This window comes from Azospirillum sp. P4_B5, assembly GCF_056402275.1.
The window spans coordinates 1-55,962 of record NZ_JBFUHT010000025.1 but is presented as its reverse complement, the minus strand read 5'-3'; the positions used below and the strand labels follow the sequence as shown (position 1 = coordinate 55,962).

The window sequence follows — 55,962 nt, the reverse complement described above, 5'->3', positions numbered from 1 at the left end:
GCCTTGGCGTTGCGGTGAAGCTCCTCCCACGACACCGGGAAGTGCTTGTTGAACGGAACGGCTTCTGGCACGGCTATGGACTCCGAAAGAAACGTGCGCCGCTTATACCGCAAGCCCCAGCGCCGGGCAATCGACCGCGTGAAAAGGCGAAAAAAGGTCTTGCAGCCCGGAATCCTTTTGAGTAAGTTGCGCGCCTCGACGACGGACGGTCACCGCCGCCGCCGGGAAGACAAACAGGAATGCGCCCGTAGCTCAGCTGGATAGAGCACCAGACTACGAATCTGGGGGTCAGGAGTTCGAATCTCTTCGGGCGCGCCATTCCTTCCAATCTGCACAAGAAAGCCGCCCTTAGGCGGCTTTTGTGCTTTCTGGTGTTTGCCTCACCGGGGTTTGCCTCAGCGGCTTTTCTTTTTCGGTGCCGCGCGCTTCGCCTTGGGCGGTTTGGTCATGGCGTTGAACAGGGTGGTCTGGTTGCGCCGGGCGGCGGCGTTGAACACGCCGCTCCAGAAGCCGATCGCCTGGCTGGCCGACCGGTTGGCCATGGACAGCCAGATGCTTTGCGGTGTCCCCTTCATGCTTTCCCCTTTTTGAAGTCCTGCCGATGGATCTCGGCCAGGGAGGTAACAGCGCGGCGCGGTCATACTCCCGCGACGATCGCGCGGCGATGGCGGACCCGCGTCCAGGACATGGTCAGGCCGACCCGCTCGGCGCAGCCATAGTGCCAGGGGCGGTTCTCGCTATCGCCGGCCCAATGCGGTTCCCCGGCCCGCAAAGGCTTCCCACAATGGCAACAGGTGGGTGGTGCGGGAAGACGTGTGGCGTCCCGTTTCGTCAGCTGGGTCATAGGGCATCTCTTCCAGAGCGTCTTATTCCAGAGGCGTCTCAGGCACGGCGTTTCGGGAAGGCACGGCGTCGAGAGCGTGTGTTTTGTTGGGCGTGTCATCTTGCGGTGCGAAGAATGACGGCCCGGCCGTTTCGGGGAAACGTCGCAAAGGTGAAATGCCCATGGGGTGCCCCCGACCACAGGGGTATGCCCATGGTCAGGCCATAGGTCCCGAGATCGTTGGCATTAAACGTTTTTTTCCCTTAACCCAAGTCAGTGCGACGGGACGGTGCGCCCACTCTTGATCACACCCCGATTCACAGCCGGTTAACCATCGGCGCCTAGCGTCCGCCCCCTTCGCCGCGGCATTTTTGCTGCGGCGCAGCATTTTTTGAAGGGTGAAGGCGCTATCCATGGTTTTCCTGTTGCACTACCTGCCGTCCCTGTCGCTGGTCGCGGTGAGCGGGCTTGCCGGTCTGGCGTTGGGCGTCCTGTCCACGCTGCTTCAGGACCGGCGGACGATCCTGATCGCGCAGGCCGGTGCCGGCGCGCTGTTCGTCCTCCATTTCTTCGCTTTGGGAGCCCACACGGGCATGTTGATGTGCGCGCTCGGCCTCGCGCAGATGGCCGCCGCCTATCCGGAACGGCGGCCGCGCTGGCTGCGCGTCCTGTTCGCCCTGACCGTACCGGCGGCGCTGGCCGTCGCGACGGCGACGTGGCAGGGGCCGATGTCCGCCCTGTCGGCGGTGGGCTTCATCCTGGGGACCATCGGGCGCTGGCAGAGCGCGGTCGGGCGGATGCGGCTGTTCTTCCTGTCCTCGACGGTGGTGGGGGCCGGCCACAACGCGCTGGCCGGTTCGGCTTTCGGGCTGGCGTCGGACGCGATGACCCTGTCCGGCCATCTGCTCAGCCTGTGGCGCGCCCGCCCGGCGGTTCGCCGGCATTCGGCGCTGGCGGTGCATTGACGAACGGAAACCGCGCCGGGGACGGCGCCCCGGCGCGGCTTTGACGATGTTTTGGTATCAGCGCTTCGCTTCGGCGGTGCCGGCGGTTTCCCGGCGCTCCAGATAGGTCTTGGTGAGCTGCGGCAGGCGCTGTTCCAGCCACGCCGCCATTTCCAGCTCCTCGTCCAGGCTCGGCTGCAGCATGCGGGCGATCTCCGGTTCCCCGGCCTGTTCCGCGGCGGAAATCAGGGCGCGGTAGTTGGCGATCTCGAAATGCTCGAAGGAATAGTCGAAGATCGACGCCTTAACGATCTCGTCCGACGCGATGACACCGGACAGAGACTGGGCGTTGCCGATCAGCATGGCGACGCCGGTCTTGATGGCCGAGGTGTCGGTGCCCAGACGCTGCAGGCACTGCTTCAGCCGGTCGGCCTGCCGGTTCGACACCTCGATGTGTTCCTGCACCTTGGCGAGGACATCCGGGTAGTTCTTGATGCGTTCCGCCTGCCGCTCCAGCATCTCGACGGCTTGGCTTTCCATGGCGTGGGCGTCGCGGAGCCAGTCGATCAGGGTTTCCTTGGTGGTGTTGGCCACAGGTCCTCTCCCTCGTTGCGTTATCGGACAGTCCATTGGGGATGGAGCGACAACAGGCGGGACGGCGGTTCGTCACCATCGGGCGATGCGGCCCGTCCAACCGGAGCACCCTTCGAATGCATCAAGGAACCTTCACCGGGGCGGGAGGTTTTTCAAAGCGGATGGGCAGACTGCCAGGGGAGGGAGCGGCCATGTCGGCAAATGAACCGGCCATGATGGGAAAGGACCAGATCGTCGATACCCTCAACGATCTGATCCGCATCGTCGAGGACAGCCACGAAGCCTATCGTCAGGCCGCGGAAGCCTTGGAGGACGAGGATCTGAAGGCGCTGTTCAATGATCTCGCCGCCCAGCGCGGCGCCATCGTGCGGGAGGTGCAGCGCCTCGTCGCCGAACAGGGCGGGGCGCCGGACATGGGCGGCACCGTGATGGGCGGCGCGCACCGCTTCTTTTTGGAACTCAAGACCAATGTGCTGGGCCACGACCGCGAGGCGATCCTGGCCGAGGTGCAGCGCGGCGAGGGCGAATGCGTCCGTGCCTACGAGGAGGCCTTGGCCAAGGAACTGCCTTTGCCGATCACCGCGGTGGCGATCCAGCATCTCGACCGCATCCGCGCCGACCGCGACCGCATGACCCTGCTGCGCGGTGCGGCGGCCTGACGAAAGAAGCCGGTTGAGGGACGGTCACTCCGCGGCGGCGGCCTGCCGGTTCTCCAGATCCGCCAGCAGGGCGCGCTTCTGGTCGGCATCCATGTGCTTCCAGCCGCGGATTTCCTCCAGCGTGCGCAGGCAGCCGATGCAATAGGCGCGGTCGGCGGTCAGCTTGCAGACGCTGATGCAGGGGGACGGGACGAGGACGGCGGGCGCGGTGTCGGGGGTTCCGGTGGTCATTACCAAAGGCCAAAAGGAAACGGGACGGCGCTGGGCCGTCCCGTCCTTACCATCCGTCGGCTCTCCGCCTCAATCTTAAAGGCCTTTTGCCCGATCGTTTCAGTCGGAGATGTTGGGCGGGTCGGGATCGTCCGACCAGTCGTCCTTCGGGGCCGGGTAGCGTTCCAGCCATTTGCGGACCAGGGCGACGTGGCCGGCCTCCTCCTCCGCGAACTCGCGAGCAAGGCGGGCGACCTCCGGGTCCTTCGTCTCGGCGGCGACCGAGGCGTAGTAGTTGTTGCCCTGATGCTCGCTCAGCAGCGCCATCTTCAGCGCGTGGTGCGGCTTCATCAGATAGTGGGCGTTCTCGAAGGCCGCGGCTTCCGGCGACTCGGTGGTGGCGTCCCACTGGAACTCCCAGGGGGCGACCTTGGGCAGCGCGCCGTGCTCCCTGGCGATCTGCTTCACCTCTTCGGCGTGTTTGGCCGAGTAGGTGGACAGATCGCGGAACAGCTTGGCGACCTCCACATTGTTGTGGGCCTCCATGCTGTCGGCCAGTTCGGTGTAGCGCTCCGCCGCCTCGATCTCCAGTGCCAGCGCGTGGGCCAGGAACAGACCGACGTTGGCGGCCCCGTTCAGGACTTTCGTCTTCATACCGCGAACCCCTCTTCGATCTGGGCGATGCTGTGGGTGGCCGTCGATCCCGGCTGGAACGGACGACGGTTGCCGGCGAGGAAGATGCCGAGGCCGAACCCGTCGTCCTCGAGGACGGCGCGCATCGCCTCGTTCGGGTCGTCCGTCGGCTCGCGGCCGTAGGGGTGGACCGTGCTCTTCCAGCCGCGCTGCTCGGGGCGGAAGGTGACGCAGGGGGACAGGATGTGGATGACCGAGAAGCCGGGGTGCTTCACGCCTTCCACGATCAGGCGGGCGACCTCGTTCGGGTTGTTGGCGAAGCCGCGGGCGACGAAGTTCGCGCCGCAGGCCAGCGCCAGGGCGACCGGTTGGATCGGGTTGACGCCCGGCCCTTCCGGGGTCAGCTTCGACTCGCACCAGTCGGCCTCGGTGGTCGGCGAGGCCTGACCCTTGGTCATGCCGTAGACCTGGTTGTCCATGACGATGTAGGTCATGTCGACGTTGCGGCGGCAGGCGTGCAGGAAATGGTTGCCGCCGATCGAGAAGCCGTCGCCGTCGCCGCCGAAGATCAGCACGTTCAGCTCGGGCCGGGCCAGCTTCACGCCGGAGGCCACGGCCAGCGAGCGGCCGTGCACCGTGTGGTAGCCGTAGACGCTGGTGTAGGCGGGGATGCGCGACGAGCAGCCGATGCCCGACACCACGACGGTGTCGTGGCGCTCCAGCCCCATGTTCGCCATGGCGCGGGTGATGCCGGCCAGCACGGAATAGTCGCCGCAGCCGGGGCACCAGATGGGCTTCACGTCGGATTTGTAGTCGCCGGGCAGCGGGCCCACGACATCGTCGGTCAGATGGGTATCCATGGATTTCGTGCTCCGGCCGGTCAGATCAGGGAAAGAAGCGTCTCGTGCACCTCGCGGGCGCGGATCGGCAGCGGGCCGGGGCGGCTGAACACCGACACCGCGCCCGGCAGGTCGTAATGCCCGCGCAGGTACTTGTGGAACTGGGCGCCGTGCGTCTGCTCGACGACCAGCACCTTGGAGACGCCGTCCAGCGCCGCGGCCAGCTTGGCCGGCTGGACCGGGGAGATCAGGCGGATGGCGACCAGCCGGGCCTTGGTGCCGGCGGCCTCCAGCCGGCGCACCGCCTCGCGCGACGGGCCGGTGGCGGAGCCCCAGGTGACGACGGCGATCTCGCCCTCGCCCTCGATGTCGGCCCAGGCGTCGCCGTAGTCGTAGGAGGTCAGCTTGCGCAGGCGCTTGTCGAGCTGCTTCTGGTGATCGGACGCCTGCGAGGAGGGCAGGGCGTTCTCGGCGTGCTCCAGCCCGTCGGCGGTGTGCTCGCCGCCCGGCATGCCGGGGATGGCGGCGGGGGACACGCCGGACTCGGTGTCGGCGTAGCGCTTGTACTTCGCCTCGCCGCCGAGATCGGTCGCCAGCAGGCGGTTCGCCTTGTGGGGGGCGTCGGCCGGCTTGTCGACGATGGCGCGGGACTGGCCCATCGCCTGATCGGACAGCACGATGGCCGGGGTCTGCAGGGCCTCGGCCAGATGCACCGCCCACTGGGTGGTGAACAGGCAGTCGGCGATGGAGGTCGGGCCGACCACCAGATGCGGGGCGTCGCCGTGCAGGCCGTAGACGGCGATGTTCAGGTCGGACTGTTCGGACTTGGTCGGGATGCCGGTGGACGGGCCGCCCCGCTGCACGTCGACGATCACCACCGGCGTCTCGGAGGCGACGCCGAGGCCGATGCATTCGGTCATCAGCGACAGGCCGGGGCCGGCGGTCGCGGTGATCGAGGGCACGCCGCTGAAGGAGGCGCCCAGGCACATGGCGATGGAGGCCAGCTCATCCTCCGCCTGGACCAGCTTGCCGCCGGTCTTGGCGAGGTTGGGAGCCAGCCATTCCAGGATCTCGGTCGCCGGCGTGATCGGGTAGGCGGCGCAGAACTTCACCCCGCCCTTCAGCGCGCCCAGCCCGGCGGCCTCGTTGCCGGAGATGTTCCAGCGGGTGGCGCCCTCCTTGTTGGGGGCGGCCAGCTCCAGGCCGAGGTTCCAGCCGGCGGCCTCCTTGGACCCGGCGTCGATGCCGGCGTTGGACGCCTGGATGGCGGCCTCGCCCTTCTTGCCCAGCGCCTTCTGGATCACCGCGTCGATGCCGGCGCGCGGCAGGCCGACGATCGCCGCGACGGCGCCCAGCCCCACCATGTTGACGCGCCCGCCGGGGATGCGCCCGGCCAGTTCCTTGATCGGCAGCTCGACCTGCTTGGCGCCGCTGGCGGCCAGGACCGCAGGCACCTCGCCCTGGCTGGGGTCGGTGATGATGACGCTCTTCTCCGACAGCGGAAGCTCGGCCGCGAAGCGCTCCACATTCTGCCAGTCGAAGGCGATGATGATGTCGAAACGGTCCCCCGGACCGTGAACGGGTGTCGGCGACAGGCGAACGAGGGCGGCGGCTTCACCGCCGCGGATCTGCGGGCCGGTCGACCGCGACATCAATCCGTACCATCCCACGTTGGCGGCGGCATCCAGCAGCATCTGTCCGGCGGTCATCGCGCCGGCGCCACCGCTGCCCACCAGGGCAATCGTGACCGAGTCCACTGTCATTGGTTAATCCCTTGCGTCCGAATGTGAGTCGCCCGACGCCCGTACGGCTACGTCAGCATTGCGGAACAGGGAAATGATCTGGCGCAAATCGGACGCAAGACGTCACGATTTTGCGAAGTCACGTCATGGAATGGTTCGACCAACTCTTGTTTGGTGACCGGCCATCCCTTGGCACCGATTGTTGCCGGGATTGTTTCTGGACCGGAATGGCGGGCGCCGTCGCACGCTACTCGCTGTAGCGTTCTTCCCGCCAGGGGTCGGCCTCATTGTGATAGCCGCGGACCTCCCAATAGCCGCGGCGATCCTCCGCCAGGAACTCGATTCGCTTCACCCACTTGGCGCTCTTCCAGAAATAGAGCTTCGGCACGACGACTCGGACCGGGCCGCCATGGTCGCGGCTGATCGGCTGGCCCTCCCAGCCGGTGGCGAGCAGCGCGTCCTCCGCCGCGAAGGCGTCCAGCGGCAGGTTGGTGGTGTAGCCGTCCGAGGAGTGGCAGAGGACGAAGCGCGCTTCGGGCCGCGGCTGGACGACCGACAGCAGGTGCCGCGTGGACACGCCCTCCCACCGGTTGTCGTAGCGCGACCATGTGGTGACGCAGTGGATGTCGGAGAGGACGCGCTCCCGCGGCTGGGCCTGCAGGTCCGCCCAGCTCCAGGTGACGGGGGTGTCGACCAGCCCGTCCACCGCCAGGGTCCAGTTCGCCTCGCTCACCCGCGGAACGATGCCGAGATCGAGCACCGGCCAGGTTTCCACCAAGCGCTGGCCCGGCGGCAGGCGGTCGCGCGCCGCGTCGGCGGTCTCCCCGGTCAGGCCCCGGCCCTCCCGCGCCCATTGCTCCTTGGTGGCGATCAGCTTGTCGCGGATCTGGCCGTCCTGCGGGATGTCCTGCGGGCCATCTTGAGGAGTCTCCTCGGCCATGGCGGTCCTCCGAAAGGGTGGATCGGCAGCGATGTCTCTGGTGAGCGATGCCGATTTATGCATGGATGGGCGCCGGTGTCAGCGCCGATCCCGCGGTTTCTTGCGGTGCGAAAGGCTGAACCGCTACCCTTCCGTCCCATTTTCCACGGTTGGGCCGGAAATAGACGGTTCGGACGGTTGCCCTGCCCCTGTTCACGCCCTGCCTTGCTCTGATAGCATGTCCGCCATGCATTACCTGCCATGTTGCCGCCCATGACCACCGCTCTGCCCGTCGCTCCGCAAGCCGATGCGGCGTCCCCTGGGTTGGATAGGGGCGGGTTGGATAGGGGCGGGCCGGAGATGACGCGGGACGATATGCCCGGTTTGCAATGGCTGGACGCGCTCGCCACGCCGCTGTGGCTGCTCGATCCCGATGGGCTGACCCTGTGGCTGAACGGCGCCGCCCGCGCGCTGATCGGCCTGGAGCGTGACGCGCCCGCCGCCGCTGTCCGGGTCAGCCTGTCCAGCCGGTTCCCCGCCGCGCTGCAGCAGGCCGCCGCGGGGCGGACGGTGGACGTGCGGGCGACCATCCACGCTCCCCTGACCCTGCCGCTGGAGGTGGATCTCCGGCTGGCTCCGGCGCCGCGTCCGAGCGGGCTGGTCCTGGCCGAAGCCCCCGCCGACAGCGGCGCCCGGCAGGAGATGATGCGGCTGAACGAGCAGCTCATCGCGCTGTCCTACGCCTATCCCGACATCCGCTTCGAACTGCTGCGCGACGGCACCATCCTCGACTTCGCCGCCGCCAGCCCCGGCGACCTGAACGTGCCCGCCGAGCGTTTCCTGGCCCACCGCGTGCAGGAGGTGCTGCCCGAGCCCGCCGCCGGGCTGCTGGCCGCCGGGCTGGGGCGGCTGAACGAGGGGCAGACGGTCATCGGCCTGGACTTCTCGCTGCCGCCGCCCTCAGGGCAGATGGGGGGCACCAAATTCTTCGAGGCGCGGCTGGTCGCTCTGCCCGACAGCGACCGTGTGATGTGCAGCATCCGCAACGTCACGGAGCGGGTGGAGGCGGAAAGCGCAGCCCGGCGCGCCCACCATCTGCTCTCCGACGCCATCGAATGCATCACCGAAGGCTTCGTGCTGTACGACGCCCAGGACCGGCTGGTGCTGTGCAACGGGCGCTACCGGGAGTTGTTTTCCGCCAACACCGACCTCATCACGCCGGGGGCCCGTTTCGAGGAGGTGCTGCGCAGCGGGGTGGAGCGGGGCGTCTATCAGGTGCCGGACGGCGATCTGGACGGCTGGATCGGGCGGCGCATCGAGCAGCACCGCAGCGCCGGCGCTCCCATGGAGGTGCAGCTTCACGACGGGCGCTGGATACGCATCGAGGAGTGGCGGACCCATGAAGGCGGGACCGTCGGCATCCGCGCCGACATCACCGATCTGAAGGCCCGCGAGGCGGAGCTGAGCGTCACCCGCGACGAGGCCGAACGGGCCAACCAGCGCAAGTCCGACTATGTCCACCACTTGAGTCACGAGCTGCGCACGCCGTTGAACGCCGTGCTCGGCTTCGCCCAGATCATCCATGACGAGATGATGGGGCCGAACAACCCGCGCTACCGCGAGTATGCCGGGCAGATCGCGGCGGCCGGCGTCTACATGCTGGACCTCATCAACAACCTGCTCGACCTCGCGCGGATCGAGGCGGGGCGGATGGATCTGCACGAGGAGGCCTGCAACCTGTCCCTGCTGGTCGACCTGACCTTCGGCATGATGCAGCCGCGGGCGTGCGAGGCGGCGGTCGCGCTGTGCATGGAGATTCCCGACGATCTGCCCAGCCTGCACGCCGACGCCTCGCAGATCCGCCAGATGCTGACCAACCTGATCGGCAACGCCATCAAGTTCTCGCCGCCCAAGGACGGGTGCGTGCGGGTGCGCGGGGAACTGACGGAGGATGGCGGCATCGCGCTGACCGTCGCGGACAACGGCATCGGCATGAGGCCCGAACAAATCCCGGTGGCGCTGGACGCCTTCGGGCAGGTGCATGGCCGCGACCAGGGCCATAACAACCACGGCCGCGACCGGGCGGCGGAACGCGGTTCCGGCCTGGGGCTGCCGCTGACCCGCGCGCTGATCGCGCTGCACGGCGGCACCTTCCACATCGACAGCCGGCTTGGGGCCGGAACGACCGTGCGCCTGACCTTCCCGCCCTGCCGGGTCGGCGGAGGCACGCGGCCGTTCTGAGGGCTGAAAAACGCGCCCCCCTGAAACGCGCCCCCCTGAAACGCGCAACGGCCGCACGCGCTGGACGCGCGGCGGCCGTGGACTCACACGACGAAACCCGCAGGAAAGACGGGCAGCCTGTCGAGGCGCGGTGGCTTGGCCTTAAGCTGGCTTGGCCTTAGGCGGCCTTGCGCACGGCGGCGGCCTCGGAGAAGACCTTGACGATCTGCTCGACGAAGGCGGCCAACTCGTCATGGCCCAGCGCCGTGATGGTCACGTTGTCCACCACCAGGGCCTCGTCGCTGATGTTGCCGCCGGCGGCTTCCAGTTCGGCGCGGACGGCCTCGGGGGCGGCCAGCGTGCGGCCCTTCAGCTTGCCCGGGATGGCCAGGAGCTGGATGCCCTGGTCGATCGCGGCGATCGGCTTGCCGGCGTCCAGGAAATGGCCGACGATGCGGCGGGTGTGGGCGCTCTGCTGGAGCTTGGTGACGCTGCGCTCGCCACCCGGCAGCAGCAGCATGTCATAGTCGGCCCCCAGAACCTCACCGACCTGCTTGTCCACCGGGAAGTAGTGGCCCCAGGACTTGCCGTGCCAGCCGTTCACCAGACCCTGTTCGGGAGAAATCGTACGAAGAGTAGCGCCGGTCTTGAGGAGAGCCCGTTGCGGCTCCGTCATCTCCAGTTCCTCAAAGCCGTTGGCGACGAGAATGGCAATGCTCTTTCCTGCGAGGGGTTGATCCATACTGTCTTGTCCTTTCATCGTTCAACCAGTGTGCGCGGGCCATCGCGAAGAATGCGCCGTTGGGGAAAAGAAACGGCGCACGCCGCGCAAGGCTTTGCGCGGCGATGGGACCCGCAGCCGGCCCTCGTCAGGTGAGGTCCGGCGGGGGGGCGGTCACGCCCCTGATCGGTTTGTGGTGAGCATGGAACACAAGTGGCGGCAACGAGGTCCCAAGTCAATGGCTTATTCCGCACTGCAACGCAGCTTCCCCACCGCGGGGAAGGGCAACCGGCGCGGCGATTTCGCGGTCGCGCTCAAGACTTAATCACGATTTCCCGATTGTGGCGGTTGGCATGGCGCAGGTCAGCCATGCCGTCATGGCGCGGCTGTGACAACGAAGGGCCGCGGAAACGGCGACGGGCAAAAAGAAGCGGGCCGGGGCGGGCCCCCCGGCCGTTTGAAGTCAATAGCGTCAGCCGTTCGAAGAGATCCGGCTCGCACACCGGATCGGGAACCACCGGTCACCGGAGCGGCGGGCCGAGGCCAACCGTCCGAGGATCGGCGCAAACCGGTCATACGGCCCGAGCCGGGGAGGCTGCCGCGATGGGCGGCCGTATGACCCTTTCACACTTTGCGGGGGCAAAGTGCTGTCTCGTTCAAAGCGGGCGCGTCCGGCGGATGGAACCGGACGCGCCCAGCCCTTCGATCAATGGAACTGATCGGCCTCGGTGGAGTCCTTGTAGGCGGTGGTGGAGGACTGGCCGCCCGAGATCGCCGTGGCGACCGCGTCGAAGTAGCCGGTGCCGACCTCGCGCTGGTGCTTGGTCGCGGTGTAGCCTTCGGCCTCCGCCGCAAACTCCGCCTCCTGCAACTCCGAGTAGGCGGCCATGCCGCGCGCCGCGTAGCCCTTGGCCAGCTTGAAGGCCGAGTAGTTCAGGCTGTGGAAGCCGGCCAGCGTCACGAACTGGAACTTGTAGCCCATGGCGCCGATCTCGCGCTGGAACTTGGCGATGTCCGCCTCGTCCAGGTTGGCCTTCCAGTTGAAGCTCGGCGAGCAGTTGTAGGCCAGCAGCTTGTTCGGGAACTCCTTGCGGATCGCCTCGGCGAAGCGCTTGGCCTCCTCCAGGTTCGGGCGGGAGGTCTCCCACCACAGCAGGTCGGAGTAGGGGGCGTAGGACAGGCCGCGGGCGATGCAATGCTCGACGCCTGTGCCCTTCTTCAGGCGGAAGAAGCCCTCCGAGGTGCGGCCGGCGTCGAAGTCGATGAAGGGATGGTCGCGCTCGTCGACGTCCGAGGTGATGAGCTGCGCGGACTCCGCGTCGGTGCGGCAGAGCACGATGGTCGAGGTGCCCATGGTGTCGGCGGCCAGACGGGCGGCGTTCAGCGTGCGGATGTGCTGCTGCGTCGGGATCAGCACCTTGCCGCCGAGATGGCCGCACTTCTTCTCCGACGCGAGCTGGTCCTCGAAGTGGACGCCCGAGGCGCCGGCCTTGATCATCGCCTTCATTAGCTCGAAGACGTTCAGCGGGCCGCCGAAGCCGGCCTCGGCATCCGCGATGATCGGCGCGAACCAGTAGGTGTCGCCCTTGCCCTCGGCCGTCTGAATCTCGTCGGCGCGCTTGAAAGTGTTGTTGATGCGCTCGACCACCGCCGGCACCGAGTTGGCCGGGTACAGGCTCTGGTCCGGGTACATCTGGCCGGCCAGGTTGGCGTCGCCGGCGACCTGCCAACCCGACAGGTAGATGGCCTTCAGGCCGGCCTTCACCGCCTGCATCGCCTGGTTGCCGGTCAGGGCGCCCAGCGTGTTGATGTACGGCTCGGTGTTCAGCAGCTCCCACAGGCGCTGGGCGCCCATCTCGGCCAGCGTGTACTCGATCTTGACCGAGCCGCTGAGGCGCTTCACGTCGTCCTGGGTGTAATCGCGCTTGATGCCTTCGAAACGCGCGGCGCGGAGAGCGGCCTTGGTCTTTTCATCGAGCGACATGGTCGTTTTCCTTCTTTTCGTCACCGTTGCGCTGCTTTTGAGCGCTGCCCTGACAAAACAACTAAAACGCTCTTCGCTGCCTTGCAACATGCCCTTGTTTGTAAAAGGGTCTGTTTGTAAACTGCCGTCCGAAAAGCTCTGTAAATCAGTAAATATTGTAAATCTGCTCAGCTGGAGTTGGGGCGGTCATGGACAAGAAGGCGATGCTGGGTCCGAAGGTGCGTCGGCTGCGCCGCGACCATGGGCTGACCCAGGCCCAGATGGCCGAGCAGCTGGGCATCTCCCCCAGCTACCTGAACCTGATCGAGCACAACCAGCGACCGGTCACCGTGCCGCTGCTGCTGAAGCTGGGCCAGCAGTTCGGGGTGGACCTGCAAAGCTTCGCCGAGGACGAGGAAAGCCGTCTGGTGGCGGGCCTGCGCGAGGTCTTCGCCGACCCGCTGTTCGACGGCTCCGACATCAAGAACCAGGATTTCCGCGAACTGGCGGCGGTCGCCCCGACGCTGGGGCAGGCGGTGGTGGCGCTCTACCGCGCCTTCCGCACCAGCCGCGACGACCTGCAGACCCTGTCGGAACGGGTGGCCGACCGCGAGAAGCTGCATCTGGTCCAGACCTCCTCCTTCCCGCAGGACGAGGTGCGCGACCTGTTCCAGGCCCATTCCAACCACTTCGCCGAGCTGGAGACGGCGGCGGAGGAGCTGTGGCAGGAGGGCCGGCTGGAGAAGGGCGACCTCTACCGGGGCCTGACCGACTATCTGCTGAACAACCACAGCGTCCGCGTCCGGCTCCTGCCGTCCGACATCATGGGCTACGCGGTGCGCCGGTTCGACCGGCACGGGCGGCGCATCCTGCTGTCGGAGATGCTGGCGCCGTCCGGGCGCAACTTCCAGCTCGCCTGCCAGATCGCCCTGCTGCGCCACCGCGACCTGCTGAACCACATCGTGGAGGCGTCGGGCCTGACCGGCGACGAGGCGCGGCGGCTGGCCCGCATCGGTCTCGCCAACTATTTCGCGGCGGCGGTGGTGATGCCCTACGCCCGCTTCTGGGAGGCGGCCAATCAGGTTCGATACGACATCGAAATATTGCGGCGCCGGTTCGATGCCTCGTTCGAGCAGGTCTGCCAGCGGCTGACCACGCTGCAGCGGCCGGGGGCGAAGGGCGTTCCCTTCTTCCTGATGCGGGTGGACAGCGCCGGCAACGTGTCCAAGCGCTTTTCCGGCGCCGGCTTCCATCTGGCGCGCTTCGGCGGCGGCTGCGCCCGCTGGATCGTCTACGAGGCCTTCCGAACGCCGGGAAAGATCCACAGCCAGCTGGCCCAGATGCCCGACGGCACCACCTATTTCTCCATCGCCCGCACGGTGGTGAAGGCCGGCGGCGGCTTCCGCAGCCCGCCGCAGCAATTCGCCATCGCGCTGGGCTGCGACCTCCAGCACGCGGCGCAGATCACCTATGCGGACGGTGTGGATCTCGAAAACACCGAGGCGGCGACGCCCATCGGTGTGAATTGCCGGCTCTGTCCGCGATTGGATTGCTCACAGCGCGCCTTCCCGCCGCTGAACCACCGCTTGATTGTCGATGAGAATCTGCGCGGTTTGTCGCCCTATCTCTTCGCCCCGCCGGCGGGAGAGTAGGGCCGTTTATTTTGCAATACCGTCTTGTGGTAACCGAAAAGCCACAACAAAATTGTTGGTATAAATTAGTGGTCTGTTGACGAATTTGTTGTTAAAGAGATGTGCTGCAATGCGGCACGGCTTGGCTTCTGAAACGACACCGGCCACGGCATGCCGGTCACCGAAACGGACCTGCGGATTCCATGAGCAATCTGATTCATGAGCGCGTCCTGCGCGTTCACCACTGGACGGACACGCTGTTCAGCTTCACCACCACGCGCGATCCCTCGTTCCGTTTCGATCCCGGACAGTTCACCATGATCGGCCTGGAGGTGAACGGCCGGCCGCTGCTGCGCGCGTACAGCCTGGTCAGCGCCAGCTACGAGGAGACGCTGGAGTTCTTCTCGATCAAGGTGCAGGACGGCCCGCTGACCTCGCGCCTCCAGCACCTCAAGGAAGGCGACACGCTGCTGGTCAACCGCAAGGCGACGGGCACGCTGGTCACCGACAACCTGCTGCCGGGCCGCAACCTGTACCTGCTCAGCACCGGCACGGGCCTCGCCCCGTTCCTCAGCATCATCAAGGACCCGGAGATGTACGCCCGGTTCGACAAGGTGATCCTGACCCACACGACGCGTACGGTGGGCGAGCTGGCGTACGGCGACATCATCAACAGCGTCCTGCCGGAGAACGAGTTCTTCGGGGAGGACGTGGCGCAGAAGCTGATCTATTACCCGACGGTGACGCGCGAGCCCTTCCGCAACCAGGGCCGGATCACCGACCTGATCCGCAACGGCAAGCTGTTCTCGGACGTCGGTCTGGCCCCCTTCGACCGCGAGGTCGACCGCGTGATGATCTGCGGCAGTCCGGCCATGCTGGACGAGACCAGCGGCATCATGAACGAGCTGGGCTTCTCCATGGGCCACAACGGCGAACCCGGTCATTACGTGATCGAAAAGGCTTTTGTGGAACGCTGAGCGGAATCGCTGGAATAAAGCGGGCCGTGGTTCGTTGATGGATCGTGACGATGGCACGTCATCAACACCAGTCGGCCCGGTCGGGTCCGACCGGTCCTTGACGGGCGCGCCTCCCTTCCGGGGGCGCGCCCGTTTTCCTTCTGGAGCTACGCGGTTCGCCAGACCGTTTTGCCGATCCCGCATTTGGTGTAGACATCCCCTCCATGCGCCTCATCACGATCCTCGCCGTGCTGCTCGTGGCCGGCCTCGCGAATTTTGCCGTCTGGTCGCTGCCGAACCAGCCGGTGCCGCTCGACCCGCCGCCCGGCGGCAAGTTGAAAAGCGTGTCCTTCGCGCCCTTCCGCGACGGCCAGAGCCCGCTGACGCAAAAATTCCCCAGCACCGAACAGATCGACGAGGATCTGGCGGCCCTCGCCCCGCAGGTGGCGGGGGTGCGCACCTACACCGCGCTGGAGGGGCTGGAGGTGGTGCCGGAACTGGCGCGCCGCCACGGCATGCAGGTCACCATGGGAGCGTGGCTGTCGTCGCGGCTGGACAAGAACGAGAAGGAGGTCGCCTCCCTCATCGACCTCGCCAACCGCTACCCGGACGTCATCACCCGCGTGATCGTCGGCAACGAGGTGCTGCTGCGCCGCGAGCTGACGCCGGAGCAGGTGACCGGCTACATCGACCGCGTGAAGGCGGCGGTGAAGCAGCCGGTGTCCTACGCCGACGTCTGGGAATGGTGGCTGAAGTATCCGCAGATCGCGGATCACGTCGATTACCTGACCATCCACCTGCTGCCCTATTGGGAGGACGTTCCGACCGACGTGGCCGGCGCCATGGAGCGCATCCGCGGCAGCTACCGCACCATCGCCCAGCGCTTTCCCGGCAAGCCGATCCTGGTCGGCGAGACCGGCTGGCCGACGGAAGGCCGGTCGCGCGGCGCCGCGGTCACCGGGCTGGTCAACAAGGCCAAGTTCGTCAACGGCTTCGTCCGCCTCGCCGAGCAGGAGGGCTTCGACTACAACGTGATCGAAGCCTTCGACCAGGGCTGGAAGGCCAAGCTGGAGGGCACGGTGGGCGGCCACTGGGGCCTCTACACCGCCGACCGTCAGGCGAAGTTCGCCCTGGCCGGGCCGGTGGTGGAGAACCGCCAATGGCCGATGCTGTTCGGGGTCTCCTCCGGCCTCGCGCTGGCGCTCGTCATCGGACTGACCCTGCGCGGCCGTCCGCTGACCGCCGGGGCCTTCGCCGCCCTGGCCTTCCTGGCGCAGGCGCTGTCCACCCTCTACGTCCACGCCGTCTGGGGGGCCCTGCACGGCAAGCACTACCCGCAGGACGTGGCGCTGTCCGTCGTCATGCTGGCGGCGACGGCCGTGCTGTCGATGGCCGTCCTGCTGGCCGCCCGGCGGGCGCTGGGCAGCGGCGGTCTGGCGCTGGAACCGCTGGCCCCGCTGCGCGGCCGTCCGGCGCTGTCGCGGCTGGAGACGGTGGGCAAGGCCGCCGCCGTGGTTCTCGCCCTGCTGGGGATCGTCTGGGGCTTCCTGATCGTCTTCGACGGGCGCTACCGCGACTTCCCCAACTGGTACTTCGCCCTGCCGGCGCTCGGCCTGCTGGCGCTCGGCGCCATGCGCGCCACGCGGCGCCCGGAGGGCACGGGAGCGCTGGCCGCCTGGGGAATCGGCGGGTTGTTCCGCCCCGCCGTCCCAGTCGCTGATTCCCCGGTGGCCGATGCTCCGGCGAGCGGCCTGTGCGGCGCCGTCCGCCGCCTGCCGCTGGAGTCGGCGCTGGCCGCCCTGCTGCTGCTCGGCGCGCTGCTGACCGTGCTGGCGGAAGGCGTGGTTCCGATGGAGTCGCTGATCTACGGGCAGCTTCCCATCATGGAGGCCCTGCACGAGGTGGTTTGGACCAGCCCGAACTGGGAAGCGCTGTCCTGGGCCAGTCTTCAGCTTTTGCTGGCGGTGCCCTACGCCGCCGCCGTCCTGGCCGCCCGCTGTGGCGAAACCGCCCGCGCCGGCCACCAGTGGGCCCGCATCGCCGGGCAGTGACCGGTTCCCCCTCTCCCGCTTGGCGTGGGAGAGGGGACATGCTCCGCTTCAGGCCGCCTTCTCGCTTTTCCGGCCTTTCTGGTGCTCCGCGGTCCAGCGCTTGGGGTCGTGCAGATAGGCGTGGATTTCGCCCTGGGCCTGCCCGTTCAGGTAATGGCCGCGGTTCGCCACCTCCAGCACGTCCCACCAGGTCGCCAGCGCGTGCATCGTGATGCCCAGCGGGGCCAGATGCTCCTGGATCTCGTCGAAAATCCCGTATTGGAACAGCACGAACAGGTCGCGCACGTCGCAGCCCGCCTCCTTCAGCGGCTGGGCGAAGCGGGCCTTTCGGTGGCCGTCGGCGGCGATCTGCTCGACCAGGAGCACGCGCCAGCCCGGCTCCACCCGCCCTTCGATCCGGTGCTTGTAATCCTGCTGGCCCTCCGGCGCCTCCTTGCGCACGAAAACGAGGGGAAGCTCCATCCGGTCGGCGATCAGCGCGGCCCAGGGCACGCCGGCCCCCTCGGCGGCGGCGATGGCGTCCAACTCGCCGTCGCCGATCTCCTGTTCGATCATTCGCAGCGCGAAGTCGAGCACCTCGTCGCGCACCGCGGGGTAGGAGAGCAGCCGCCGCCCCTCCAGATGGATCGGGCTGACCAGCCCAGACCCGTGGCGGCACAGATGGTCCGGGTCGTACCGGACGCAGCCGGTTTCGATCAGATGGCGGGCCACGCTGATGGCCCCTTCGCGCAGTTCGATGTCCCAAGCGTCCGGTATCATGCCCTGCCCCCGTCGTTTTCCCGTTGTTTTCTCAGCTTCGGTTTTTTTCGCCTCACACCTTTCTCCCGATGATCCCCCGTTCGGGGCGGGCTGCAACCCCTCCACACGCGCCGGGATGGGCGCTTTGGTGGTAGCCGGAACGGGGGAAGACAACGCGCCGCAGCCTCCCTCCGCCTGCAGTCGTGTGCGCGGACTCGCCGGGGCGGTTGACACGAACCGCATCAAACGTTGAAAAAGAGAATCGAATTGTAGCCATGCAGCTTGGCAGAGCGGGGCGGGGAGCGGCGATGTCGGACATCCAGGGCTGGGGCCAGGACGAGGACGACGACCTGCTGTTCGCCGACGAGGACGCTCCAGATCCGTTGTCCGCGACGTCCGGCCCCGCCGCCGCTCCCTGGAAGCTGCTGATCGTCGACGACGATCCGGAGGTGCACGCGATCACCCGCGTCGTGCTGAACGACGTGACCTTCGACGGGCGGCGCCTGCATTTCCTGTCCGCCCATTCGGGGGGCGAGGCGCGGGCGATCCTGAACGACCATCCCGACATCGCCGCCGTCCTGCTGGACGTGGTGATGGAGACGGAGGACGCCGGCCTGCGTCTGGTCCATCACATCCGCGAGGTGCTGGGCAACCGGCGGGTCCGCATCATCCTGCGCACCGGCCAGCCCGGCCAGGCGCCGGAACGGCAGGTGATCGTCAGCTACGACATCAACGACTACAAGGCCAAGAGCGAGCTGACCGCCCAGAAGCTGTTCACCACCACGGTGGCCGCCCTGCGCTCCTACCAGCACATCGACACGATCGAGCGGAACCGGCAGGGGCTGGAGACGATCGTCGACGCCGCCGGCGCCCTGTTCGAGCAGCGCTCCATGGACCGCTTCGCCGTCGGCGTGGTGGAGCGGGTCGCCGCCCTGCTGCCGCGGGCGGCCGGCGCCTTCCTGTGCGCGGTGCCGTCCGGCCTAAATCCGGAAGGCCCCAATCCGGAAGGTCCCAATTCGGAAAGCCCGGCGCCGCACGACCGGTCGTGGGAGGCGGTGGTGCTGTGCGGAACCGGCGTCTTCGCCGATGCCGCCGGCCGGCCGGTCGGCGCCGTGCTGCCGGACGCGGCCTGCGCCGACATCGCCGCCGCCCTGGCGCGGGGCTGCAGCCTGCACCGCGACGACCACAGCGTCGCACCGTTCCAGACCCGGAGCCCCGGCCCCGGCGCGCTGTTCATCGGCGGGCATGGCGGCCTGCCCGACTTCGAGCGTCGGCTGCTGGAGATTTTCTGCTCCCGGATGTCGGTCGGGTTCGACAACGTGGCCCTTTACGAACAACTCCGCCTCGCTCAGATCGCCACGGTGCACGCCCTGGGCAAGCTGGCCGAATACAAGGACGAGGTCACCGGGGAGCATGTCCGGCGCATCGGCCGCTGGGCCACCGCCATCGCGCGGGAACTCCAGGCGCAGGGCGCCTGCGGCGGCGCGGCGGACGACCTTTTCTGCGAGCTGATCGGGCTGGCCAGCATGCTGCACGACGTCGGCAAGGTCGCCATCCCCGACCAGATCCTGCGCAAGCCCGGCAAGCTGGCTCCCGAGGAAATCACCCAGATGCGGGAGCACGCGACCATCGGCGGGCGCATCCTGCGCGACGCCTCCGGCCCGGTCGGCGGCCGCAGCTATCTGTCGATGGGGGCGGAGATCGCCGAGAGCCACCACGAGAAGTTCGACGGCACCGGCTATCCCCACGGGCTGGCGGGCGACGCCATCCCGCTGTCGGGCCGCATCGTGGCGGTCGCCGACGTCTACGACGCCCTCCTGCACCGCCGCCCCTACAAGGAGGCGTGGGAACCGGCGGCGGTGGTCGATCTGATCCGCGCCGAGGCGGGCCGGCATTTCGACCCGCGCGTCGTCAGCGCCTTCGTCGCGGTCCTGGAGCGCGGCGGGCCGGAGGCGTAGACAGCCCCCGGCCGCACCGTTCCATTTACGAGCCCCGGCCTTTTTAAGAACCTTGGCTGAGCGCCTCGGCCAGGGCGCGGTCGGGATGGTTGCCGCCGACGATGAGCTGCATGGAGCCGGTCGGCACCTCCACCCCCAACTCCTCGAAGCGCTTCCTCATGCGGCGGTTGAACTCGCGCGACACGCCCCACTGCCGGGTCGGGCGGGTCTTGAAGCGCGCGGTGATCAGCTGGGTCGAGTCGGGCTGGAACTTGTCCAGGCCCATCACCTCCAGCGGCGCCATGATGTCGGGCGCGAACAGCGCGTCGGTCTGCAGGCTCGTGCCGATCTCCTTCAGCAGCTCGATCACGCGGTCGGGGTCCTCGCGGTAGGCGACCCGCACCTCGAACAGGGCGTAGGAGAAGTCCTTCGACATGTTCTTGACGGTGCTGACCGAGTTGAAGGGCACCGTGTGGATGGCGCCCGACCCGTCGCGCAGCCGGATGGAGCGGATGGAGATGGCCTCGACCACGCCGGAATGGCCGCCGCCGACGTCCACAACATCGCCGATGGAGATGCTGTCCTCGAACAGGATGAACAGGCCGGTGATGATGTCCTTGACCAGGGTCTGCGACCCGAAGCCGACGGCCAGACCGACCACACCGGCACCGGCCAGCAGCGGCGCGATGTTGACGCCCAGCTCCGACAGGGTGATCAGCGACACCATGGTCACCAGCACCACCAGGAAGGCGTTGCGCAGCAGCGGCAGCAGGGTGCGCACCCGCGCGCTGCGCTCGATCCGCGTGCCGTTGCGGTCGGTGGAGGCGAGGAAGCGCTCGATCATCGCGCTCACCACCTCCCAGGCGACGATGGAGCCGACGAGCAGAAGGCCGATGGTGACCGTGCTGCGCAGGATGCGCTGGCCCAGCCGCGTGTCCGTCCAGGCCAGCGTGTCGAAGCCCCAGCCGTAAAGGATCATCATCGCCGCGCCGACCCAGATCACCGTCTTCACCACACGGTGCAGGAAGGGCAGGTAGAGCGAGGCGCGGTCCTTCAGCGGCGGCAGGGCGCCCTGGCTGTCCGGGACCATGCGCAGGCCCCGGCGCAGGCCGCGGTTGATGCCGTTCACCAGCAGCCGGGCGATCACCGCGACCAGGATGGTGGTGCCGGTGGCGCGGGCCAGATACTCGAACCCGCCATAGACGTTCAGCACCCAGACGCCGAAGGTCACCACCACGTAGATGATCGCCAGCACGTGCCAGACGTCGGCGAAGCGGCGGCGGGCGGAGCGCAGGACGGCGCCCTGGCCCTCCGACTCGCGCTCCGCGGTGGCCGTCGGGTCGCCGTCGCCGGACAGCGGGTTGCCGTGCATCCAGTCGGCGACGATGCGGCGGTTCTGCAGGATCAGCGCGATCAGCATGCCGGCAATGGCCAGCCCCAGCAGCTTCAGCAGCGCCCCGTAGGCGCCGAGCGGCAGGCCCAGCACATAGGCGCCCTCCGCCAGGAAATAGCCGTAGACGCCGACCGCGGCCAGCCGGCGGACCCAGCGGTAGAGGCGCAGCGCGTTGGCGTCGCCCACCCGCACCATCCGCAGGGACGGCGCGAAGGGCGAGATCAGGATGCGGGCGGCGACCAGCAGGATCTGCAGGATGACGGTGGCGTTGATGACCGCCAGCGCGACCAGCCGGACGCGCGGCCCCGGCTCGCTGACCGACAGGATGGCGTAGGCGACGACGATGAAGGCGGCGATGGGCGCCAGCTCCAGCAGCGCGCGGCCGAGCAGCAGCGGCAAGCGCACCAGCACCGTGGTGCCCCGGCGGGCGGCCAGCGCGTTGCGCGGGCGGGCGAGCAGCCAGCCGACGAAGCGCTCGATCGCCAGACCGGCGGTCAGGATCATCGTCAGCTGGATGGCGATCTGCACCCAGCGGTCGCGGGCGGACGGGTCGACCATCTGCCGGTTCGCCCACTCGATGGCGCCGGGCAGCTCCTTGAACACGTTGCCGACCTGGACGAGCTGGCGGCTCAGCACGTCCATGCGCTCGGCCAGGAAGGACAGGGCGCTGGCGCCGATGGTCTCGGGCAGGGTGCTGGCCGCCGGGGCCTCCTCGGCCTTGGCCTGCTCCAGCCCCTTCTGCGCGGCGACCAACGCCTTCAACTGCTCGACCAGCCGGGCGCGGGCCGCCGGGTCCTCCAGCGTCGTGATCATCGCCTGCATCTGCTCGGGCGTCGGATCGGGCGAGCCGGCGGGTTCCTCGGGGGCTGCGGCGGCGGGGGCCGGCATGGCGGCGCCCGGAACGGGGCCGGCGGCCAGCGACGGCGCGGCGAGGCCGGCGAGAAGCAGCAGAAGGACGGCGAGTGCGCCCATGCAGGGGACCGTCCACCGGGTGCGTGCGCGAAGCATCCCTGTCCTTTTCCGTGATTTCAGCAATGCGGGCGTGAAGGCCGGGGACGTTATCCCGTGCCCGCCTCCTTGCCAACCCGCGCAGTTTCAGACCTTTTTGGGACGGAATTGCGGCCCCGCCCGCGGCGCCGGCGGGCTCCGGACAGGGGTTCAGGGGGCTTTTCCGCCAACCTGGGCGTCGTCTTGAGCACCATCTTGCGCGTCGTCCTGCGCGACATGACAGGCGACTCGGTGGCCCGGCGCCACGGGGGCGAGCGTCGGGGGGACCTGGGCGCAGCCGTCATGGGCGAGCGGGCAGCGCAGCCGCAGGGCGCAGCCGGTCGGCGGGCGCAGGGGCGACGGCGGATCGCCGTGCAGCGCCGGTCGGGCCAAGCCGGCCGCCGCGATCAGCGCGCGGCTGTAGGGGTGGCGCGCTCCGGCCGCCAGAACCGCGCTGTCCGCCGACTCGACGATCCGGCCGAGCAGGAGCACCAGCACCCGCCGGGCCATCCGCAAGCCCTCCCCGGCGTCCTGGGTGGCGTAGAGCAGGGCCAGCCGGCGGCGGCGGCGGATCGCCTGCAGCAGGGCCAGGAAGTCGGCCCGCTCCGCCCCGTCGAGCGTCGCCGCCGGTTCGTCGCAGACCAGCAGGCGCGGCTCCGGCAGCAGGGCGCGGGCCAGCCCGGCGCGCGCCGCCTCGGCCGGAAGGAGCGCGCCGGGATGGAGGTCGAGGACCGCCGCGGGAAGCCCGACCTCCTCCAGCGCCTCGGCCAGCCGCGCGGCGCGGTCGGCTGTGGATTGGGCGGCGGAGCGGGAAGGATGCAGCGACTCCAGCGTCTCGGCGAGCTGAGCGCCGATGGTCATCAGCGGGTCGAAGGCGGCCAGCGGATCGGGGAAGAGGATTTGCAGATCCCGCCGCGCCCGGCGCATCGCCTCCGGCGGGGCGGCGGCGAGGTCGGTGCCCAGCCAGGACACCTGACCGCCGACCGGCGGCACCAGCCGCAGGATGGCGCGGGCCAGCACCGACTTGCCGCTGCCCGTCTCGCCGAGCAGGGCCAGCGTCTCGCCCTCGGCCAGTTCGATGGACAGGCCGTCCACGACGGTCAGCCAGCGCTCCTCACCGCGCCAGCCCCGCCCCAGCGGGAAGGCGACGCGCAGGTCGCGCACCGACAGGATGGGCGGGCCGGAGGGCGCCGGCTCCATCGGGGGCGGGGCGGGGGTGGGCTCCTCCTCCGGCGCTTCCAGGCGCCCTTGGGCCAGGATCACGCGGCGGTCGGCCAGATTGGAGCGGGCCAGACCGGAAGGAACCGGATCGGGTTGCGGGCGTCCAGCCAGCAGCAGCGCCGTCCCGGCCTCGCGCGTCCAGGCGGCGAGGTCGCTCAGCAGGCGGACGCGCTGGGTGGGGTCGAGTGCGGCGGCGGGGGCGTCGGCGAGCAGCAGCGCCGGCTCCGCCGCCATGGCCAGCGCCAGCGCGGCCCGCCAGCGCATCGCCTCACCCAGCTCGTGCGGGTGGAGCGCCAGCCGGCGCGCGGCGGCTGGCACCTGGAAGCGCTCCAGCGCCTCGGCGGCACGGCGCAGGGCGGCGCGCTCGTCCAACCCGGACTGTCGGGACAGCAACTCCACGAACTGGGCACCCAGCGTGCGAAGCGGGTCCAGGGCGCCGTCCTGGGTGACCAGGATGCGCCGCCCCCGGATCTGGATGTCCCCCAGCACCGTGACGCCTTTCGGGGCCAGCCCGGCCAGCGCGCGCAGCAGCAGCGTCTTGCCCGCCCCGGCGCCGCCCGACAGGGCCAGCACCTCGCCGGGCTCGACGGCGAAGCTCAGCCGGTCGAGCAGGATGTCGCGGCTGGTCAGCAGGGACAGCCCCTCCACCCGCAGCGGCGCGCCGTCGTCCGTTCCGCTCACCGGCGCCCTCCTGCGGTGGCGGCTGTTGAGAAGGCCAGCCGCATCCCATCGCCCACCCCGTGCAGCGCCCACAGGGTCAGCGCCAGCAGCAGCGCCGGCCCGGCCAATGCCACGGCGTCGCCCGCGCGTGCCGCCGCGCCGATGGCGGTTCCCCAGCCGGTCACCCCCTCCGGCAGGCCGAGGCCGAGCAGGCTGGCGAGGCTTTCCGCCATCAGGGCGCGGGGAAGGGCGGTCCAGGCCGCGGCGGCGAGCGGCAGGACCGCGTTGGGCAGGATGTGGCGGCGCAGCCGGCGTCCGTTGGGAATTCCGGCGGCCTGGGCGGCGCTCAGGAACTCCCGGCGCAGCAGGGCGCGCAGCTCGTCCCGCGCGATGACGGCCACCGCCGGGGCGGCGCTCAGGGCGGTCACCACCGCCATCGGCGCCAGCCCGCGCTCCGGACCCAGCAATCCGCCGGCCAGCGGCAGGACCAGCGCCAGGGGCAGGCCGGTCAGGGCGGCGGCAGGCGCCATCATCATCCGCTCCGCCCGCTCGCCCAGAGCCACCGCGGCGGCGGCCCAGAACAGGCCGAGGGCGGCCCCGCCCAGCCCGGCGAGCAGCGCGAAGGTCAGGCTCTGGTGCCCGGCGGCCAGCGCCGCCCCCACCGGGCCGCCCCCGGCGACGAGGCCGGCCGCGACCGCCAGCATCAGCGCCGCGAGAACGGTCAGCCCCGCGGCGGCGGGCCGATGCGCGGTCAGCCGCTGCCCGGCTTTCTGCCAGGGGCCGTCGCGCCAATGAGAGTCGGTGCCGGCGGGTCCGTGCATCAGGCCATCCGGGCGCGCGGGTCGATCCAGCCGCGCAGCGCGCCGCCCAGGGCGCCCAGCAGCACGGCGAGGCCGCACAGCCCGGCGAGCGCGGCGAAGGCCATGCCGGTGTCCCCGGCGCGCGCCGCCTCGACGAACAGCCGCCCGGCACCGGAAAGGCCGGTCCCGAACAGGCTTTCCACCGCCACGGCCGCGGTCACCGTTCCGGCCGCGGCGCTGCGCAGGCCGCCCGCCGCCGCCGACAGGCCGAGCGGCAGGGCGAGCCGCCAGAGCAGGGCGGAGCCGTCGATTCCCCGCCCACGGGCCGCCAGCAGAACGGTGTCCTCCGCCCCCGCCCGCGCCCGGCCGGCAAGCGTCGCGGCCTGAGCAGCGGCGGGCAGGGCGAGGGCGGCAAGGGCCAGCAGGAAAGGCGCCTTCGCCAGCGTGGCGGCGAAGACCGCGGCCAGCAGAAAGCCCGGCATGGCCGGACCCACCCCGCCCAGCACGGCGCCGCCCGCCCCGCCCATCGCGCCGAGCAGGGCGCCGAGCACGGTCCCCAGCGCCAGCGCCGGCAAAACCAGCGCCAGCGTCGCCGGCAGGGCGGCCAGCATGGCGCCCAGTGCCGGCGCCCAGCCGGGTCCCGCCAGCGCGGCCACCACGGCGGCGGCGAGCGCGAGGCCCAGCAGGGCCGGCACCACGGCCAGCACCCGGCGCAGGACGAGCCTCAGCATCGGCCCTGCCGAGGGAGGGTGGCCGTGACGGGTGGAGTCGACGGAGGAGCGGACAAGCGGATCACAACAGGCGGGCCATAACAAATGAGACACGGGACAATGGCGGACACGAATGGATTTCTCCTGACGGTACCCAGGTCCCGGCCGGTCGGGCAATGGAATTTCGCCTCTCGGCGGGGGGCGGGGAGGGTTGGGCGGCTGCGGTGTTGTTCGGGCATTCGCCTTCCTGGCCGGTCGCAGCCCGCCCCGGACGCACCATATGTGAACCCCCGATGCCGATCCCCGCAGGAACCCCGGTCCAGCCGCGTCCCATGCCCGACCAGCCGTCCCTCTCCACGCCGCCGGACCCAGCGCTCACTGGGGGGCTCACCGGCGCGCTCTCCACGGCGGCCGCGGACCCGCTGCTGGTGCCGGGCCGCACCTGCTGGCGGGTGGAGCGGGCGGAGCGGGTCGGGGTCATCGTCGATGCCGAGGACTACTTCGCGCTCGCCAAGGCGGCGATGCGGCAGGCGCGGCGCAGCATCTACCTGACCGCCTGGGACTTCGACGCCCGCATCCGGATGACCCCGCAGACGCGCCACCCGCGCCGCCCCGACAAGCTGGGCAACCTGCTGAACTGGCTGGCCGCGACCCGCCCGGACCTGACCATCCATGTGCTGAAGTGGGACTTTGCCGAGCTGTTCGATCTGGCCCGCTGGTCGCAGCCGCTGTTCCTGCGCGGCTGGCTCAGCCATCCGCGGCTCCAGTACCGGCTGGACGGCGACCATCCCGCCGGGGCCTGCCACCATCAGAAGATGCTGGTGATCGACGACCGGCTGGCCTTCTGCGGCGGGCTGGACATCACCGCCAACCGCTGGGACACCCGCGCCCACCGCGCCGACGAGCCGCTGCGCCGCCAGCCGGACGGCACCCCCTACGAGCCCTTCCACGACGTGATGATGGCGGTGGACGGCGCCGCCGCCCGCGCGCTGGGCGACCTGTTCCGCGAACGCTGGCGCCGCGCCACCGGCTGCGTGCTGTCGCCGCCCGCCATGGACGTGCTTGGCGGCGGCGGCGGCGTTTCCGACGGCAAGCGTCCCCGGCGGCTGCGGCTGAAGGCGCGCCGGGCCGGGCCGGACAGTCCCGACCCCTGGCCGCAACAGCTCGTCCCGCTGCTCAAGGGCATGCCCGTCGGCATCGCCCGCACCGAGCCCCACTACAACGGGCGCGTCGAGGTGCGGGAGGTCGAGGCGCTCTACACCGCCGCCATCGCCGCGGCCGAGCGCTTCATCTACATGGAAAGCCAGTATTTCGCCTCGGTCGCCGTCGCCGAGGCGCTGAAGGCGCGGCTGGCCGAGCCGGACGGGCCGGAGGTGGTGGTCGTCAACTCCGCCCGCACGTCGAGCTGGCTGGAGAACACCGTGATGCTCGGCGCCCGCGCCCGGTTGGTGAAGGAACTGCGCGAGGCCGACCGGAACGGGCGCTTCCGCTTCTACATCGCCAAAACCGGTGAGGCGAAGACCGAGAGCGCCAAAACCGGCAGCGTCGGCATCACCATCCATGCCAAGGTGATGGTGGTGGACGACCGGCTTCTGCGCATCGGCTCGGCCAACCTGAACAACCGGTCGATGGGGCTGGACACCGAATGCGATCTGGCGCTGGAGGCGCCGCACGGGCGTGTGGAGGGGCGCGAGGCCCGGCTGGCCATCGCCGGGGTGCGCGACGATCTGATCGCCGAGCATCTCGGGGTGGCGCCGGAAAGCGTGACGGCGGAGTTGCGCCGCTCCGGCTCGCTCATCCGCACGGTGGAGACGCTGCGCCGGCCCGGCGGGCGGACGCTGGAACCGCTGGAGGACGCCGACCCCGGCCTGCTGGCCGCCGCCGTCGCCGATTCCATGCTCTTCGACCCCGAACGCCCGGTGGGGGCGGCGGACATCGTGTGGCGCGTCCTGCCGTCGCGCATCCCGCGGCGCCACCACTGGCTGGCGCTGGCGGTCATCCTGGCGGTGGTCGGCGGGGTCTGGGGGCTGTGGAACCACACGCCGCTGCGCGACTGGGCAACCCTGGACGCCGTCCTGGGGGCGTTCGAGCGCCTGCGCGAGTCGGCCTTCGGGCCGCTGTGGCTGATCCTGCTTTATGTCGCCGGGGGCTTCGTGCTGTTTCCGGTGCTGCTGCTGATCGCGGCGACGGCCATCGCGCTGGGGCCGTGGCTGGGCTTCCCCACCGCGCTGGCCGGGGTGCTGGCCTCCGCCGCGGCGCTGTTCTGGGTGGGCCGCCTCACCGGCCGGCGCCCCATCGAGCGCTACGGCGGCGCGGTGGTGCGGCGGGCCAGCGCCGCGCTCGGCGAACGCGGCGTGCTGGCCATGGCGGCGCTGCGGGTGGTGCCGGTGGCGCCCTTCACCGTGGTGAACCTCGTCGCGGGGGCTTCCCGCATCCGGTTTCCCGACTATCTGTTCGGGACGATCCTGGGGATGGCGCCGGGAATTCTTGTCTTCAACCTGCTCGGGCACCAGCTTGAGCGTGTGTTGACGGAACCGACGCCCACCGACATGGTTCTTCTGGGGCTGGCGGCGGTGACCGCGCTGGGGCTCGGCTGGGCCGGCAATCGGCTGGTGCGGGTCCTGGCGGCGAAACGGCCGGCCACGGGGCCGGCCACCGGGCCAGCCACCGGAGAGACAGCGAAGGGAGACCAACAGCGGTGATCCGATTCAGCCGAGAGCGTGTGCAGCGGATCGCCTCCGCGTTGCGCGCCGCCCGCGTCCGCCGCCCGAAGCGCCGCGTCGACAGCCGCAGCGGCCCGGTGCCGGAGGGCATGGCGCCGCTGCGCGTGGCGACCTGGAACATCCACAGCTGCGTCGGGCTGGACGCGCGCTTCGCGCCGGACCGCATCGCCGAGGTCATCAAGGAGCTGGACGTCGATCTGGTCGGGCTCCAGGAGGTCGGCTGGCACCACCGCGGCGAGTCCGGGCTGGACCAGTTCGCCTTCCTTGAACGGGCGACCGGCCTGAAGGCTCATGCCGGCCCGACCAAGCACAACGCCCACGCCCATTACGGCAACGCCATCCTGACCCGGCTGCCGGTCCTGAAATGCGAACCCATCGACCTCAGCGTCGGCCGGCGGGAGCCGCGCGGCGGCATCGACGTGATCGTCGAGGTGGAGGGGCGCCCGGTGCGCATCATCGTCGCCCATCTCGGCCTCGACCCGTGGGAGCGGGCGCGCCAAGTCGGCGCCATCGTGGACCGGCTGGAGGAACAGCCGGCCCTGCCGACCCTGTTCATGGGCGACCTCAACGAATGGGCGCCGAACTCCCCCCGGCTGCGCAAGCTGGCCGAGGCCTTCCCCGACTGGGCCAGCCCGCGCAGCTTCCACGCGCGGATGCCCACGCTGCGGCTCGATCGCATCTATGTGAACAACGGGCTGACCATCCCGTCCTATGAGGTGGTGCGCACGGTGCTGACGCGCCGCGCGTCCGACCATCTGCCGGTGCGCGCCACCGTGGCGGTGCCATAACCGATATTCCCGCTCGGGTATGCCGGACCCTTGATTGTTGCAAGGCGCGTGCGCGGTTCCGCGGGCGCGCCTTTTTCTTTGGTCTTGATCCTCCTGCCTTGCCTCCTTTGCAGTGCAGCGTTGCGCGGTCTGTTTCGTGTCGCTGACTGTTTCCCATGTAAGTTTTTTGCCCGAGAACGGGTGTCGGCTATTGACCTTCCGGATAAGGGCTGGCCAATCTATCGGTTGGTCATACGACCAATGACGGCCGACCAATGACGGCACCCAGCCGACCGGGCGTGGGACCAACCGCTGAAGCGAGGACATGTTGCTCTACCATCTCTACGATCTGCAGCACGCCGCTCTGCGCCCGATGCGCCTCCTGGCCGAAGCGACCCAGCACACTTTCCAGAACCCGTTCAGCCCGGTGTCCTACACCCGCGTCGGTCGCGCCATGGCCGCCGGCGCGGAACTGCTGGAGCGCACCACCCGCCGCTTCCCAAAGCCGGAATTCGGCCTGAAGACCACGGTGGTGAACGGCGAGACGGTGGCCATCACCGAGCGCATCGCCCATCGCAAGCCCTTCTGCAACCTGCTGCACTTCGCCAAGCCGGAGGGCACCCCGGCGCAGCCGCGCGTCCTGCTGGTCGCCCCGATGTCGGGGCACCACGCGACGCTGCTGCGCGGCACGGTGGCGGCGCTGCTGGCCGACCACGACGTCTTCGTCACCGACTGGATCGACGCCCGGCTGGTGCCGCTGGCGCGCGGCCGGTTCGACCTGGACGACTACATTGACACGGTGACGGAGCAGATCCGCTTCCTGGGGCCGCAGACCCACGTCATCGCGGTGTGCCAGCCGGTGGTGCCGGTTCTCGCCGCGGTGTCGCTGATGGCGGCGGGGGACGAGGCGGTGCAGCCGCGCTCCATGACGCTGATGGGCGGCCCCATCGACCCGATGGCCAACCCGACCGTGCCGGTGAAGCTGGCGGCGACCCACCCGCTGTCCTGGTTCGAGCGCAACGTCGTCACCACCGTCCCGGCCTATTATCCGGGCGGCTTCCGTCAGGTCTATCCGGGCTTCGTCCAGCTCTCCGGCTTCATGTCGATGAACCTGGACCGCCACATCGGGGAGCATGTCGGCCTGTTCCGCCACCTCGTCCGCGGCGACGGTGATTCCGCGGAGCAGCACCGCCGCTTCTACGACGAGTATCTGTCGGTGATGGACCTGTCGGCGGAATTCTACCTGCAGACCATCGAGACGGTGTTCCAGAAGCACGCGCTCGCCAACGGCACCATGGAGTCGCGTGGGCGCAAGGTGGAGCCGGCGGCGATCCGCCGGACCGCCGTGATGACGGTGGAGGGCGAGCTGGACGACATCTCCGCCCCCGGCCAGACCGAGGCGGCGCACCGGCTCTGCGCCTCGCTGCCCGACGACATGCGCACCCGCCATTTCCAGAAGGGCGTCGGCCACTACGGCATCTTCAACGGCCGGCGCTGGCGCGAAAGCATCATGCCGGCGGTGCGGGAGTTCATCCGCAAGCACGATTGAAGCCCGTCAGCCCCCGCCCGCCGCGCTGCGGCGKGGCGGGGGACTTCCGTTCAGCGCTTCGGAACGGCCACCGGGCGCAGCTCGTGAAGCAGCCAGACCAGCCCGGACACCAGCAGAATGGCGCCCGCCTGATGGGCGGCGCCCAGCGGGATCCACACGAAGCTCAGCAGCGTGGCGATGCCCAGCCCGATCTGGACCAGCACCATCGCCGCGGTCAGCAGCGCCACCCGCCCGGCGCGGCCGGGCAGGCGGGCCACCCACACCCGCAGGGCCAGCCCCAGAACCACCAGCCCCGTCAGCAGCGCCAGCGCCCGGTGCGTCAACTGGATGGCCGCGGTGTTCTCGAAAAGGTTGATCCACCAGGGCGTCAGGTTGGCGACCTCCGGCGGGATGATGTGGCCGGCCATCAGCGGGAAGGTGTTGTAGGCCAGCCCGGCGTCCGTTCCGGCGACGAAGGCGCCCCAGACGATGGTGACGCCGGTCAGCCCCAAGGCCCAGCGCGCGTGCTTGCGCAGCCGGCTGGACTCGGTCGCCCAGCCGGCCAGCGGCAGCGGGTCGAGAATCCCCAGCGCGGTGCGCAGCAGCAGCCCGTAGATCACGACCGCCATGCCGAGATGCAGCGCCAGCCGGTAGTGGCTGACGTCGGGCCGGTCGACCAGCCCGCTCTTGACCATGTACCAGCCGATCACCCCCTGGAGCCCGCCGAGCAGGAACAGCCCGGCCAGCTTCGGCCACAGGTCGGCGGGGATGCGCCCGTTGACCCAGAAGCGCAGGAAGGGGATCAGGAAGACGAAGCCGATCAGCTGGCCCCAGAAGCGGTGGAACCACTCCCACCAGAAGATCTGCTTGAAGGCCGCCAGATCCATCGCCGCGTTGTGGATGCGGAATTCCGGCGTGGTCTGGTAGAGGCCGAAGACGCGGTTCCATTCCGCTTCCGACAAGGGCGGCAGGATGCCGATCAGCGGCTTCCACTCGACCATCGACAGGCCGGACTCGGTCAGGCGCGTGATGGCGCCGATCACCGCCATGGCGAAGACCATCGCGCAGCAGACGAGAAGCCAATAGGCGATGGGGCGGGTGGAGGCGGGGTCGCGGACGTCTTTCCCGGCGAGGGCGGGGGCGGTGATGTCGGTCACGGACGGGCGGCTCCGGATGATGCGGAAAAGTTCCGGGGGGATAGGGACCTCCGGCTCATGTGGGGTGCGGCAGCGGCTGCGTCAAACGGACACGGGTTACCCCGCCACACCGGACACCGGTTTCGGGTGAAGGCGGCGCGCCGCGGGTGTTACAAATATCAGTCTTACCAACGGCTTCGGATGCGGGGCGGCGATGGCGGACCTCACCCTCGGCTTCGGCCTGTCGTTCCACGAGCTTTACGGGCAGGACGGGCTGGCCCGGCTCGACCGCGCCTTCCTCGCCCGGCTGTCCGACACGGACCTGGCGCTCGCCAACCGGCTGCTCTCCGCCCGCGCGCAGCACGACCGGCTGGAGGCCAAGGCGGAAAGCGACCTGCTGATCGCGCTCGCCCCCCACGCCGAGGATTTCATCAGCGATCTGTTCGGCGTCCGCGCCGCGCTCGACGAACTGCGCGCCCGCCACACGGCGCTGGCGCCGCTCTACACCGCCAAGCGCCTGTTCGTTCAGCGCCGCGCCGCCAAGGCGGTGAAGCCGGAGGCGGTCGCCGCGCTCGACGGGGCGGAGCTGGCCGCAAGGCTGGAGGACTGGTTGGGCGGCCCGCTGACCGAGGCCGCCTTCGCCCGGCAGGTGCTGGCCTGGATGGAGGACGAGGCCACCCACGCCGACCAACTGGACAGCGCCGCCCAGTACGCCGCCTGGGCGGTCTTCAGCGAGGCCGGGCGCGCCCGGCACGGCGATGGCGTCCTGTTTCAGGTGCCGCACCGCACCGACCCGCAGCGTCTCGTCCCCGTGGAGACGGTGGAGTTGCACGGCGTCACCATGATGCGCCTGCCCGACGAGGCATGCCGCGAGCGGCAGGGCTTCCATCTGACCGACCCCGGCACCGATCTGGCCGGCGCTCTGGACGAGGCCAACTACTGCATCTGGTGCCACAACCAGGGCAAGGACAGCTGCTCCAAGGGGCTGCGCGACCGCAAGACCGGCGAGTTCCAGAAGAGCGCCTTCGGCGTCGCGCTGGCCGGCTGTCCCTTGGAAGAGAAGATTTCCGAGATGCACGCGCTGAAGGCCGAGGGCGTGCCCATCGGGGCGCTGGCCGTGGTGGTGGTCGACAACCCGATGTGCGCGGCCACCGGCCACCGCATCTGCAACGACTGCATGAAGGCCTGCATCTATCAGAAACAGCAGCCGGTGGACATCCCGCAGGCGGAGACCCGCACGCTGAAGGACGTGCTGGAGCTGCCCTGGGGCTTCGAGATCTACAGCCTGCTGACCCGCTGGAACCCGCTGGACCTGCGCCGCCCGCTGATGCGGCCGGACAGCGGGTACAAGGTGCTGGTGGCCGGGCTGGGGCCGGCGGGCTTCACGCTGGCCCACCATCTGATGAACGACGGCCACACGGTGGTCGGCATCGACGGGCTGAAGATCGAGCCGCTGCCCGCCGACCTCTCGGGCGTCCTGCCCAGTGGCACGCGGGTGCCCTTCCGGCCGATCCGCGACGTGCGCGACCTCTACGACCGGCTGGACGAGCGGGTCATGGCCGGCTTCGGCGGGGTGGCCGAATACGGCATCACCGTGCGCTGGAACAAGAATTTCCTGAAGGTGATCCGCCTGCTGCTGGAGCGCCGGGCGCGCATGACGATCATCGGCGGGGTGCGTTTCGGCGGCACGCTGACCATCGACGGGGCGCTGGAACTGGGCTTCGACCACATCGCCCTGTGCATGGGGGCGGGCAAGCCGACCGTCGTGCCGATGGCGAACGGGCTGGCCCGCGGGGTGCGGCAGGCCTCGGACTTCCTGATGGGGCTGCAGCTGACCGGGGCGGCCAAGCCGGACAGCATCGCCAACCTCCAGGTCCGGCTGCCCATCGTGGTGATCGGCGGCGGGCTGACCGCCATCGACACGGCGACGGAGGCGCTGGCCTATTACCCCGTCCAGGTCGAGAAATTCCTGTCCCGCTACGAGGTTCTTGTGGCGGAGCGGGGGGAGGCGGCGGTGCGCGCCCGTTGGACGCCCGACGAGGCCGAACTGGCCGACGAGTTCCTGGCCCACGCCCGCGCCATCCGGGCGGAACGCCTGGAGGCGGGCGAGCAGGGGCGCGAGCCGCGCGTCACGGCGCTTCTGCAATCTTGGGGCGGCTCGACCATCGCCTATCGACGGCGGCTGATCGACAGCCCGAGCTACACGCTGAACCACGAGGAGGTGGCGCACGGGCTGGCCGAGGGCATCCGCTTCCTGGAATGCGCCGCCCCGCGCGGGGTGGAGATCGACGAATCGGGCGCCGCGCGGGCGATCCATCTGGCGATCAGCCCGGTCGGGCCGGACGGGGTGGTGGCGCCCGCCGCGGTGGACGCGCGGCTTCCCGCCCGCACCATCCTGGTCGCCGCCGGCACCCAGCCGAACACCATCCTGGCCCGCGAAGAGCCGGAGTGGGTGGAACTGGACGGGCGCTGCTTCCGCGCCATCGACGAGGACGGCATTCCGGTAACGCCGGAACGGACGAGCAAGCCGGCCCAGGCGCATGTGCTGATGGCGCGGGCGCCGGACGGGCGGTTCCTCAGCTTCTTCGGCGACCTGCACCCGTCCTTCGCCGGCAATGTGGTGAAGGCGATGGGCGGGGCGAAGCGCGGCTATCCGGTGGTCAGCCGCGCGCTGGCCCGCCGGGCGCCGACCTCCGTGACGCCGGACGCTCTGGTGCGGCGCCTGAACGCTGAGCTGCGGCCCCTGGTGCACAGCGTCACCCGCCTGACCCCGACCATCGTCGAGGTGGTGGTGAAGGCCCCGGTTGCGGCGCGCCGTTTCGAACCCGGACAGTTCTACCGGCTGCAGAATTTCGAAACGCTGGCGCAACGGATCGGCAGGACCACACTGGCCATGGAAGGGCTGGCCCTGACCGGGGCCTGGGTGGACAAGGAGGCCGGGCTGCTCTCCCTGATCGTGCTGGAGATGGGCGGCTCGTCCGACCTCTGCGCCCTTTTGAAACCCGGCGACCCTGTGGTGGTGATGGGGCCGACCGGCGCCCCGACCGAGATCCCGGAGGGCGAGACGGTGGCGCTGGTCGGCGGCGGGCTGGGCAACGCCGTGCTGTTCTCCATCGGGCAGGCCTGCCGGGCGCGCGGCAACCGCGTCGTCTATTTCGCCGGCTACAAGCGGATGGAGGACCGTTACAAGACCGAACAGATCGAGGCGGCCGCCGACCGCGTCGTCTGGTGCTGCGACGAGGCGCCAAGCTTCACGCCGACGCGCCCCGGTGACCGGACCTTCGTCGGCAACATCGTGGAGGCCATGCGCGCCTACGCGGCGGGTGAACTGGGGCCGGCGGATATTCCGCTGGAGACGGTGGACCGCATCGTCGCCATCGGCTCCGACCGCATGATGGCGGCGGTGGGGGCGGCCCGGCACGGCGTGCTGAAGCCCTACCTGAAGCCCGGCCACGCGGGCATCGGCTCGATCAACTCCCCCATGCAATGCATGATGAAGGAGATCTGTGCCCAGTGCCTGCAACGGCACACCGACCCGGCGACGGGGGAGGAGACGGTGGTCTTCTCCTGCTTCAACCAGGATCAGAGCCTGGACCGCGTGGATTTCGCCAACCTGAACCAGCGGCTGCGCCAGAACGCCGTCCAGGAAAAGCTGACCGCCCAATGGATCGACCGCGGCCTGCGGCTGACCGGCCAGCGGAAGGGGTGAGGTGGATATCATTCCCTCTCCCGCCCCGGGAGAGGGTGCCCGCGAAGCGGGTGGGTGAGGGTACCGCCGAGAATGGATCATTGAATCTTGATGGTACCCTCACCCTCCCACCGCTTTGCGGCGGGTCCCTCCCTCTCCCGGGGCGGGAGAGGGGGGAATCGGGAACGATCACGCGCCCGTGGCGGTGCTGACCGCCGCCTGGGGCAGCGGCGTGGTGGAGCTTTCGAACAGGTCGGCTTCGGCGGCGCGGCGCTTCACCAGACCCGGAAGCTGCGTCTTGACGCCGTTGACCGTGGCGTAGACCCAGCGGCCGAACTGGCCGGCGGCACCTTCGTAATCGCCCTGGTTCAGCAGGCGCAGCAGGGTCGAGCATTGCAGGCTGCCGGCCCCCAGGTTGAAGACGAAGGAGGCCAGCGCGCCGCGCTGGTCCGGGTTCAGCGCGACGGTGACCAGCTTGTCCACCTGGGCGGCGGCGGAGGTCAGGTCCGACTTCAGGAAATCGTCGGCCTGGGCGGAGGAAATGCTCTGCCCCAGCTCGACCCCGGCGGTGTGGCCGTAGCCGATGGTCGGCACCCCCGCCGGGCACAGGTAGGCCTTGAGGTAAAGACCCTCGAAATGCTTCACAAGATTGACCGCTTCTTCGCAAACCGGCGTCGTCATGTTCGTCTTCCCCAGCGTGTCGTGAACGTGCATCGGCACGATCGGTTCGTGCTTTGGGGAGGGTATCCGAAGCAATAAACGCCTAAAAATGGTTTATTTTTTCACATTCACCCGCGTCGGATGAAGGCTTGGCCGGGTGTCAGTTCCAGCGGAACTCCGCGGCCACCGCGCGAGCCTCCACCGGTGTGATCAGGCGGTTGGTCGCCAACTTCACCGAATGCAGCCTGCCGTCCAGGTTGGCCTGCCAGAAATCCAGGAACCGGCGCAGCACCGGGTAGCCGGGGGCGAGGTCCAACTCCTGCCAGAGATAGCTCTGCAGCAGGTGCGGGTGGTCCGGCATGTGGTACAGAATCTCCGCCGTGGTCAGGCGGTAATCGCGAAGCTGAAGCCCCAGACTGGCCATGCTCTGCCTCCGTGATGGTGGAACCGGTGGCGTCCTCGCGCTGTGCCTTCGTGATTCTTTTGTGAAAGTGTGCCGTTCGCGGCTGCGGCAGGCAACAAAAATTTTTCTTCTTTTTCAATGCATTAGCAGCAATTCATGGTGACTGCTGCCAGGAATCGCACCGATTGCCGCAACGACCCTCTTGAATCGAAACCGCAGCTCGATTAGCTGTCTGGCACTCGCCGGGGGAGAGTGCTAACAGCCCCGAGCCCGGCGCCAATCCTTTCAATAAGCCTTGATCCTGGAGGCATCCCCATGAAGTTCCGTCCGCTGCACGACCGCGTCGTCGTCAAGCGTCTGGAGTCCGACACCAAGACCAAGGGCGGGATCATCATCCCCGACACCGCGAAGGAGAAGCCCCAGGAGGGCCAGGTCATCGCGGTGGGTCCGGGCGCCCGTGACGAGAGCGGCAAGGTCGTTGCGCTCGACGTGAAGGCCGGCGACCGCATCCTGTTCGGCAAGTGGTCGGGCACCGAGGTGAAGATCGAGGGCGAGGATTTCCTGATCATGAAGGAATCCGACATCATGGGCGTCGTCGAGGCCTGAGCCTCCGCCCGCGCCGAGCGATCCAACCCCCCGAATTTCAAGGAAGTGAGCAATGGCTGCCAAGGAAGTTAAGTTCTCCGCCGCCGCGCGTGAGAAGATGCTGCGCGGTGTGGACATCCTCGCCGACGCCGTGAAGGTGACGCTGGGTCCGAAGGGCCGCAACGTCGTGATCGAGAAGTCCTTCGGCGCTCCGCGCATCACCAAGGACGGCGTCTCGGTCGCCAAGGAAATCGAGCTGTCGGACAAGTTCGAGAACATGGGCGCCCAGATGGTGCGTGAGGTCGCGTCGAAGACGAACGACCTGGCCGGCGACGGCACCACCACGGCGACCGTTCTGGCCCAGGCCATCGTCCGCGAGGGCGTGAAGTCGGTGGCCGCCGGCATGAACCCGATGGATCTGAAGCGCGGCATCGACCTCGCCGTCGAGACCGTCGTGAACGACATCCGCGGCCGCGCCAAGAAGGTGACGACCAACGACGAGATCGCCCAGGTCGGCACCATCTCCGCCAACGGCGAAGTCGAGATCGGCAAGATGATCGCCCTGGCCATGGAGAAGGTCGGCAACGAGGGCGTCATCACGGTGGAAGAGGCCAAGAGCCTGGAGACCGAGCTGGACGTCGTCGAGGGTATGCAGTTCGACCGCGGCTATCTGTCGCCGTACTTCATCACCAACGCCGACAAGATGATCGCGGACCTCGAAAACCCGTTCATCCTGCTGCACGAGAAGAAGCTGTCGGGTCTGCAGGCCCTGCTGCCGGTCCTCGAGGCCGTCGTGCAGTCCTCGCGTCCGCTGCTGATCATCGCCGAGGACGTCGAGGGCGAAGCCCTGGCGACCCTGGTCGTGAACAAGCTGCGTGGCGGCCTGAAGGTCGCCGCCGTGAAGGCCCCGGGCTTCGGTGACCGCCGCAAGGCGATGCTGGAGGACATGGCCATCCTGACCGGCGGCCAGGTCATCTCCGAGGATCTCGGCATCAAGCTCGAGAACGTCACCATCGACATGCTGGGCACCGCCAAGAAGGTCGTGATCTCCAAGGAGAACACCACCATCGTCGACGGCGCCGGCTCGGCCGAGGACATCCAGGCCCGCATCGGCCAGATCAAGGCGCAGGTCGAGGAGACCACCTCGGACTACGACCGCGAGAAGCTGCAGGAGCGTCTGGCGAAGCTGGCCGGCGGCGTTGCCGTCATCCGCGTCGGCGGCGCCACCGAGGTCGAGGTGAAGGAGCGCAAGGATCGCGTTGACGACGCCATGCACGCCACCCGCGCCGCGGTGGAAGAGGGTGTCGTCGCCGGCGGCGGCTCGGCCCTGCTGTACGCCACCAAGGCGCTCGACGCCCTGAAGCCGATCAACGACGAGCAGCGCGTCGGCATCGAGATCATCCGCCGCGCCCTGCAGGCCCCGGTCCGTCAGATCGCCTACAACGCGGGCACCGACGGTTCGATCGTGGTCGGCAAGCTGCTGGACCAGAACGACGCCAACTTCGGCTACGACGCTCAGAAGGGTGAGTTCACCGATCTGGTCGCCGCCGGCATCATCGACCCGGTGAAGGTGGTTCGCACCGCCCTGCAGGACGCGGCCTCGATCGCCGGCCTGCTGATCACCACCGAGGCGATGATCGCCGAGAAGCCGGAGAAGAAGGCTGCTCCGGCCGGCATGCCGGGTGGCATGGACGACATGGGCGGCATGGGCTTCTGATAGCCCGCGTTTCCCAGCACGTTTGCGGAAAGGGCGGTCCCTCGGGGCCGCCCTTTTCCGTTTGGGCATCTCCCTGACGGACAGGGTGCCGCCGGCCGGCGTTTTAGTTTGGAACGCTTCCAAACTTGAGGACGTTGACCTCCCAACCGGACGCCCCAGAGGTGCGCCGGCACGGCTTGCTGTTCAGGGAGAAAGCGATGGATGACCAATCGAAGACTCTGACCAACCGTCAGGGCCACCCGATCACCAACAACCAATCCCAGCGCACCGTGGGAGCCCGCGGTCCGGCGACGCTGGAGAATTACCAGTTTCTGGAGAAGATCACCCACTTCGACCGCGAGCGTATTCCGGAGCGCGTGGTCCACGCCCGCGGCTTCGTCTGCTACGGCGAGTTCGAGGCCACCGGCAAGATCGGCGACGAGCCGGCCTCCACCTACACCCGGGCCAAGCTGTTCGGCCAAGCCGGCAAGAAGACCCCGCTGGCCATCCGCTTCTCCACCGTCATCGGCGGGCGCGATTCGTCGGAGGTGGCACGCGACCCGCGCGGCTTCGCGGTGAAATTCTACACCGAGGACGGCAACTGGGATCTGGTCGGCAACAACCTGCCGGTCTTCTTCATCCGCGACGCCATCAAGTTCCCGGACGTCATCCATTCGCTGAAGCCCGATCCGGTGACCTTCCGGCAGGAGCCAAACCGCATCTTCGACTTCATGAGCCAGACGCCCGAATCCATGCACATGCTGACTCATCTGTTCAGCCCGCGCGGGATTCCGGCGAACTACCGGCACATGGAAGGCTTCGGCGTGAACACCTACAAGATGGTGAACGCCAACGGCGACACGGTGCTGGTCAAGTACCACTTCCACCCGCGCTGCGGTGTCGCCTCGCTGACGGCGGAGGAGGCGGCGAAGGTGCAGGGGCAGGATCTCGGCTCCGCCTCCAAGGACCTCTACGAGGCCATCGACCGGGGCGACTACCCGCAGTGGGATGTGTATGTCCAGATCATGGAGGACCACGACCATCCCGAACTGGAGTGGGACCCGCTGGACGACACCAAGATCTGGCCCGAGTCGGACTTCCCGCTGCGCCACGTCGGCGTCATGACGCTGAACCGCAACGTCGAGGACGTCTTCAACGAGAACGAACAGATCGCCATGGGCACCGGCGTGCTGGTCGACGGGCTGGATTTCTCGGACGACAAGATGCTGGTCGGGCGGACCTTCTCCTACTCCGACACGCAGCGCTACCGGGTTGGCCCCAACTATCAGCAGTTGCCGATCAACCAAGCCAAGAACGCGCCAGTCGCCACCAACCTGTCGGGCGGGCAGATGTCCTACCAGCGCGATCTGGCGCCGGGGCAGAACCCGCACGTCAATTTCGAGCCGTCCATCCACAACGGCCTGAGTGAAGCCCAGCGGGAGGAGCCGAACAACCCGCCGGAAATCCACGGCCGCCTGACCCGCAGCGTGATCGAGCGCCGCAACGACTACGTCCAGGCGCGGGGCCGCTACTGCACCATGATGGATTGGGAACGCGACGATCTGGTCCTGAACATGGGCACGCTGCTCGGCCAGTGCGAACGCGACGTCCAGGAGCGGATGCTCTGGCACTTCTTCCTGATCCATGACGATTACGGCAGCCGGGTCGCCGGCATGCTGGGCATGACCGCCGCCGACGTCGCCGGCTTGGCCCCCCTGCCCAAGCAGGTGCTGACCGACGAGGACCAGAAGCGGCTGAAGGCGCTGGGCAAGAACGGCGACACGATCGACCCGAAGGCCTGGGGCCAGTGGACCGGCTCCGTGAAGGTCCACCGTGCCACGGTGGACGAGGTGGTGAAGGGCATGCCGTCCGGCGCGCAAGGCGGCATGACCAGCCAGGCGGCCGATTAGGCGCAACCAAAGGTCTTTGTTCGAGCATCGTCCCAATGGGGCGGCGGGTTGTCCCGCCGCCCCTTTTTCATGCCGGCGCCGGTGATTGTTTTGAATGGCCACAGTTTGTGTAAGGACATGCGACACGTTGCCGCGCGACACGCCTGTCACTGGTATCACCAGAGGGGGCCATGCCACTGTCATTTTGCATCAAGGCATTAGCCAAAATATTAGAACTTCGATAAGGGAGAAGTGCGATGTCCATGCGTGCTGCCGTGCCCTTCGCGGCCATGCTGGCGGCCTCCGTCGCCACCTTCGGCGTGCCCGCGTTCGCCGCCGACGAACCGATTTCGCCGATCGAGCCGGCGAAGATCGCCAATCCCGGATTGGTTGAACTCGGTAAGAAGCTGTACTTCGATCCCCGGCTGTCCAAGTCCGGCTTCATCTCCTGCAACTCGTGCCACAACCTGTCCATGGGCGGCACCGACAACCTGAAGACCTCCATCGGCCACAACTGGCAGCAGGGTCCGATCAACTCGCCGACCGTGCTGAATTCCAGCCTGAACGTCGCGCAGTTCTGGGACGGCCGTGCGCTGACTCTGCAGGAGCAGGCCGGCGGCCCGATCGCCAATCCCGGCGAGATGGGCTCCACCCACGCCCTGGCGGTCGAGGTGCTGCGCTCCATCCCCGAATACCAGAAGGAATTCGGCGAGGTCTTCGGTGAGACCAAGATCACCATCGAGGAGGTGACCAAGGCCATTGCCGCCTTCGAGGAGACGCTGGTCACGCCGAACTCCCGTTTCGACCAGTGGCTGAAGGGCGACAAGAAGGCCCTGACCACCGTCGAGCTGGAAGGCTACGAGCTGTTCAAGGACTCGGGCTGCACCGCCTGCCACAACGGCTCGGCCGCCGGCGGCAACACCTTCCAGAAGATGGGCGTCGTCGAGCCCTACAAGACCAACAACCCCGCCGAGGGCCGCATCGCGGTGACCAAGGAGGAGGCCGACCGCTTCAACTTCAAGGTTCCGACGCTGCGCAACGTCGCGCTGACCTATCCCTACTTCCACGACGGAGAGGCCGCGACGCTGTCCGACGCCGTGGACGTCATGGGCCGCATCCAGTTGGGCAAGAAGTTCTCGACCGACGAGAACGCCAAGATCGTCGCCTTCCTGAAGACGCTGACCGGTGACCAGCCGAGCTTCGCTCTGCCGATCCTGCCGCCGTCCACGGACAAGACGCCGAAGCCGCATCCCTTCGACTGACGGTTCGGGGCTGGGTGCCCTCTCCCCCCCGGGGAGAGGGTTAGGGTGAGGGGGGTGCGCTTGTGTCGGACGTGCCGCCACGCGCAACCCCCTCACCGCCCGCTTCGCGGGCACCCTCTCCCCGGGGGGAGAGGGTTGAAGATTGCCAGGGTGTTCAGGGTATCGACATGCGGTGGGGATGGAAGACGGCGGGCGGCTTTGGGGCGCTCGCGCTGGCCGGTCTGGTGGGCGTCATCGTCGGGGTGGTCGGCTGGGGCGGCTTCAACACCGCGATGGAAGCGACCAACAGCATGGAGTTCTGCGTCTCCTGCCACGAGATGCGCGACAACGTGTATGTTGAGTACAAGACCTCGCCGCACTACCAGAACGCCTCCGGCGTAAGGGCCACCTGCGCCGACTGCCACGTCCCGCGCGACTGGACGCACAAGGTGATCCGCAAGGTGCAGGCGTCCGGCGAACTGTATCACTGGCTCATCGGCTCCATCGACACCAAGGAGAAGTTCGAGGCCAAGCGCCACACGCTGGCGCGCCGCGAATGGGAGCGCATGCGGGCGACCGACAGCCAGGAATGCCGCAACTGCCATTCCTTCGGCGCCATGGACTTCCACAAGCAGACACCGAAGGCGGCCAGCGCCATGGAAGGGGCGGAGAAGGCCGGCAAGACCTGCATCGACTGCCACAAGGGCATCGCCCACAGCTTCCCCGACGTCACCGCCGGCCATCGCCAACTCTTCGCCGGTCTGTCGGGGCAGGCGAAGGCGCTGGCCCTGAAGCCCGGCGACACCGCCTACGCCCTGACCAGCCTCGCCCTCTACGGCGCGCCGCCGACCCCTGGGAGCGCCGGGGACGGCGAGATCGCCGCGGCGACGCCGGTGAAGGTCCTGGCGGCGGAGGGCGGCGCCCTGCAGGTCGAGATCACCGGCTGGCAGCGCGGAAGCTCCAGGCAGACGCTCTATGCCCAGCCGGGCAAGCGCATCACCACGGTCAAGCTGAACGCGGCGGTGGCGGGCCAGGCGGCGGTGCTGCGCCGCGTCACCGATCCGGAGACCGAACAGGAGTGGACGGAGGTCCGCCTGACCGCCTGGACCGGGGCGGGCGGCTATGCGGCGACGCTCGGCGCGCTGTGGGATTACGGCGCGCGGGTCTATGACGCCAACTGCTCGCTCTGCCACGCGCTGCACCCGCCGGGTGCGTTCGACGCGAACGCCTGGATCGGCAAGATGAACGCCATGAAGCGGCTGACCCGGCTGGACGAGGAGGAGGGCCGCCTGCTGCTGACCTATCTGCAGAGCCATGCGAAGGACGGCGCGCGATGATCGCTGCGGCGAGAACCCGAAGCTGCTAAGAGGGGTTTTCTACCACGGGCCGGCGCCGAACACGCCGCGCCCGACGGCAGACGACCACTTGAGAAAGAGGACCCCCGCGATGTCGACTCTGCACAAACAAGCCATGGAAGCGGTGCTTCAGGCCGCCTCTCACGACATCGTCGGCACGCTCCAGGAGCGTAGCATCACCGACAAGCACAGCGAGGAGGGTGACCTCGTCGTTCTCGACGTCGCGATCCTGCACGCCTACCGCATCTTCATGCGGATCTGCGAGGAGAATGGGCTGGAGGTGGACGCGGGCTATTTCGCCGACATGGCCAACGACCTTGCCGACGAGGTGGCCCAGGAGGACGACGCGGACTGATCCGGTCCCGCGCCGCCGATTCCCGCTTCTTGAGTGCCCCGGTCCCGTCCGACCCTGCTTTTTCCTTTGGCGAAGGCGGTGCGGACGGGACCGGTCGACATCCTTCACCCCTCGGGGGACCCGATGACCGACGCCCCTGACACCGTTTCCTCTCCCGACGCCTTCTCTCCCGATGTCGCGATCATCGGCGCCGGCCCGGCCGGGCTGATGGCGGCGGAGGTCATCGCCGCCGCGGGCCGCTCGGTCGCCGTCTTTGAGCGGATGCCCACCCCGGCGCGCAAGCTGCTGCTGGCCGGGCGCGGTGGGCTGAACCTGACCCATTCCGTAGCGCTGGACGCCTTCACCGCCCGCTACGGCGCGCAGGCCCCGCTGTTCGCTGAACTGCTGGCCAGCCTCTCCCCGGCGGACCTGCGCGACTGGGCGGCGGGGCTCGGGATCGAGACCTTCGTCGGCTCCAGCGGGCGCGTCTTTCCGGTGCAGATGAAGGCCTCCACCCTGGTCCGCGCGTGGCTGCACCGGCTGGAGGGGCTGGGCGTCACCCTGCACACCCGCCACCGCTGGCTCGGTTGGGACGCGTCCGGCGCGCTGCGCTTCCAGCGCGGCGACGGCACGGAGACCACCGTCGCCCCGCGCGCCACTCTGCTGGCGCTGGGCGGGGCGAGCTGGCCGCGCACCGGCTCCGACGGCGCCTGGACCGAGCTTCTCGCCGCGCGCGGGGTGGACATCGCGCCGCTGCGACCGTCCAACATGGGCTTCGAGGTGCCCTGGTCCGATCACCTGCGCGAACGCTTCGCCGGCCAGCCGGTCAAGAGCGTCGGCCTCGCCTTCGGCGACCGGCGTTTGAAGGGCGAGTTCGTCATCACCGAGACCGGCATCGAGGGCGGCGCCGTCTACGCGCTGAGCGCCCCCTTGCGCGACGCCATCGAGCGCGAGGGCTGGGCCGCCCTGACCATCGACCTGATGCCGGATCTGCTGGAGTCGGCGATTGCCAAACGGCTGCGCCGCCGCGGCGCGGAGTCGCTGTCGACCTTTCTGAAGAAGTCCCTGTCGCTGACCGGCCCGCGCGCCGCCCTGCTGCGCGAGTTCACGCCGGCGTCGGAACTGTCCGACCCGGCGGCGCTGGCCCGCCAGATCAAGGGCCTGTCGATGGTGCTGACCGGGGTGCGGCCCATCGAGCGCGCCATCTCCACCGCCGGCGGCGTCCGGCTGGCGGAGCTGGACGAGTCGCTGATGCTGACCCGCCTGCCGGGCACCTTCATCGCCGGGGAGATGCTGGATTGGGAGGCGCCGACCGGCGGCTACCTCCTCCAGGGCTGCTTCGCCATGGGCGCGCGGGCGGGGAAGGGTGTGCTGGGGTATCTGGAGGGCTGAGTCGTTGCCGGGGTTGCCCCCTCCCTAACCCTCCCCCGCTTCGCAGGGGAGGGGAATACGTCTCCCTCTCCTGCGAAGCGGGGGAGGGCCGGGGTGGGGGTAATACGCTCCGCCTCACCGCACTGGATTGCCGTAGTCGTACTGCACCTGGGGCGCGCTGCCCTTGCCGGTCAGGCTCTCGATCAGCGAGCCGATGCCGCCTGCCGCGCCTCCCGATGACCCGCGCGCCGGGGCCGCCGCCGGGGTGGCGCGGGCGGGTTCCGCAATGCCGCCGGAGGCGACATAGGCGGGGGCGCCCTCCATCCCCGGCAGGGGGCGGGGCGGGCGTCCAGCGTGGGCGTCCAGCATGAAGCCCTGCCACAGCTTGGCCGGCAGCGAGCCGCCGGTGACCCGCTTCATCTCGGCGTTGTTGTCGTTGCCCAGCCACACCCCGGCCACGAGGTCGGCGGTGAAGCCGACGAACCAGGCGTCGCGGTAGTCCTGGGTGGTGCCGGACTTGGCCGCCGCCGGGCGGTCGAGCTTCGCCGACTTGCCGGTGCCGTACTCGATGACGCCGGTCATCATGCGGGAAAGCTGCGCCGTGTGCGCCGGGTCCACCACCGGGGCGGAACCGCCGGCCTGCCGCCGGTACAGGATGTTGCCGTCGCGGTCCCGGATTTCGGCGATGGCGTAGGGCCAGACCGGCGCGCCGCGGTTGGCGATGCCGGCATAGGCGCGGGTCAGCTCCAGCAGGTTGACCTCGCTGGTGCCCAGCGCCAGCGACAGGTCCTTGCCCATGGGCGAATTGATGCCCAGCCCCGCCGCCACCCGGCGCACCCGCTCCACCCCGATGCGGTCGATGATGCGCACGGTGGCGGTGTTGGACGAATGGGCCAGCGCGGTGGCCATGGTGACGGTGCCGCGGAACTTGCCGTCGTAGTTGCCGGGGCTCCAGCCGCCGATGCGGACCGGGGCGTCCTCGACGGGGCTGTCGGGCGACCAGCCGGCCTCCAGCGCGGCCAGATAGACGAAGGGCTTGAAGGCCGATCCCGGCTGGCGCATCGCCTGGGTGGCGCGGTTGAACTCGCTGGCGTCGTAGTCCCGCCCGCCGACCAGGGCGCGCACCGCGCCGCCGGCGGTCATGGCGACCAGCGCGCCCTGGCGGGCGTTGGCGGCGGCACCGGGGCCGGACAGGATCTCCTCCAGCCGCTGCTCCGCCGCGCGCTGCAGCTTGAGGTCCAGCGTCGTGCGCACCACCACGTCGCCGTGGCCGGAGCCGACAAAGGCCGAGACCAGCTCCGTCACCCAATCGGCGAAGTAACGCCCGTCGCCGCCCGGCTTGCGCTTGGCGGAAGGCGGGGCGTTGCGCGCCGCCTCCAGCTCCTGCGCGGTGATGAAGCCGGCGTCCACCATGGCGCCCATCACGACGCGCGACCGTTCCGCCGCCTCGTCCGGGTTGGAGGATGGGGCGTAGCGCGAGGGCGCCTTCAGCAGGCCGGCGATGATCGCCGATTCCCGCAGGTCGAGCTGGGTCGCCGGCTTGCCGAAATAGGTGCGGGACGCCGCGTCCACGCCGAAGGTGCCCGCCCCCAGATAGACGCGGTTCAGATAGGCGGTGAGGATCTGGTCCTTGGTGAAGCGGTGCTCCAGCCACAGCGCCAGCATGGCTTCCTGGATCTTGCGCTTCAGCGACTTCTCGGGCGTCAGGAACAGGTTCTTGGCGAGCTGCTGGGTGATGGTGGAGCCGCCCTGCGCCGAGCGCCCGGACCGCCAGTTGACGTAGAGCGCGCGGGCCAGACCGATGGGATCGACGCCGAAATGCGAGTAGAAGCGCCGGTCTTCGATGGCCAGAACGGCATGGATCAGATGCGGCGGCAGGTCGCTCACGCCCAGCGTCGTGCCGTGCAGGTCGCCGAAGCGCGCGAACTCCGACCCGTCCGCCGCCAGCACGGTGACCGAGGCGCGCCGCTCGAATTGCGCGACCTTGGAGATGTCCGGCAGGTCCAGCGCGAACCAGGCCAGCACCGCGCCCAGCGCGATGCCGCACCACACCCCCGCGACCATCCCGGCATAGACCAGCGTGCCGAGGATCGTCCGCCGCCGCCCGCCGCCTCCGGTCGTTTTTGAAGCAGGTTTGCGCGGCGGCGGGGTGGGCTTGCGCGGCTTCTCGGCTTTCGGCTTTTCGGGCTTGGCGGGCTTTTCCGGCTTGGGCGCGCGTTTGGGAAGGCGGGGGCGCAGCGCCGGTTCCTCGCCCCGCGTCTGGATGGGGCGCGGCCCCGCAAAGAGTTCGCCCGGTCGATCGTTGCTCACGGCGCGGTCGCGGCCCCCAAGAAATCCATGCCCGATGTAATCTGTGATGGAAAGCTATACGCCGCCGCCCCGTTGCGACGAAAGAGCGCCCGCGAAAGAGATAAGATTTGTCTTAGCACCGTTGCAGATGGATGACGGGGGTGGAAGAAAAGCCGCCGCGGACTGTTGTTTCCATGAGTAAGCGTTGACGCAGCGGAGAGCCTGTTCATGTCGAAGCCCCTGACCGTTTCCATTCCTCACAAGCTCGGCCGGGACGAGGCGAAGCGGCGCGTGGCGGAGGGGGTGGGGCAGGCCCGCTCCCACCTCGCCGCGGTCGCCAGCAGCATGGACGACCATTGGACCGACGACCGCGTGGATTTCCGCGTGGTGGCGATGGCCCAGACCGTCACCGGCTTCATCGACGTGCAGGACGACAGCGTCACCGTGGAGGTGCAGCTTCCCTGGGCGCTCGGCTTGCTGGCCAACAAGGTGAAGGACCGGCTGCAGAGCAAGGGCACCCTGCTGCTGGAGAAGAAGTAGCCGCCCCTACTCGGGCTTGCCGATCAGCCTGTGCTTCTTCAGCAGCCCGCGAAGCTGGTGGTAGCCGAGCCCCAGCGCCTCGGCGGTCTGGCGCTGGTTGAAGCGGTTGCGCTCCAGCGCCGTCTCCAGCAGCCCGGACTCGAAGCGCCGCACCTGCTCCTGGAAGTCTCCGGTGGGAACCGGCGGCGCCTCCTCTTCCACGGCTGGTGACGGGACGGTCGCCGCCGGCGCGGCCGGCCGCCAAGCGGAGGCGAAGGGGTCGAGCAGGATCTCTTCCACCGGCCCCTCCGGGTCGGACGCGGCGACGGAGCGCTCCACCGCGTTGCGCAGTTCGCGCACGTTGCCCGGCCAGCCGTGGTCGAGAAGCTGCTCCAGCGCCCGCGGGGCGAAGCCGGGGAACAGGGAGCGCTCCAATTCCCGCACCATGCCCAGCGCGAAATGTTCGGCGAGCACGGGGATGTCCTCGCGCCGGGCGCGCAGCGGCGGCAGGGTCACCACGTCGAACGCCAGCCGGTCCAGCAGGTCGGCGCGGAACCGCCCGGCCTCGGCCAGCGCCGGCAGGTCGGCGTTGGTCGCCCCGATCACCCGCACGTCGACGGTCTGGGTCCGCCCGCCGACCCGCTCGATCTCGCCATACTCCACGGCGCGCAGCAGCTTTTCCTGAACGGCGGCGCTGGCCGTGGCGATTTCGTCCAGGAACAGCGTGCCGCTGTCGGCCTGCTCCACCCGCCCGATCTGCCGGCGGATCGCCCCGGTGAAGGCTCCGGCCTCGTGCCCGAACAGTTCAGAGTCGAGAAGGCTCTCGGTCAGCGCGGCGCAATTCACCTTCACGAAGGGCCGGTCCCAGCGCCGGGACAGATAATGCAGGCGGGCGGCCACCAGCTCCTTGCCGGTCCCACGCTCCCCGATGACCAGAAGGGGGCGCTCCAGCGGCGCCACACGGGAGACGTGGGCGAGGACCGCGTGGAAGGCCGGGGACTCCCCGAGCAGAGGAGGCGGGTTGGGTTGCATGGTCAAAATGGCGAAAGGTTGATGAATTTTTTTACTCTATCGCGGAAATGGCGACGGTCCAAGCTTGGCCGCCGTCCCCCCGCCCCAGAAAATCCAAGGCTTTGCGGGAGTTCCCGGCTTTGGCACGGCCATTGCGAAGAAGGGAACCAAACAAGGAGACCCGCATGAGCCACTACAGCGACTACCACCGCCGCTACACCCGCGAGGCCCGTCCGCTGGCGGCGCGTATCCGGACCTACCTGACCAGCCGCCCGACCGAGAGCTGGGCGTTCTTCGCCGCCGGCCTGCTGATCGCCACGATCCTCGGCTGACGCCATCAACGCCCGCCCACCAAGCGACCACGAACGGACACATCCCCATGAGCATCTTTTCGCGCCTGACCGACATCGTGCAGTCCAACCTCAACTCCCTGCTCGACCGCGCGGAGGACCCGGAGAAGCTGATCCGTCTGATCATCCAGGAGATGGAGGACACGCTGGTCGAGGTGCGCTCCTCCACGGTGAAGATCATCGCCGAGCGCAAGGAGATCGAGCGCCGCATCACCGACCTGCACCGCGAGCGCGACTCCTGGGACCGCAAGGCCGAGACGGCGCTGACCCACGACCGCGAGGACCTCGCCAAGCAGGCGCTGCTGGCCAAGTCGCGCGCCGCCGAGGAGGCCGACGTCCTGACCGCCCAGCTCGCCCAGGTCGAGGAGGCGCTGTCCAAGTCCAACGAGGACATCGGCCGCCTCCAGGCCAAGCTGACCGACGCCAAGAACCGCGAGAAGGCGCTGGTCGCCCGCACCAAGACGGCGGCCAACCGCGTGCGCGTCCGCTCCACCCTGCACGACGAGCGGATCAACGACGCCTTCTCCCGCTTCGAGCAGGTGGAGCGCAACCTCGACGAGCTGGAAGGCCGCGTGGAGGCCTACGACGTCGGCCGCACCAAGACGCTGACCGAGGAGATCGCGGATCTGGAGGCCGACAAGAAGGTCCAGGACGAGCTGTCCGCGTTGAAGGCCCGCGTCGCCGCGCGCCGGGGAAGCTGATCCCGCACCGGCGTCGACACTGGCCCCGGCTCTGTCTTTCCGGACAGCGGGGTTGGCGTTGAGCCCCCTCTCCCGCCGGTTTGCGGGAGAGGGGTTTCCCGAACAACAAGAAAGGCCGTCCCCCGATGAGCGGTTTCAGCTTCGTCCTCGCGGCGCTCTTCATAACCGTGGTGGCACCGCTTTGGATCATCTTCCACTACATCACCAAATGGCGCGGGCAGCGTGGGTTGTCGGCCCAGGACGAGCAGCTTCTGGCCGAACTGTGGGACATCTCGAACCGCCTGGAAGGCCGCATCCACGCGCTGGAGCGGGTGCTCGACGCGGAGTCGCCCAATTGGCGCGACAAGCTCTGAGCCTGCCGCATTCCACACTCATTCCGACCTGACGGGAGCCCGACGATGGACCGTTCTTCGCCTTACGACTCGCCCAACCCGCACCGGCTCTTCCGCGATCCGCAGCGTGGCATGGTGGGGGGCGTGTGCGCCGGCATCGCCGATTATTTCGGGTTCAAGCCTGCATTGGTGCGGCTGGCTCTGGTGCTGGGCCTGTTCTTCTTCATGCCGCCGGTGATCCTCGCCTACGTGATCGCGGTGCTGGTCCTGCCGGTCAAGCCACCGGCGGTCTACCGCAATCCGGAGGAGGAGGCCTTCTGGCGCGGCGTGTCGATCAAGCCCGACCGCACCCTGGCCGGCTTGACGCAACGCTTCCGCGATTTCGAAAAGCGCGTCGGGAACCTGGAAGCGCATGTCGCTTCCAAAGAGTACGAACTCAACCGCGCGATCCGCAACCTGGACCGCTGACGGCAGCCCCGGAACGCCTCCGGGGCAAAGCCGCCGCCTGACCGCAGCGCCGCCTGTCGCGGCGCCGGAGGTTAGCGCCGACGGCGGTTCCGGCTGCGCACACGCACCGGCTTCATGGCCGGGCGGGCGGCAGCGAGGCCGGCGAGGGCCGCAGCCATCGCTCCAACGAGCACGACCAGATCGAGATCCATCATGGCTCCTCCGCTTGACCCGATCAGAATGACGCAACTGTGAAGGACATGGTAGCGAAAAGAGGTGACAGCAACCGTCCGTCCGGCAGATGACCGCCACCGGGGCTCCCCCAAACGGGGAAGCCTATCCGTCCGGGCCGTCAATCGAGGTAAGGCCTCACCGAAAGAATGGAGAAGCCCTTGTGCTCGGGATGGCGGGCGTTGGTCTTCTCCCGCGCCTTCGTCTCGTCCAGTCCCCAGACCAGAAAGCGACGGCCCCTCTTCCAACGGTCCAGCGCCGTCTTCTCCAAGCCGCCGGTGACGCGCGCGCCATAGTCGGCGTGGGCCACCGTCACCACCCATCCAGCATCCGCCGGTGTCCGCCGGTCGTCCAGGACATAGACGCGCCGGTCCTCCGCGTCCGCCGCCGCCAGACGCTGCTCCAGGTCCTCGCAGGCCAAGTCGATGGATGCCTTGCGGCGCCGCGCCGCGCGCAGCTCCCGCGCCTGGTCCAGCGTGGCGCGGGCAAGGCGTTTGAGGCGTTCCACCTGGGCATGGCGACGGGCCGCGGCGTTGACGATGCGATCCTCCGCCGTCCGGAGCTGCCGCCGCGCCGACAGGAGCGAGGCCGCCAGCGTCGCCACGCCGACCAGTGCGGAGAAGAGATACAGCGTCGATGGATGGCCCACGGCGCCCTCAACTCGCAATCGCCAGGGGGAGGGGATCGCCCGACCCGGCTTTGCCCTGGCTGGCGCCCGTCCTGCCGGTCGTGATCGACGCGTCCTGAAGCGTTTCCTGAATCCGCAACACCACATAGCCGAAGGCGGGCGGGTAGCGCCGCTCGATCTCGGCGCGGGCCACCGGCACGGTGCGCGCCCACACCTCGACCGTCTGGGGCCGTGCCCAGCCGGAGTCGATGAAGGCGTGCTGCGCCTGCTGGTTGGCGCCGCCGCCGACATATTTGTTCGCGACCTGCGCGATGTAGCAGGGCGTGCCGGCGACCTCCTCACCGATCAGCCGCCGGAACTCATCGCCGCGGTGCTGAAGGTCGCGCAGGCGCTGTTCCAGCGTCTGACGGCGGCGCGTGGCGTCGCCGATGTCCTGCTCGGCCTTGCGCAGCGCGTCGATGCGCTGCGTCTTGCGCGCCTCGAACCCGGCTTCCAGTTTAGCGCGGCGGGCGATGGTGTCCTGCAGGCGGCCGGTGCCGAGCCGCCGCTCGATCGCGCGCTCGCCCAACAGGGCTGCCGCCTTGCCAATGCCGAAGCCCAGCCCGGCCAAGGCGAGCGCCAGGAACAGCGCCTGACCATAATCGTTCCACATGGCTGAGACCCTGATCCCCCGAAAAGAACCGGAGCGGAAGCGGCCCGGAGCCGGTTCGCCGCTTTCACCGTCTCATGGTGTCGAGAATGGAGGAGCGGTAATCCACGCCCTTTGGACCTGCAACGCCTAAGTGCAGGGCGAATGAAGTTTGCAAACTTCGTTCACGTCAGGGAAATTTTCGTATCCGCTCTGTTTCCGCATTGTGTGCGGACCGCAAGAAAGCGGTTTTATGTTTTCACAAACCGCATCCGCCATGGCGGCGCATCATGAACAGGGCGGCGGATGCGGCTCGTCGGCCACGCACACGCGGTCCCGTCCGGCCAGCTTGGCCTCGTAGAGCGCGGCGTCGGCGCGGCGCAGGGTCAGTTCGATGGAGGGCTCCGCGGCGCTCCACTCGGCCACGCCCAGGCTGGCGGTGATGGGGATGGCCCGGCCGTCGGTCACCACCGGGCTTCCGGCGATGGCGGCGCGCACCCGCTCGGCCACGATGCGCGCCCCGGCAAGGTCGGTCTCGGGCAGCAGGGCGACGAACTCCTCCCCGCCGAAGCGGGCGAGTTGGTCCGAGGTGCGCAGGGCCTCGCGGGCGCGGACCACCACCGTGCGCAGCGCCTCGTCCCCGGCGGCGTGGCCGTGGCCGTCGTTGACCGCCTTGAAGTTGTCGAGATCGAGCAGGAAGACGCTGAGCCGCCGCCCGTGCCGATGCGCCCGTCCCAGTTCCGCCGCGGCGAGGTCCAGGAAATGCCGGCGGTTCCACACGGCGGTCAGCGGATCGACGGTGGCCAGCCGCTCCAGCTTGGCGTTCGCCGCCTCCAGCGCCCGGGTGCGTTCGGCGACGCGGGCCTCCAGCGTCTCGTTGGCCTCGCGCAGCCGCTCATACAGGCTGACGTTGGCGAAGCTGATGGCGATCTTGGAGGCGAACACCTCGACCAGCCCACGGTCCACATCGTCCAGCGGACGATCGGTGTGAATCCAGGCCGCCACCTCATGCCCGTCCGGCACGCGGATGAACAGGGTCGTCTCGTTGGGGCCGTAATGGCTGCGGCGGCTGTGGAAGGCGTCGGTGATGCGCTCGGCGAGGGCCGGCGGGATCACGGCTCCGGTCGGCGACGCGGTCTGCCCGGCCGCCTCGGCGTAGCAGCCGGCCCCGGCCAGCACGTAGAAGGCGCCGTCCGGCAGCGGCCGGCCGGTCGCGCCGCGCTGGGCGCACAGGATGGCGTCGGGCTTCACCCGCAGGAAGGCGGACAGCTGGGTCAGCACCCCGGCCGCGAACTGCTGCATGCAGCGCAGTTCGAACAGACGGTCGGTGGACTGGATGATCTGCTGAAGCCCGCGGCGGTTGGTCTCCAGCGCCACGATGTCGGCGTAGGCGCGCAGGGCCGCGACGACGGAGGTGAACAGCTTCTTCGCCGTCAGCTCCGCCTTGGACTTGTAGTCGTTGATGTCGTAGGCGAGGACCACGTCCTCCTCCGGCGCCTGTCCCGGCTGGCCGGTGCGCAGGATGATGCGGATGGCGTTGTTGTTGAGATCCTCGCGGATGGTGCGGACGAGCCGCAGCCCCGCGTCGTCCGTCTCCATCACCACGTCCAGCAGGATGATGGCGACGTTGGGCGTGCAGCGCAGGACGGCGGCCGCCTCGCCTGCCGACAGGGCGCTGACGAGCGACAGGCGCCGCCCCTTGTAGCGCAGACCCCCCAAAGCCAGCCGGGTGACCGCGTGAACCTCCGGATCGTCGTCGGCGATCAGCACGATCCACGGCTCCGCCCCGTCTTCGGGCGGCGGCGGTTGGTCGTCGTCTGCGAACAGAAGGTCGGTTTCCATGCTGTGCGTTCCGCCCGTCCTGCCCGTCCGTTCAGCCTGCCCGTCCGTTCGGCCTGTTGCCGGCCAACAACCGGTTCCCGGCGGTGCCGGTCAGGGTTTGCCACGCGGATTGCTGCCATTCAGCGGTAACCGATGCAACTTCACCTGCGCAACGGGTTCGTTATCCTTATGGAATGAATTTCGTCCTTTCGCAACCGTCGGTCCGCGGTATGTCGTTTGACCACGATCAAAGCGGGCGGCGGCGGCGGGCGGCAAACTGCGTTGAAACGGGGTGGCCGCAAGCCATCTTTCCGCGAGGCTGTGGAGCGGGTGTTGCGAATGTTGGATCGTCGGATGTTTCTCACGGCCATGGGGGCCAGCCTGACGGTGGGCGCCCTGGCCATCGCGGTGCGCAGCCTGGCCGGCACGGTCCCCGCCTCGGCGTCCACCAGCGCGGCGAAGCCGGAAGTGATGGTGTGGAAATCGCCGACCTGCGGCTGCTGCGGCGGCTGGGTGGACCACATGCGGGCCGCCGGCTTCCCGGTGACCGTGCAGGAGGTCGACGATGTGGAGCCGGTGAAGATGCGCCTCGGCGTGCCTGCCCGGCTCCAGTCCTGCCACACCGCCCTGGTCGGCGGCTATGCCCTGGAAGGCCATGTGCCCGCCGACAGCGTGCAGCGGCTGCTGCGCGAACGCCCGGCGGCGGTCGGCCTCGCCGTTCCGGGCATGCCGCAGGGCTCGCCGGGCATGGAAACCGGGGTGAAGGATCCCTACGACGTCGTCCTGTTCGGTGCGGCGGGCGGCGACAGCGTGTACGAGCGGCGCTGACCCTTCCGGGATAAGCCTGATAACCGGCGCCCTCGGGCCTTGCCCTTCCGTTCCTTGCTTCCAGCGGCTGGCCTTGCCAAGGCGCGACCGCGCTTGGCGGAACGGAGGGAACGGCGTGACCACGGCATTCGATCTTGCCATCATCGGCTGGCTGAACGGCTACAGCCGCGCCAGCATGGCGGCGGACAAGACCATCTATGTCATCGCCCAAAGCGACCTGCTGAAGGGCGGCGTGCTGATGGCGCTGCTGTGGTGGTGCTGGACCCGGCGCAGCGGGCGGCTGATCGGGCCGGACCTTTATTCGGTGAAGACCATCGCCGGGGCGCTGCTGGCCATCGCCATTGGACGCGGGATGCAGAACTTCCTGCCGATGCGCCTGCGCCCGGTCCATGATCCGGAGTTGGGCTTCGTTGTTCCGTATGATGTGAACGCCTGGGCGGTCGATGGCTGGAGTTCCTTTCCCAGCGACCACGCCGTGCTGTTCTTCGCTCTGGCCGCGGCCCTGTGGTGGTCGAACCGGCTGGTCGGGGCCTTCGCCTTCCTGTGGACGCTGGTGGTGATCTGTTTGCCGCGCGTCTATCTGGGGCTTCACTTCCCGACGGACATCCTGGCCGGCGGGGTGGTCGGTGTCCTCATCATGGCGGCGGTGCTGGCCGTTCCGGTGCCGGAGCGCCTGAGCCGCCGCGTCCTCGATTGGCAGGACACCCAACCGGGGATCGTTTACGCGTTGGCCTTCCTGGTGACCCTTCAGATGGCGACGTTGTTCGCCAACGCCCGGCGGCTGATCGAGGGGGCGATGACCGTCCTTCTGGGCTCGTGATGCGGTGCAGCGAAAAAATGCCGGTCGATGGAAAAAAGCTCTTGCCGGGCTTGGCCGACCCGCCTATAACCCGGCTCCCACGACGCCGGGGCCGCTGAGAAGCGCGACGGCGGCAAGGGAACAGAAGATAAGGCGAAGTAACGTCGAGCCAACGTGAAAACAAAGGCTTGACAGAACAAGTCGAAGCTTCTAGATAAATCGCCCCGACGCGCCGCACCGGACTCCGGTGACGCAGCGCGGGACGGGCAGCGGTCCTCGACGAGGATCGCGGGATCTTGGATATCGTTGATACCGTGTTGTGAGAAGGGATGCGCAGGCGGCGGTTTTGACCGTTGGCCGCGGACCGGTTCCGGAAGGGACTGGCATCGCGGGTCGCTTGAGCATCTCGGTCAAGCAGTAAGAGACGAACAGTTTCGAAGGCTTGGGTGAGGTCGCGTTGAGCGGCCCTGTCAAGTGGATGCGGTCTTCGGACCGCTGTCCAGCTTGAACCTGAGAGTTTGATCCTGGCTCAGAACGAACGCTGGCGGCATGCCTAACACATGCAAGTCGAACGAAGGCTTCGGCCTTAGTGGCGCACGGGTGAGTAACACGTGGGAACCTGCCTTTCGGTTCGGGATAACGTCTGGAAAC

Annotated in this window: 49 protein-coding genes, 1 tRNA gene and 1 rRNA gene (1 of these 51 only partly in view); 27 read left to right on the top strand and 24 right to left on the bottom strand. The window is 68.9% G+C overall.

The genetic code is table 11. From position 1 onward, the window contains the following. Positions 1–71, bottom strand: partial view of a xanthine phosphoribosyltransferase gene (gpt, locus tag AC1DVI_RS19595; RefSeq protein ID WP_145623271.1) — the beginning only. Its footprint begins 430 nt before the window's first position; only the first 71 of its 501 coding nucleotides appear in the window; its start codon is at positions 69–71; its stop codon lies off the left edge, out of view. Positions 72–241: 170 nt separating this feature from the next. Between gpt and AC1DVI_RS19590 the strand changes: the two genes are divergently transcribed. Further along, positions 242–318, top strand: a tRNA-Arg gene (locus AC1DVI_RS19590). A 77-nt stretch (positions 319–395) separates the two neighbouring features. Here the strand turns inward: AC1DVI_RS19590 and AC1DVI_RS19585 are convergent. Then, positions 396–575, bottom strand: coding sequence for a hypothetical protein (locus tag AC1DVI_RS19585; RefSeq protein ID WP_145623272.1), 180 nt, complete (start codon positions 573–575; stop codon positions 396–398). Positions 576–1,236: 661 nt separating this feature from the next. Between AC1DVI_RS19585 and AC1DVI_RS19580 the strand changes: the two genes are divergently transcribed. Continuing rightward, positions 1,237–1,788, top strand: coding sequence for a YgjV family protein (locus tag AC1DVI_RS19580; RefSeq protein WP_476959402.1), 552 nt, complete (start codon positions 1,237–1,239; stop codon positions 1,786–1,788). Positions 1,789–1,845: 57 nt separating this feature from the next. On the opposite strand, the gene AC1DVI_RS19575 is transcribed toward AC1DVI_RS19580, so the two are convergent. Further along, positions 1,846–2,361 carry a YciE/YciF ferroxidase family protein gene (locus tag AC1DVI_RS19575; protein WP_476959401.1) on the bottom strand — a complete coding sequence of 172 codons (516 nt, stop codon included), beginning with the start codon at positions 2,359–2,361 and terminating at the stop codon, positions 1,846–1,848. Between the two features lie 191 nt (positions 2,362–2,552). Here AC1DVI_RS19575 and AC1DVI_RS19570 point away from each other — a divergent pair, with 191 nt between their 5' ends. Next, complete coding sequence (locus tag AC1DVI_RS19570) at positions 2,553–3,020, top strand: PA2169 family four-helix-bundle protein (RefSeq protein WP_476959400.1); 468 nt, start codon at positions 2,553–2,555, stop codon at positions 3,018–3,020. Between the two features lie 24 nt (positions 3,021–3,044). Here AC1DVI_RS19570 and AC1DVI_RS19565 read toward each other — a convergent pair whose 3' ends face one another. The 5 genes from AC1DVI_RS19565 to AC1DVI_RS19545 all read right to left on the bottom strand — a co-directional run bounded on the left by AC1DVI_RS19565 (position 3,045) and on the right by AC1DVI_RS19545 (position 7,384). Then, positions 3,045–3,251: a DUF1289 domain-containing protein gene (locus AC1DVI_RS19565; protein WP_476959399.1), complete on the bottom strand. Its 207-nt coding sequence runs from the start codon at positions 3,249–3,251 to the stop codon at positions 3,045–3,047. 99 nt (positions 3,252–3,350) lie between these two features. Continuing rightward, entirely contained in the window at positions 3,351–3,884 is a 534-nt protein-coding gene (locus AC1DVI_RS19560; RefSeq protein ID WP_103040092.1) for a ferritin-like domain-containing protein, read from the bottom strand. After that, positions 3,881–4,723, bottom strand: coding sequence for a 2-oxoacid:ferredoxin oxidoreductase subunit beta (locus AC1DVI_RS19555; protein ID WP_476959398.1), 843 nt, complete (start codon positions 4,721–4,723; stop codon positions 3,881–3,883). The genes AC1DVI_RS19560 and AC1DVI_RS19555 overlap by 4 nt, the downstream gene beginning before the upstream one ends. Before the next feature lie 20 nt (positions 4,724–4,743). Then, a complete protein-coding gene (locus AC1DVI_RS19550; protein ID WP_476959397.1) occupies positions 4,744–6,465 on the bottom strand; it encodes a 2-oxoacid:acceptor oxidoreductase subunit alpha in 1,722 nt (573 codons plus the stop codon). Positions 6,466–6,691: 226 nt separating this feature from the next. Beyond that, entirely contained in the window at positions 6,692–7,384 is a 693-nt protein-coding gene (locus tag AC1DVI_RS19545; RefSeq protein WP_476959396.1) for a sulfite oxidase-like oxidoreductase, read from the bottom strand. A 339-nt stretch (positions 7,385–7,723) separates the two neighbouring features. Between AC1DVI_RS19545 and AC1DVI_RS19540 the strand changes: the two genes are divergently transcribed. Next, the gene (locus AC1DVI_RS19540) at positions 7,724–9,604 is read left to right on the top strand and encodes a PAS domain-containing sensor histidine kinase (RefSeq protein ID WP_476959395.1); all 1,881 of its coding nucleotides are present in this window, start codon (positions 7,724–7,726) and stop codon (positions 9,602–9,604) included. Positions 9,605–9,761: 157 nt separating this feature from the next. Here AC1DVI_RS19540 and AC1DVI_RS19535 read toward each other — a convergent pair whose 3' ends face one another. Both AC1DVI_RS19535 and aceA read right to left on the bottom strand, forming a co-directional pair. Next, entirely contained in the window at positions 9,762–10,325 is a 564-nt protein-coding gene (locus AC1DVI_RS19535; RefSeq protein WP_476959394.1) for a DJ-1/PfpI family protein, read from the bottom strand. A 685-nt stretch (positions 10,326–11,010) separates the two neighbouring features. Beyond that, positions 11,011–12,288 carry an isocitrate lyase gene (aceA, locus tag AC1DVI_RS19530; RefSeq protein WP_145623284.1) on the bottom strand — a complete coding sequence of 426 codons (1,278 nt, stop codon included), beginning with the start codon at positions 12,286–12,288 and terminating at the stop codon, positions 11,011–11,013. 188 nt (positions 12,289–12,476) lie between these two features. Between aceA and AC1DVI_RS19525 the strand changes: the two genes are divergently transcribed. From AC1DVI_RS19525 to AC1DVI_RS19515, 3 genes are all read left to right on the top strand, one after another. Then, positions 12,477–13,919: a helix-turn-helix domain-containing protein gene (locus tag AC1DVI_RS19525; protein WP_149165506.1), complete on the top strand. Its 1,443-nt coding sequence runs from the start codon at positions 12,477–12,479 to the stop codon at positions 13,917–13,919. Between the two features lie 182 nt (positions 13,920–14,101). Then, positions 14,102–14,875 (top strand): ferredoxin--NADP reductase, encoded by a 774-nt coding sequence (locus AC1DVI_RS19520; protein WP_476959393.1) that lies wholly within the window; start codon positions 14,102–14,104, stop codon positions 14,873–14,875. A 203-nt stretch (positions 14,876–15,078) separates the two neighbouring features. Then, complete coding sequence (locus AC1DVI_RS19515) at positions 15,079–16,905, top strand: glycoside hydrolase family 17 protein (protein ID WP_476959392.1); 1,827 nt, start codon at positions 15,079–15,081, stop codon at positions 16,903–16,905. A 48-nt stretch (positions 16,906–16,953) separates the two neighbouring features. Here AC1DVI_RS19515 and AC1DVI_RS19510 read toward each other — a convergent pair whose 3' ends face one another. After that, positions 16,954–17,664: an orotate phosphoribosyltransferase gene (locus AC1DVI_RS19510; protein WP_476959391.1), complete on the bottom strand. Its 711-nt coding sequence runs from the start codon at positions 17,662–17,664 to the stop codon at positions 16,954–16,956. A gap of 287 nt (positions 17,665–17,951) precedes the next feature. On the opposite strand from AC1DVI_RS19510, the gene AC1DVI_RS19505 reads away from it, so the two are divergent. Further along, complete coding sequence (locus AC1DVI_RS19505; RefSeq protein ID WP_476959390.1) at positions 17,952–19,601, top strand: DUF3369 domain-containing protein; 1,650 nt, start codon at positions 17,952–17,954, stop codon at positions 19,599–19,601. A gap of 43 nt (positions 19,602–19,644) precedes the next feature. Here the strand turns inward: AC1DVI_RS19505 and AC1DVI_RS19500 are convergent, their stop codons facing one another. From AC1DVI_RS19500 to AC1DVI_RS19485, 4 genes are all read right to left on the bottom strand, one after another. Continuing rightward, positions 19,645–21,945 (bottom strand): mechanosensitive ion channel domain-containing protein, encoded by a 2,301-nt coding sequence (locus tag AC1DVI_RS19500; RefSeq protein WP_476959389.1) that lies wholly within the window; start codon positions 21,943–21,945, stop codon positions 19,645–19,647. A 186-nt stretch (positions 21,946–22,131) separates the two neighbouring features. After that, complete coding sequence (locus AC1DVI_RS19495) at positions 22,132–23,862, bottom strand: oligopeptide/dipeptide ABC transporter ATP-binding protein (protein WP_476959388.1); 1,731 nt, start codon at positions 23,860–23,862, stop codon at positions 22,132–22,134. After that, positions 23,859–24,662: an ABC transporter permease subunit gene (locus tag AC1DVI_RS19490; protein WP_476959387.1), complete on the bottom strand. Its 804-nt coding sequence runs from the start codon at positions 24,660–24,662 to the stop codon at positions 23,859–23,861. Before AC1DVI_RS19490 ends, AC1DVI_RS19495 begins: the two co-directional genes overlap by 4 nt. Beyond that, positions 24,662–25,372 carry an ABC transporter permease subunit gene (locus tag AC1DVI_RS19485; protein ID WP_476959386.1) on the bottom strand — a complete coding sequence of 237 codons (711 nt, stop codon included), beginning with the start codon at positions 25,370–25,372 and terminating at the stop codon, positions 24,662–24,664. Before AC1DVI_RS19485 ends, AC1DVI_RS19490 begins: the two co-directional genes overlap by 1 nt. A gap of 272 nt (positions 25,373–25,644) precedes the next feature. Between AC1DVI_RS19485 and AC1DVI_RS19480 the strand changes: the two genes are divergently transcribed. From AC1DVI_RS19480 to AC1DVI_RS19470, 3 genes are all read left to right on the top strand, one after another. Continuing rightward, positions 25,645–28,053: a VTT domain-containing protein gene (locus AC1DVI_RS19480; protein ID WP_476959385.1), complete on the top strand. Its 2,409-nt coding sequence runs from the start codon at positions 25,645–25,647 to the stop codon at positions 28,051–28,053. After that, positions 28,050–28,862, top strand: a complete 813-nt coding sequence (locus AC1DVI_RS19475) for an endonuclease/exonuclease/phosphatase family protein (RefSeq protein ID WP_051658011.1) — start codon at positions 28,050–28,052, stop codon at positions 28,860–28,862. The genes AC1DVI_RS19480 and AC1DVI_RS19475 overlap by 4 nt, the downstream gene beginning before the upstream one ends. Before the next feature lie 307 nt (positions 28,863–29,169). After that, positions 29,170–30,390 (top strand): polyhydroxyalkanoate depolymerase, encoded by a 1,221-nt coding sequence (locus AC1DVI_RS19470; protein WP_476959415.1) that lies wholly within the window; start codon positions 29,170–29,172, stop codon positions 30,388–30,390. A gap of 50 nt (positions 30,391–30,440) precedes the next feature. Here the strand turns inward: AC1DVI_RS19470 and AC1DVI_RS19465 are convergent, their stop codons facing one another. Further along, positions 30,441–31,526 carry a COX15/CtaA family protein gene (locus AC1DVI_RS19465; RefSeq protein ID WP_476959384.1) on the bottom strand — a complete coding sequence of 362 codons (1,086 nt, stop codon included), beginning with the start codon at positions 31,524–31,526 and terminating at the stop codon, positions 30,441–30,443. A gap of 193 nt (positions 31,527–31,719) precedes the next feature. Between AC1DVI_RS19465 and AC1DVI_RS19460 the strand changes: the two genes are divergently transcribed. Further along, positions 31,720–35,214, top strand: a complete 3,495-nt coding sequence (locus AC1DVI_RS19460; protein ID WP_476959383.1) for a pyridine nucleotide-disulfide oxidoreductase — start codon at positions 31,720–31,722, stop codon at positions 35,212–35,214. A 168-nt stretch (positions 35,215–35,382) separates the two neighbouring features. Here AC1DVI_RS19460 and AC1DVI_RS19455 read toward each other — a convergent pair whose 3' ends face one another. Next, positions 35,383–35,874, bottom strand: a complete 492-nt coding sequence (locus tag AC1DVI_RS19455) for a lysozyme (protein ID WP_476959382.1) — start codon at positions 35,872–35,874, stop codon at positions 35,383–35,385. Between the two features lie 139 nt (positions 35,875–36,013). Then, positions 36,014–36,277, bottom strand: a complete 264-nt coding sequence (locus AC1DVI_RS19450; RefSeq protein WP_145623297.1) for an usg protein — start codon at positions 36,275–36,277, stop codon at positions 36,014–36,016. 294 nt (positions 36,278–36,571) lie between these two features. Here AC1DVI_RS19450 and groES point away from each other — a divergent pair, with 294 nt between their 5' ends. The 7 genes from groES to AC1DVI_RS19415 all read left to right on the top strand — a co-directional run bounded on the left by groES (position 36,572) and on the right by AC1DVI_RS19415 (position 44,748). Continuing rightward, positions 36,572–36,862 (top strand): co-chaperone GroES, encoded by a 291-nt coding sequence (groES, locus tag AC1DVI_RS19445; protein ID WP_145623298.1) that lies wholly within the window; start codon positions 36,572–36,574, stop codon positions 36,860–36,862. Between the two features lie 52 nt (positions 36,863–36,914). Next, complete coding sequence (groL, locus tag AC1DVI_RS19440) at positions 36,915–38,558, top strand: chaperonin GroEL (protein ID WP_476959381.1); 1,644 nt, start codon at positions 36,915–36,917, stop codon at positions 38,556–38,558. Between the two features lie 197 nt (positions 38,559–38,755). Beyond that, positions 38,756–40,447, top strand: coding sequence for a catalase (locus AC1DVI_RS19435; protein WP_476959380.1), 1,692 nt, complete (start codon positions 38,756–38,758; stop codon positions 40,445–40,447). A gap of 236 nt (positions 40,448–40,683) precedes the next feature. After that, entirely contained in the window at positions 40,684–41,688 is a 1,005-nt protein-coding gene (locus AC1DVI_RS19430; protein WP_476959379.1) for a cytochrome-c peroxidase, read from the top strand. A gap of 167 nt (positions 41,689–41,855) precedes the next feature. After that, a complete protein-coding gene (locus AC1DVI_RS19425; RefSeq protein WP_476959378.1) occupies positions 41,856–43,004 on the top strand; it encodes a NapC/NirT family cytochrome c in 1,149 nt (382 codons plus the stop codon). Positions 43,005–43,113: 109 nt separating this feature from the next. Then, positions 43,114–43,377 carry a hypothetical protein gene (locus tag AC1DVI_RS19420; RefSeq protein ID WP_476959377.1) on the top strand — a complete coding sequence of 88 codons (264 nt, stop codon included), beginning with the start codon at positions 43,114–43,116 and terminating at the stop codon, positions 43,375–43,377. 123 nt (positions 43,378–43,500) lie between these two features. Beyond that, positions 43,501–44,748: a BaiN/RdsA family NAD(P)/FAD-dependent oxidoreductase gene (locus AC1DVI_RS19415; protein WP_476959376.1), complete on the top strand. Its 1,248-nt coding sequence runs from the start codon at positions 43,501–43,503 to the stop codon at positions 44,746–44,748. Between the two features lie 114 nt (positions 44,749–44,862). Here AC1DVI_RS19415 and AC1DVI_RS19410 read toward each other — a convergent pair whose 3' ends face one another. Further along, the gene (locus tag AC1DVI_RS19410) at positions 44,863–47,037 is read right to left on the bottom strand and encodes a transglycosylase domain-containing protein (RefSeq protein WP_476959375.1); all 2,175 of its coding nucleotides are present in this window, start codon (positions 47,035–47,037) and stop codon (positions 44,863–44,865) included. 207 nt (positions 47,038–47,244) lie between these two features. Between AC1DVI_RS19410 and AC1DVI_RS19405 the strand changes: the two genes are divergently transcribed. Beyond that, the gene (locus AC1DVI_RS19405) at positions 47,245–47,556 is read left to right on the top strand and encodes a polyhydroxyalkanoic acid system family protein (RefSeq protein ID WP_014239097.1); all 312 of its coding nucleotides are present in this window, start codon (positions 47,245–47,247) and stop codon (positions 47,554–47,556) included. A 6-nt stretch (positions 47,557–47,562) separates the two neighbouring features. Here the strand turns inward: AC1DVI_RS19405 and pspF are convergent, their stop codons facing one another. After that, positions 47,563–48,567, bottom strand: a complete 1,005-nt coding sequence (gene pspF, locus AC1DVI_RS19400; RefSeq protein ID WP_476959374.1) for a phage shock protein operon transcriptional activator — start codon at positions 48,565–48,567, stop codon at positions 47,563–47,565. A 164-nt stretch (positions 48,568–48,731) separates the two neighbouring features. On the opposite strand from pspF, the gene AC1DVI_RS19395 reads away from it, so the two are divergent. From AC1DVI_RS19395 to pspC, 4 genes are all read left to right on the top strand, one after another. Then, the gene (locus tag AC1DVI_RS19395) at positions 48,732–48,878 is read left to right on the top strand and encodes a hypothetical protein (protein ID WP_014239099.1); all 147 of its coding nucleotides are present in this window, start codon (positions 48,732–48,734) and stop codon (positions 48,876–48,878) included. Between the two features lie 47 nt (positions 48,879–48,925). After that, positions 48,926–49,597, top strand: a complete 672-nt coding sequence (gene pspA, locus AC1DVI_RS19390; protein ID WP_476959373.1) for a phage shock protein PspA — start codon at positions 48,926–48,928, stop codon at positions 49,595–49,597. Between the two features lie 125 nt (positions 49,598–49,722). Next, positions 49,723–49,950, top strand: coding sequence for an envelope stress response membrane protein PspB (gene pspB, locus AC1DVI_RS19385; protein ID WP_149165526.1), 228 nt, complete (start codon positions 49,723–49,725; stop codon positions 49,948–49,950). 45 nt (positions 49,951–49,995) lie between these two features. After that, positions 49,996–50,397 carry an envelope stress response membrane protein PspC gene (gene pspC / locus AC1DVI_RS19380; protein WP_476959372.1) on the top strand — a complete coding sequence of 134 codons (402 nt, stop codon included), beginning with the start codon at positions 49,996–49,998 and terminating at the stop codon, positions 50,395–50,397. Positions 50,398–50,468: 71 nt separating this feature from the next. On the opposite strand, the gene AC1DVI_RS19375 is transcribed toward pspC, so the two are convergent. The 4 genes from AC1DVI_RS19375 to AC1DVI_RS19360 form a co-directional block, all read right to left on the bottom strand. After that, positions 50,469–50,591, bottom strand: coding sequence for a hypothetical protein (locus AC1DVI_RS19375; protein ID WP_014239103.1), 123 nt, complete (start codon positions 50,589–50,591; stop codon positions 50,469–50,471). A 137-nt stretch (positions 50,592–50,728) separates the two neighbouring features. Further along, complete coding sequence (locus AC1DVI_RS19370) at positions 50,729–51,256, bottom strand: hypothetical protein (protein WP_476959371.1); 528 nt, start codon at positions 51,254–51,256, stop codon at positions 50,729–50,731. A gap of 7 nt (positions 51,257–51,263) precedes the next feature. Next, positions 51,264–51,887 (bottom strand): hypothetical protein, encoded by a 624-nt coding sequence (locus tag AC1DVI_RS19365; RefSeq protein WP_476959370.1) that lies wholly within the window; start codon positions 51,885–51,887, stop codon positions 51,264–51,266. 264 nt (positions 51,888–52,151) lie between these two features. Then, on the bottom strand, positions 52,152–53,705 hold the full coding sequence (locus AC1DVI_RS19360) for a diguanylate cyclase (RefSeq protein ID WP_476959369.1): 1,554 nt from the start codon (positions 53,703–53,705) through the stop codon (positions 52,152–52,154). A gap of 333 nt (positions 53,706–54,038) precedes the next feature. Between AC1DVI_RS19360 and AC1DVI_RS19355 the strand changes: the two genes are divergently transcribed. The 3 genes from AC1DVI_RS19355 to AC1DVI_RS19345 form a co-directional block, all read left to right on the top strand. Next, positions 54,039–54,512 carry a DUF411 domain-containing protein gene (locus AC1DVI_RS19355; protein ID WP_476959368.1) on the top strand — a complete coding sequence of 158 codons (474 nt, stop codon included), beginning with the start codon at positions 54,039–54,041 and terminating at the stop codon, positions 54,510–54,512. 115 nt (positions 54,513–54,627) lie between these two features. Beyond that, positions 54,628–55,332, top strand: a complete 705-nt coding sequence (locus AC1DVI_RS19350) for a phosphatase PAP2 family protein (protein WP_476959367.1) — start codon at positions 54,628–54,630, stop codon at positions 55,330–55,332. Between the two features lie 485 nt (positions 55,333–55,817). Beyond that, a 16S ribosomal RNA gene (locus tag AC1DVI_RS19345) occupies positions 55,818–55,962 on the top strand; the annotation flags it as partial.

What these genes read in the sequence shown, in the direction of transcription:
- AC1DVI_RS19435 (WP_476959380.1), top strand. Translation starts at nt 38,756, where the DNA reads ATGGATGACCAATCGAAGACTCTGACCAACCGTCAGGGCCACCCGATC.
- AC1DVI_RS19485 (WP_476959386.1), bottom strand. Translation starts at nt 25,372, where the DNA reads ATGCTGAGGCTCGTCCTGCGCCGGGTGCTGGCCGTGGTGCCGGCCCTG.
- AC1DVI_RS19405 (WP_014239097.1), top strand. Translation starts at nt 47,245, where the DNA reads ATGTCGAAGCCCCTGACCGTTTCCATTCCTCACAAGCTCGGCCGGGAC.
- AC1DVI_RS19560 (WP_103040092.1), bottom strand. Translation starts at nt 3,884, where the DNA reads ATGAAGACGAAAGTCCTGAACGGGGCCGCCAACGTCGGTCTGTTCCTG.
- AC1DVI_RS19355 (WP_476959368.1), top strand. Translation starts at nt 54,039, where the DNA reads ATGTTTCTCACGGCCATGGGGGCCAGCCTGACGGTGGGCGCCCTGGCC.
- AC1DVI_RS19450 (WP_145623297.1), bottom strand. Translation starts at nt 36,277, where the DNA reads ATGGCCAGTCTGGGGCTTCAGCTTCGCGATTACCGCCTGACCACGGCG.
- AC1DVI_RS19585 (WP_145623272.1), bottom strand. Translation starts at nt 575, where the DNA reads ATGAAGGGGACACCGCAAAGCATCTGGCTGTCCATGGCCAACCGGTCG.
- AC1DVI_RS19570 (WP_476959400.1), top strand. Translation starts at nt 2,553, where the DNA reads ATGTCGGCAAATGAACCGGCCATGATGGGAAAGGACCAGATCGTCGAT.
- pspC (WP_476959372.1), top strand. Translation starts at nt 49,996, where the DNA reads ATGGACCGTTCTTCGCCTTACGACTCGCCCAACCCGCACCGGCTCTTC.
- AC1DVI_RS19500 (WP_476959389.1), bottom strand. Translation starts at nt 21,945, where the DNA reads ATGGGCGCACTCGCCGTCCTTCTGCTGCTTCTCGCCGGCCTCGCCGCG.
- AC1DVI_RS19455 (WP_476959382.1), bottom strand. Translation starts at nt 35,874, where the DNA reads ATGACGACGCCGGTTTGCGAAGAAGCGGTCAATCTTGTGAAGCATTTC.
- AC1DVI_RS19460 (WP_476959383.1), top strand. Translation starts at nt 31,720, where the DNA reads ATGGCGGACCTCACCCTCGGCTTCGGCCTGTCGTTCCACGAGCTTTAC.
- AC1DVI_RS19430 (WP_476959379.1), top strand. Translation starts at nt 40,684, where the DNA reads ATGTCCATGCGTGCTGCCGTGCCCTTCGCGGCCATGCTGGCGGCCTCC.
- AC1DVI_RS19525 (WP_149165506.1), top strand. Translation starts at nt 12,477, where the DNA reads ATGGACAAGAAGGCGATGCTGGGTCCGAAGGTGCGTCGGCTGCGCCGC.
- AC1DVI_RS19545 (WP_476959396.1), bottom strand. Translation starts at nt 7,384, where the DNA reads ATGGCCGAGGAGACTCCTCAAGATGGCCCGCAGGACATCCCGCAGGAC.
- aceA (WP_145623284.1), bottom strand. Translation starts at nt 12,288, where the DNA reads ATGTCGCTCGATGAAAAGACCAAGGCCGCTCTCCGCGCCGCGCGTTTC.
- AC1DVI_RS19550 (WP_476959397.1), bottom strand. Translation starts at nt 6,465, where the DNA reads ATGACAGTGGACTCGGTCACGATTGCCCTGGTGGGCAGCGGTGGCGCC.
- groL (WP_476959381.1), top strand. Translation starts at nt 36,915, where the DNA reads ATGGCTGCCAAGGAAGTTAAGTTCTCCGCCGCCGCGCGTGAGAAGATG.
- AC1DVI_RS19425 (WP_476959378.1), top strand. Translation starts at nt 41,856, where the DNA reads ATGCGGTGGGGATGGAAGACGGCGGGCGGCTTTGGGGCGCTCGCGCTG.
- AC1DVI_RS19375 (WP_014239103.1), bottom strand. Translation starts at nt 50,591, where the DNA reads ATGATGGATCTCGATCTGGTCGTGCTCGTTGGAGCGATGGCTGCGGCC.
- AC1DVI_RS19505 (WP_476959390.1), top strand. Translation starts at nt 17,952, where the DNA reads ATGTCGGACATCCAGGGCTGGGGCCAGGACGAGGACGACGACCTGCTG.
- AC1DVI_RS19565 (WP_476959399.1), bottom strand. Translation starts at nt 3,251, where the DNA reads ATGACCACCGGAACCCCCGACACCGCGCCCGCCGTCCTCGTCCCGTCC.
- AC1DVI_RS19360 (WP_476959369.1), bottom strand. Translation starts at nt 53,705, where the DNA reads ATGGAAACCGACCTTCTGTTCGCAGACGACGACCAACCGCCGCCGCCC.
- AC1DVI_RS19415 (WP_476959376.1), top strand. Translation starts at nt 43,501, where the DNA reads ATGACCGACGCCCCTGACACCGTTTCCTCTCCCGACGCCTTCTCTCCC.
- AC1DVI_RS19490 (WP_476959387.1), bottom strand. Translation starts at nt 24,662, where the DNA reads ATGCACGGACCCGCCGGCACCGACTCTCATTGGCGCGACGGCCCCTGG.
- AC1DVI_RS19520 (WP_476959393.1), top strand. Translation starts at nt 14,102, where the DNA reads ATGAGCAATCTGATTCATGAGCGCGTCCTGCGCGTTCACCACTGGACG.
- AC1DVI_RS19535 (WP_476959394.1), bottom strand. Translation starts at nt 10,325, where the DNA reads ATGGATCAACCCCTCGCAGGAAAGAGCATTGCCATTCTCGTCGCCAAC.
- AC1DVI_RS19480 (WP_476959385.1), top strand. Translation starts at nt 25,645, where the DNA reads ATGCCGATCCCCGCAGGAACCCCGGTCCAGCCGCGTCCCATGCCCGAC.
- AC1DVI_RS19515 (WP_476959392.1), top strand. Translation starts at nt 15,079, where the DNA reads ATGCGCCTCATCACGATCCTCGCCGTGCTGCTCGTGGCCGGCCTCGCG.
- AC1DVI_RS19555 (WP_476959398.1), bottom strand. Translation starts at nt 4,723, where the DNA reads ATGGATACCCATCTGACCGACGATGTCGTGGGCCCGCTGCCCGGCGAC.
- groES (WP_145623298.1), top strand. Translation starts at nt 36,572, where the DNA reads ATGAAGTTCCGTCCGCTGCACGACCGCGTCGTCGTCAAGCGTCTGGAG.
- pspA (WP_476959373.1), top strand. Translation starts at nt 48,926, where the DNA reads ATGAGCATCTTTTCGCGCCTGACCGACATCGTGCAGTCCAACCTCAAC.
- AC1DVI_RS19420 (WP_476959377.1), top strand. Translation starts at nt 43,114, where the DNA reads ATGTCGACTCTGCACAAACAAGCCATGGAAGCGGTGCTTCAGGCCGCC.
- AC1DVI_RS19510 (WP_476959391.1), bottom strand. Translation starts at nt 17,664, where the DNA reads ATGATACCGGACGCTTGGGACATCGAACTGCGCGAAGGGGCCATCAGC.
- AC1DVI_RS19540 (WP_476959395.1), top strand. Translation starts at nt 7,724, where the DNA reads ATGACGCGGGACGATATGCCCGGTTTGCAATGGCTGGACGCGCTCGCC.
- pspB (WP_149165526.1), top strand. Translation starts at nt 49,723, where the DNA reads ATGAGCGGTTTCAGCTTCGTCCTCGCGGCGCTCTTCATAACCGTGGTG.
- AC1DVI_RS19365 (WP_476959370.1), bottom strand. Translation starts at nt 51,887, where the DNA reads ATGTGGAACGATTATGGTCAGGCGCTGTTCCTGGCGCTCGCCTTGGCC.
- AC1DVI_RS19395 (WP_014239099.1), top strand. Translation starts at nt 48,732, where the DNA reads ATGAGCCACTACAGCGACTACCACCGCCGCTACACCCGCGAGGCCCGT.
- pspF (WP_476959374.1), bottom strand. Translation starts at nt 48,567, where the DNA reads ATGCAACCCAACCCGCCTCCTCTGCTCGGGGAGTCCCCGGCCTTCCAC.
- AC1DVI_RS19580 (WP_476959402.1), top strand. Translation starts at nt 1,237, where the DNA reads ATGGTTTTCCTGTTGCACTACCTGCCGTCCCTGTCGCTGGTCGCGGTG.